This is a genomic window from Kitasatospora sp. NPDC054795 (genome assembly GCF_053611565.1).
In genome coordinates, this window is record NZ_JBSHAP010000063.1 from 1 (window position 1) to 52,977 (window position 52,977).

Annotated in this window: 37 protein-coding genes and 2 pseudogenes; 25 read left to right on the plus strand and 14 right to left on the minus strand. The window is 72.4% G+C overall.

Going from position 1 to position 52,977, the window contains the following annotated elements; translation table 11 throughout:
* The 6 genes from ACWGJO_RS22735 to ACWGJO_RS22760 form a co-directional block, all read right to left on the minus strand.
* A partial coding sequence (locus ACWGJO_RS22735; RefSeq protein WP_452186270.1) for a beta-ketoacyl synthase N-terminal-like domain-containing protein occupies positions 1-1,479 on the minus strand: 1,479 nt, incomplete at its 3' end.
* Positions 1,480-1,501: 22 nt separating this feature from the next.
* A complete protein-coding gene (locus tag ACWGJO_RS22740) occupies positions 1,502-3,310 on the minus strand; it encodes an amino acid adenylation domain-containing protein (RefSeq protein ID WP_452186272.1) in 1,809 nt (602 codons plus the stop codon).
* Between the two features lie 113 nt (positions 3,311-3,423).
* Positions 3,424-4,473 (minus strand): HAD-IIIC family phosphatase, encoded by a 1,050-nt coding sequence (locus ACWGJO_RS22745; protein WP_452186274.1) that lies wholly within the window; start codon positions 4,471-4,473, stop codon positions 3,424-3,426.
* A complete protein-coding gene (locus ACWGJO_RS22750) occupies positions 4,470-5,696 on the minus strand; it encodes an acyl-CoA dehydrogenase family protein (RefSeq protein ID WP_452186275.1) in 1,227 nt (408 codons plus the stop codon). The genes ACWGJO_RS22745 and ACWGJO_RS22750 overlap by 4 nt, the downstream gene beginning before the upstream one ends.
* Positions 5,680-5,949 (minus strand): acyl carrier protein, encoded by a 270-nt coding sequence (locus ACWGJO_RS22755; protein WP_452186277.1) that lies wholly within the window; start codon positions 5,947-5,949, stop codon positions 5,680-5,682. Before ACWGJO_RS22755 ends, ACWGJO_RS22750 begins: the two co-directional genes overlap by 17 nt.
* The gene (locus tag ACWGJO_RS22760; RefSeq protein WP_452186279.1) at positions 5,946-6,959 is read right to left on the minus strand and encodes a 3-oxoacyl-ACP synthase; all 1,014 of its coding nucleotides are present in this window, start codon (positions 6,957-6,959) and stop codon (positions 5,946-5,948) included. Before ACWGJO_RS22760 ends, ACWGJO_RS22755 begins: the two co-directional genes overlap by 4 nt.
* Positions 6,960-7,345: 386 nt before the next feature.
* Between ACWGJO_RS22760 and ACWGJO_RS22765 the strand changes: the two genes are divergently transcribed.
* Positions 7,346-10,339 (plus strand): BTAD domain-containing putative transcriptional regulator, encoded by a 2,994-nt coding sequence (locus tag ACWGJO_RS22765; protein ID WP_452186281.1) that lies wholly within the window; start codon positions 7,346-7,348, stop codon positions 10,337-10,339.
* 75 nt (positions 10,340-10,414) lie between these two features.
* Here ACWGJO_RS22765 and ACWGJO_RS22770 read toward each other — a convergent pair whose 3' ends face one another.
* Entirely contained in the window at positions 10,415-10,651 is a 237-nt protein-coding gene (locus ACWGJO_RS22770) for a hypothetical protein (protein WP_452186283.1), read from the minus strand.
* A gap of 205 nt (positions 10,652-10,856) precedes the next feature.
* Here ACWGJO_RS22770 and ACWGJO_RS22775 point away from each other — a divergent pair, with 205 nt between their 5' ends.
* The 15 genes and pseudogenes from ACWGJO_RS22775 to ACWGJO_RS22845 all read left to right on the plus strand — a co-directional run.
* A complete protein-coding gene (locus ACWGJO_RS22775; protein WP_452186285.1) occupies positions 10,857-12,689 on the plus strand; it encodes a BTAD domain-containing putative transcriptional regulator in 1,833 nt (610 codons plus the stop codon).
* Positions 12,690-12,812: 123 nt separating this feature from the next.
* Complete coding sequence (locus tag ACWGJO_RS22780) at positions 12,813-14,135, plus strand: alkaline phosphatase family protein (RefSeq protein WP_452186287.1); 1,323 nt, start codon at positions 12,813-12,815, stop codon at positions 14,133-14,135.
* Positions 14,136-14,266: 131 nt separating this feature from the next.
* A complete protein-coding gene (locus ACWGJO_RS22785; RefSeq protein ID WP_452186288.1) occupies positions 14,267-15,250 on the plus strand; it encodes a TauD/TfdA family dioxygenase in 984 nt (327 codons plus the stop codon).
* 32 nt (positions 15,251-15,282) lie between these two features.
* Positions 15,283-16,863, plus strand: a complete 1,581-nt coding sequence (locus ACWGJO_RS22790) for an amino acid adenylation domain-containing protein (RefSeq protein ID WP_452186290.1) — start codon at positions 15,283-15,285, stop codon at positions 16,861-16,863.
* Entirely contained in the window at positions 16,860-17,501 is a 642-nt protein-coding gene (locus ACWGJO_RS22795; protein WP_452186292.1) for a 4'-phosphopantetheinyl transferase family protein, read from the plus strand. The genes ACWGJO_RS22790 and ACWGJO_RS22795 overlap by 4 nt, the downstream gene beginning before the upstream one ends.
* 42 nt (positions 17,502-17,543) lie before the next feature.
* Complete coding sequence (locus tag ACWGJO_RS22800) at positions 17,544-17,909, plus strand: ArsR/SmtB family transcription factor (protein ID WP_452186294.1); 366 nt, start codon at positions 17,544-17,546, stop codon at positions 17,907-17,909.
* The gene (locus ACWGJO_RS22805) at positions 17,906-18,139 is read left to right on the plus strand and encodes a hypothetical protein (protein ID WP_452186296.1); all 234 of its coding nucleotides are present in this window, start codon (positions 17,906-17,908) and stop codon (positions 18,137-18,139) included. Before ACWGJO_RS22800 ends, ACWGJO_RS22805 begins: the two co-directional genes overlap by 4 nt.
* A complete protein-coding gene (locus tag ACWGJO_RS22810; protein WP_452186298.1) occupies positions 18,136-18,843 on the plus strand; it encodes a sensor domain-containing protein in 708 nt (235 codons plus the stop codon). The genes ACWGJO_RS22805 and ACWGJO_RS22810 overlap by 4 nt, the downstream gene beginning before the upstream one ends.
* Positions 18,840-19,634, plus strand: coding sequence for an ABC transporter ATP-binding protein (locus ACWGJO_RS22815; protein WP_452186300.1), 795 nt, complete (start codon positions 18,840-18,842; stop codon positions 19,632-19,634). The genes ACWGJO_RS22810 and ACWGJO_RS22815 overlap by 4 nt, the downstream gene beginning before the upstream one ends.
* Positions 19,634-22,153, plus strand: coding sequence for an FtsX-like permease family protein (locus tag ACWGJO_RS22820; RefSeq protein ID WP_452186302.1), 2,520 nt, complete (start codon positions 19,634-19,636; stop codon positions 22,151-22,153). Before ACWGJO_RS22815 ends, ACWGJO_RS22820 begins: the two co-directional genes overlap by 1 nt.
* 223 nt (positions 22,154-22,376) lie before the next feature.
* Positions 22,377-23,927, plus strand: a complete 1,551-nt coding sequence (locus tag ACWGJO_RS22825) for a tryptophan halogenase family protein (protein WP_452186304.1) — start codon at positions 22,377-22,379, stop codon at positions 23,925-23,927.
* Between the two features lie 38 nt (positions 23,928-23,965).
* Entirely contained in the window at positions 23,966-25,246 is a 1,281-nt protein-coding gene (locus tag ACWGJO_RS22830) for a cation:proton antiporter (RefSeq protein ID WP_452186306.1), read from the plus strand.
* On the plus strand, positions 25,243-25,770 hold the full coding sequence (locus ACWGJO_RS22835) for a flavin reductase family protein (protein WP_452186308.1): 528 nt from the start codon (positions 25,243-25,245) through the stop codon (positions 25,768-25,770). Before ACWGJO_RS22830 ends, ACWGJO_RS22835 begins: the two co-directional genes overlap by 4 nt.
* Before the next feature lie 239 nt (positions 25,771-26,009).
* Positions 26,010-26,297, plus strand: a pseudogene (locus ACWGJO_RS22840) (IS200/IS605 family accessory protein TnpB-related protein); the annotation flags it as partial.
* Positions 26,298-26,301: 4 nt separating this feature from the next.
* A pseudogene (locus ACWGJO_RS22845) lies at positions 26,302-26,735 on the plus strand (transposase); the annotation flags it as partial.
* 383 nt (positions 26,736-27,118) lie between these two features.
* Here the strand turns inward: ACWGJO_RS22845 and ACWGJO_RS22850 are convergent.
* The 7 genes from ACWGJO_RS22850 to sbnB form a co-directional block, all read right to left on the minus strand.
* The gene (locus tag ACWGJO_RS22850; protein WP_452186310.1) at positions 27,119-28,057 is read right to left on the minus strand and encodes an ArsR/SmtB family transcription factor; all 939 of its coding nucleotides are present in this window, start codon (positions 28,055-28,057) and stop codon (positions 27,119-27,121) included.
* Between the two features lie 122 nt (positions 28,058-28,179).
* A complete protein-coding gene (locus ACWGJO_RS22855; protein ID WP_452186312.1) occupies positions 28,180-29,154 on the minus strand; it encodes an ATP-binding cassette domain-containing protein in 975 nt (324 codons plus the stop codon).
* A 28-nt stretch (positions 29,155-29,182) separates the two neighbouring features.
* Positions 29,183-29,401: an MbtH family protein gene (locus ACWGJO_RS22860; RefSeq protein WP_452186314.1), complete on the minus strand. Its 219-nt coding sequence runs from the start codon at positions 29,399-29,401 to the stop codon at positions 29,183-29,185.
* Between the two features lie 56 nt (positions 29,402-29,457).
* On the minus strand, positions 29,458-30,237 hold the full coding sequence (locus tag ACWGJO_RS22865; RefSeq protein ID WP_452186316.1) for an ABC transporter permease: 780 nt from the start codon (positions 30,235-30,237) through the stop codon (positions 29,458-29,460).
* On the minus strand, positions 30,234-40,883 hold the full coding sequence (locus ACWGJO_RS22870) for an amino acid adenylation domain-containing protein (protein ID WP_452186318.1): 10,650 nt from the start codon (positions 40,881-40,883) through the stop codon (positions 30,234-30,236). The genes ACWGJO_RS22865 and ACWGJO_RS22870 overlap by 4 nt, the downstream gene beginning before the upstream one ends.
* Positions 40,880-41,863: a 2,3-diaminopropionate biosynthesis protein SbnA gene (sbnA, locus tag ACWGJO_RS22875; protein ID WP_452186320.1), complete on the minus strand. Its 984-nt coding sequence runs from the start codon at positions 41,861-41,863 to the stop codon at positions 40,880-40,882. Before sbnA ends, ACWGJO_RS22870 begins: the two co-directional genes overlap by 4 nt.
* 35 nt (positions 41,864-41,898) lie before the next feature.
* On the minus strand, positions 41,899-42,933 hold the full coding sequence (gene sbnB, locus ACWGJO_RS22880) for a 2,3-diaminopropionate biosynthesis protein SbnB (RefSeq protein WP_452186322.1): 1,035 nt from the start codon (positions 42,931-42,933) through the stop codon (positions 41,899-41,901).
* Positions 42,934-43,132: 199 nt separating this feature from the next.
* On the opposite strand from sbnB, the gene ACWGJO_RS22885 reads away from it, so the two are divergent.
* The 9 genes from ACWGJO_RS22885 to ACWGJO_RS22925 all read left to right on the plus strand — a co-directional run bounded on the left by ACWGJO_RS22885 (position 43,133) and on the right by ACWGJO_RS22925 (position 52,926).
* A complete protein-coding gene (locus ACWGJO_RS22885; RefSeq protein ID WP_452186324.1) occupies positions 43,133-44,083 on the plus strand; it encodes a 3-oxoacyl-[acyl-carrier-protein] synthase III C-terminal domain-containing protein in 951 nt (316 codons plus the stop codon).
* A 17-nt stretch (positions 44,084-44,100) separates the two neighbouring features.
* Positions 44,101-45,519 carry a preATP grasp domain-containing protein gene (locus tag ACWGJO_RS22890; RefSeq protein ID WP_452186326.1) on the plus strand — a complete coding sequence of 473 codons (1,419 nt, stop codon included), beginning with the start codon at positions 44,101-44,103 and terminating at the stop codon, positions 45,517-45,519.
* Positions 45,509-46,816, plus strand: a complete 1,308-nt coding sequence (locus ACWGJO_RS22895; RefSeq protein WP_452186328.1) for a type III PLP-dependent enzyme — start codon at positions 45,509-45,511, stop codon at positions 46,814-46,816. Before ACWGJO_RS22890 ends, ACWGJO_RS22895 begins: the two co-directional genes overlap by 11 nt.
* Before the next feature lie 12 nt (positions 46,817-46,828).
* Entirely contained in the window at positions 46,829-47,101 is a 273-nt protein-coding gene (locus ACWGJO_RS22900) for a phosphopantetheine-binding protein (protein ID WP_452186330.1), read from the plus strand.
* 2 nt (positions 47,102-47,103) lie between these two features.
* Positions 47,104-47,958 carry a hypothetical protein gene (locus tag ACWGJO_RS22905; protein ID WP_452186332.1) on the plus strand — a complete coding sequence of 285 codons (855 nt, stop codon included), beginning with the start codon at positions 47,104-47,106 and terminating at the stop codon, positions 47,956-47,958.
* A complete protein-coding gene (locus ACWGJO_RS22910; protein ID WP_452186334.1) occupies positions 47,955-48,686 on the plus strand; it encodes a hypothetical protein in 732 nt (243 codons plus the stop codon). The genes ACWGJO_RS22905 and ACWGJO_RS22910 overlap by 4 nt, the downstream gene beginning before the upstream one ends.
* A 152-nt stretch (positions 48,687-48,838) precedes the next feature.
* The gene (locus ACWGJO_RS22915) at positions 48,839-51,049 is read left to right on the plus strand and encodes an MMPL family transporter (protein WP_452186335.1); all 2,211 of its coding nucleotides are present in this window, start codon (positions 48,839-48,841) and stop codon (positions 51,047-51,049) included.
* Between the two features lie 127 nt (positions 51,050-51,176).
* Entirely contained in the window at positions 51,177-52,130 is a 954-nt protein-coding gene (locus tag ACWGJO_RS22920) for a TauD/TfdA family dioxygenase (protein ID WP_452186337.1), read from the plus strand.
* Positions 52,131-52,173: 43 nt separating this feature from the next.
* Entirely contained in the window at positions 52,174-52,926 is a 753-nt protein-coding gene (locus ACWGJO_RS22925) for an AfsR/SARP family transcriptional regulator (RefSeq protein WP_452186339.1), read from the plus strand.
* Positions 52,927-52,977 lie beyond the last annotated feature (51 nt).

A 52,977-nucleotide genomic window follows, 5' to 3' on the forward strand; every position in this document is an offset into this window, starting at 1 on the left:
GAGCTCAGAGGTGTCCCGGGCGACCACCGACGCACGGTAGGAGGCGTGCTCCCTACCCTCGTTCAGCGTCCGCGCGACGTCGGCCAGCGGGTAGGCGGTGTGGCGCAGTTCGAGCGACAGCCGCTCGCACTGGGAGAGCAGGTCCGCCCGGCTGCGGGCGGACACCGCGACCAGTTGCGGGGCGCTGACGGCGGGGCGCACCCCGGTGGTCGCCGGGGGTTGCTCCACCACGCAGTGCGCGTTGACGCCGCCGAGGCTGAACGAGCTCACGCCCGCCCGGCGCGTCTCGTCGTCCCACCGCTCGAGCGAGGTGACGACCTCGAGGCGGGCGCCTTCGAGGTCGACCTCCTCGGCGGGCTCCTCGAAGTGCAGCGAGGGATACAGCTCGCCGTGGTGCACGCTGAGTACCGCCTTGACCAGCCCGGCGATTCCCGCGGCGTGGTCCAGGTGCCCGATGTTGGTCTTGACCGAGCCCACCTTCACCGTGCGGTCACCGTCGGGACGGGCGAGGGCCAGGCCCTCGGCCTCGACCGCGTCGCCGAGCCGGGTGCCCGATCCGTGTGTCTCGATGTATCCGGCGGTCACCGGGTCCAGCGAGGCGTTGCGCCAGGCCTTGGTGATGACCTCGGCCTGCGAGCGGGCACTCGGAGTGCTGATGGTCGCGGCGTGCCGACCATTGTGCACCACGGCGCTGCCGCGGATCACGGCGTGGATGAAGGCGCCCTCCGCCAACGCCCGTTCCAGCGTGGTGAGGAGCACCACCCCGCCGCCCTCGCCGGCGCCCGCGCCGTCCGCGGCACGATCGAACGCGCGGGACCTGGCGGTGGGCGAGGCGATGCCGGGGAAGTCGGCGACCGCGGTCGCGGGCGGCACGATGTGACTCAGGCTCACCCCACCCGCGACGGCGTAGTCCGCATCGCCGTCGCGGAGTTCACGGCACGCCTGGTGGACGGCGACGAGTGCTCCGTTGCAGCCGGTGTCCACGCCGTAGCAAGGACCGGTGAAACCGAAGAGGTGGGAGATCCTGGCGGGCAGGGCACAGGGGATGTTGCCGGACATCCCGAGGGTGCCGTGCTCACGCACCAGGAGTGCGTAGCCGTTGCTCGGCGAGCTGAAGACCACCGCCGTCCGACTGTCCCGGAGCTCGGACGGGGCGTATCCGGCGTTCTCCAGCGCCTCCTCGGTGAGCTGGAGTGCCAGCCGGTGCTGCGGGTCGGTCACCTCCGCCTCGCGCCGGGACAGACCGAAGTGCTTGTGGTCGAAGAGGTCGATCCGCTCCAGGTAGCCCCGCTCCGGATAGTCCTGCCGGGGGTCGAGTCCGGTGCTCCGGATCCGCTCCGGAGGGATCGGACGCACCGAGTCCCGCCCCGCCCGCAAGTTCGCCCGGAAGGCGGCGAGGGAGTCCGCCTGCGGGAATCTCGTGGCGATGCCGATCACCGCGATGGCCGGTCCGCCGTGTGCCACGCCCGTACCGCTCATGTCGCCTCTCCGTTCCCGCGTGTCAGAGTTCGTAGGTGGCCGGTAGGACCTGTTCCTCGTCCTGCGCGCGTTTGCCCAGGCGGTCGGCGATCCGCTGCGCCTGGGCGGCGATGGTGATGTAGTCGAAGAGCTCGCCCACCCGCAGCGCCCCGGGCCATTGCCCGTCCAACTTGTCGTGCAGGTCGATGACCTTGATCGAACTCCCGCCGACGGCGAAGAAGTTGTCGTCCGGAGCGGAGTCGGAATGCCCTAGCACCTCTGCCCAGATCCGGCCGACGGCGAGCCGGTGCCCGCTCCAGTTCCCGCCCGCGGTGTCCCCGGAGTCGTGTTGGCCGACCGGGATCAGCGTGCGCAGCGCGGCCCGGTCCGCCTTGGTGCTGCGGTCGAGCGGGATGTGGTCGACCAGCACGAACAGGGTCGGTACGGCCTGCTCGACCAGCCGGCCGTGGCAGTGTCCGCGCAGCTCCGCGACGTCCGGCGGCCTGCTGCCGGGTGTCGGCAGGACGAATGCGACCGGCTGCGGCTCGCCCTGCCCGGCCCGCTCGCAGAGCACCACGGCCTGCGCCACGCCTGGATGGCGTTCCAGCACGCTCTCGATCTCGCCGAGCTCGATCCTGGCACCGCGGATCTTGGCCTGATCGTCCATCCTGCCGTGGTAGTGCAGCGCGCCCCGCTCGTCGACGCTGGCGATGTCCCCGGTGCGGTAGAGGCGCCCGCCCGGCCGTCCGTACGGGTCCGCTACGAATCGCTCAGCCGTACGGGCCGGCTGGTTCGCGTAGCCGAGTGCCACCAGCGAGCCGCCGACGTAGAGCTCACCCCGCTCCCCGGCAGGGACTTCACGCAGCCGCTCGTCCAGTACCAGGGTCCGCACTCCCGGCCAGGGCCGCCCGATGGGGATCCGGTCCCGGGCCGGGTCCGGATCAGTCTCCACCGTGCAGGCGATGGTCGTCTCGGTGGGCCCGTACTCGTTGACGATCGGTATCCGTGGCAGTCGCTCGCGGTGTGCGCCCACCAGCTGGGGGGTGCACACCTCACCCCCCACGACCACGAGACGCAGCGTGTCGGGCAGACCGCCGGGATCCTGGAGCACCGCCCGGTAGTAGGAGGGAATGTTGAACAGGTGCGTCACGCGGTGCTCCCTGGCCAGCTGGGCGAACTCCGCCACCTGCACGAGCTGTCGGGGATCGGGCAGCACCAGCGTGTGACCACTGGTGAGCGACCAGAACATTCCGCCGAGGATCCCGTCGAAGGACAGCCGCAACGCGACCAGGAGGACGGAGTGCTCGGTGCCGTACACCGGCCCCCGGCCGCTGATGGACGCCGCGAGCTGGCCCCGGCTGACCAGGACGCCCTTGGGTACACCGGTGGACCCCGAGGTGTAGGCGACGTAGGCGGGGCTCTGCTCCGGGACCGGTGGGTACAGGTCGCGGGGCAGCTCCTGTCGGCCCGCCTCGACGAGCCGCGCCAGCTCGATGTCCGCCGCGTCCACGACCGTCGGCGGGGCGGGCATCGCCGCGAGCGCGGAGGTCGGCACGGCGTCGCCGCCCTCGCTCAGCACCACAGCACAGTCGACGTCCCGGCACAGCGCCTCGAACCTGCCTATCGGCAGGTCCGGTTCCAGGACGGCCCAGGTGGCACCGGTGCGCAGCGCGGCGAGCATGGCGACCACGGACAGCGCGCTCTGCCGCGTCCGGACGCAGACGACCCGCCCCGGCCGCAGCCCGAGCTGCCACAGCAGCCGCGCAAGACCGGCCGAGGCGTGGTCGAGCTCACGGTACGTCAGCGATACCCCGCCGATGACGAGCGCGGTCGCCTGGGGCGTCCTGGTCACCTGGCTCCGGAAGGCGGCCCACACCGGCCGTACCTCCGTCGGGGCCGCCGCGGGGACGACGTCACCGCTGCCACCAGGGTGTCGGGTCATCGCAGCCTCGCTTCCCGTGCTGTTCATGCCGCACCGACGATCACGCGCGTGTGGCCGGGGGCCTTGGCCGGCGGGCGCTGCGGGTCCATGACGAGCACGAGGCGGTCCCCGTCGGTGCCCGTCACCTCGTAGCCCGCGAAGCGCATGGTGACCAGCAGATTCCGGTTGGCCTCGGTCGGGATGAAGTGCGCGACCGGACGCCGGCCGTCCGCCAGGGCCTGCTGGATCAGATGGTGCAGCAGCACGCTCCCCGCACCGCGCGATGCGACCCGGCAGGACATCAGCATCAACCGCAGGACCGAGTCCCGTTCGACGAGTTCGGTGACGGACAGGCCGATGACCCCGTAGTCACCGAAGCGGTCCCGGAGCGTGGCCAGCCGCACCTGGTGGTCCGGGGAAGCGCTCAGCCGGCGCAGTTCGTCGATGCCGTAGGTCAGCCCCGTGCTGTTGAGCTGATGAGTGCGGACGGTCAGCTCGCTGGCCCGGGCCAGGTCTTCCTGGGTAGCCGGGCGCAGCTCCATGACCAGGTCGAGCGAGTCGAGGAACGCCTGGCGTCCTTCGGTGAACTGCTCCTCGGCCTCGCGGCGTTGCCACTCGGCCTGGTAGAGCCGGCGTCGCCCGGTGGCCTCCGCGGTGATGTGCTCGGGCTGGAAGTCCCGCAGCCGTGGCAGCCGTCCGACCTCCGCCGCCGGGTAGCAGCGGACCATGGGGAGTTCGCTCGCGACCTCCGCCCGCTCCACCGGATCGTTGTCGATGAACGCGATGGTGTCCAGGCCGATGTCGAGGGCCTTCGCGATCCGGCGCACCGCATCGGACTTGGCACCCCAGCCCACCTCCACCGCGCAGAACCAGTCGCCCAACCGACGCCCCGCCAGATGACGCCGGGTGGCGCCGTGGTCACCACGACTGGCGGCGGCGTGCAGGATGCCGCGGCGGTCCAACTCGGCCAGGGTCTCCAGCGCCGCGGGGAAGGGGGCGGGATCATCTCCCTCCAGCACCACTCCGTCCCACAGGGTGTCGTCCAGGTCCCACACGAGGCACTTGACGGTGGGACCGGCCACCGCCGCCGTCATGACGCGCCTCCGGGGAGACGGGGACCGACGGGGCGGCCGGTGCCGCGTGCCGCCTCACCGAAACGCCGTAACAGCCGCTCTGCTATGTGAAGTTCGGACACTTGCTGGGCTCCTTCGATGATCTCCATGACCTTGGCGTCCCGGAAGTGGCGGCCCGCCCTGCTGTCGGGCGCGCAGCCGGCCGAGCCGAGCACCTGGACGGCGTCGCGGCTCGCCGCCGCCGCCGCGGAAGCCGCCGCGTACTTGGCCATGAGCGTCTCGGGCACCCCGTGCCCCGGGCCCAGGGCCCGTGCCCGCGCGGCCCGGCGGACGAGTTCGCGGGCCCCGGCGGCATCCACCGCCGCTCTGGCCAGCAGCGAACGGACCAACTGGTGGTCACCCAGGGGGATGTCGCCCTGCCGGCGGACCGCCGCGTGGGTGGCGGCGTCCTCGACGCACGCCTCCGCCATGCCCACGCAGCCCCAGGCGACCGTGAAGCGGCCGTGGTCGAGCGCGGTCCCGACGACGTGGGAGAGGCCCAGACCGGGAGGAGCGATCAGCTGACGCCGGGGCACCCGCACGCCGTCGAAGGACAGATGGGCGATCCGGGCGGCCCGCATACCGAGCTGGCCGCTCATCGGCTCCCGCTCGACACCGGCGCGGTCCGCGTCCACGAGCACGGCGGCGGGCCTGCCCTCACAGGTGCCCAGCACCAGGAACACGTCGGCGACCGCACCGAAGGTGACCCACCTCTTGCGACCGCTCACGACCAGATCCCGGTCCGACCGGCCCGACGTCTCGATACGGGTCTCCACCGAGCCCAGCGCGCTGCCGGCGGCCTGCTCGGTCGCCGCGAAGCCGGCGGTCAGCTCGCCCCCGGCCAGCCGGGGCAGCCAGTCGTCCCGCTGCTCCGCCGTTCCCCAGCGCAGCAGCGCCGCCGCGACCATGCCCTGTACGGTCAACAGCCCGCGCAGGGCGCTGCACTCACCACCGATCCGTGCGGTGATCTCACCGAGCGTGAGTGGATCGAGGCCCGCGCCCCCGTACCGCTCGGGTAGGTCGGCGGCGAGCAGTCCCGATGTGGCGAACTCCTCGCGCACCGAATCGGGGAGTCCACCGTCCTGGTCCCAACGGGAGGCACAGGCATGTGCGTTGGCCGCCAGTTCGTCCGCCACCCGGAGCAGATCCAGGGGCGGCGGATCCGCCGCCGCGGCGTCGAGGCCGCTCTCAGAATTCCTCGGCATGTGCCTCTCCCCGCTCAGCGGCATCGGTCTTGCGCCGGACGAACTCCGTGATGCGGTTCGCGGTCCTGAAGAAGTCCAGATCCAGGTCCTCGACCTCGACGGTGAGGGCGAAGCGGCTCTCGACGAAGGTCACCAGCTCCAGCGCGAACAGCGAGTCGGCAAGGCCCTGGGCGAAGTAGTCGTCCTCCGGCTCGACCCGTTCGCGAAGTGCCGCACTCAGGAAGTCGGTGATCTGCTCGGTGATGTCGGTCATGCCGCGTCCTCCTGTGGGCCTGTCTCGACCAGCAGCAGACTCCAGGCGGCCACCGGGCTGACGTTGATCAGGACCGCGAGATCGCCAGGGGCCAGCTCCTCGCGCTCGAGTGAGGTGCTGAGATTGAGGAAGACGTCATTGGGACCGAGGTGTCCGTACGTCCGGAGGTTCCGCCGGCACGCCGGCAGCAGTTCGATGTCCAACGCGTCCTCGATGAAGGCGAAGCTCCCGGCGGACAGGTTCTGGCTGACGAAGCCGCCGATGTCCGCCCGGCTGAGTCCGTTGCGCCGCAGCAGGTCGCCCAGCATCGAGGAGAGGCGGTTGCGCGTCTCCATGGCCAGGCGGAAGGAGTAGGTGTCGGGCTCCGTGCACTGTTCGCGCCACTGAGCGGTAGGGCGGTCCCGGTAGTCGATGTGGAAGAGGTCCCAGTAACGCCCGTTGGTCAGCTGTGCGATGTCGCGGACCCGGATCCGCCCGCCGCGGGAGAGCAGCAGCGCCTGCCCGCCGTCGCCGTTCACCGTGACGGGGTGGCGGTAGCGCAGGGCGGCGGCCGGCTTGCTGCCGTGCACGACCAGGACGTCGTCCAGGGCAGGGTCCGCGGCCAGTAGTCCACGAGCCGTCAGCAGGGCCGGGGTGATCGAGACGCAGCCGAGCCCGCCCACCGAGAAGGTGACGGCGTTCTCGGCGCCGAGCCGCTGCTGGAGCTGAGTCACCTCGGAGCTGAGGAAGGTCTCCTGGACCCGCGACTCCACCATCACCAGGGCGCCCAGGTCCCAGGCTTCGAGCCCCGCCTGTTCGAGGGCCCGGCGCGCGGCGCGCTCGGCGAGAGCGACGGAACTCAGCCGGTCGTCGGCCCGGATCGTATCGATGCCCAGACCGTCGCGGGTGGCGCGCTCGGTCTCGTCGAGCGTCCGTACGTCGGTGATCGACAGAGTGTGCTCGGGAAGGTACCAGGCAGCACTGCGGATGGCGACGGGTGCCGTGCCGTGCTGGAGGGCCTGCTGGGACACAGTCGTTCCCTCTCGTCTGAGGCAGTGATCACGGTGGCCCGGGTCCTCGGACGAACCTCGGTCTCCGGGCCGTGCTTGTGCGATCTGGTCGGAATGGCCTCAGCCTGCCCTCGGGGCCGGATGGCCGCCATGTCTTTAAGCAGGCGGCGAATAGGCCAGGTGGGCGGGCAGCATGCGGGGGCCGACCGGGCTCCGCGCCCGGTTCCGGGAGGGGAAGGACAGATGGGCCGTTCGCACGGGGCTCGCGGCCGGGCGGGCGGCCGAAGGGCGGGGCGCTCATCCGTCAGCCAGTCGCCCCGGCCCGGGGTTGCCACCGGAGATCGTTCGGTCAACTATAAGTGGGCTGCGCCACGAATCGGCAAACCGTAGCATGGGGGAAAATACGGATGCGCTCAGTCGAATTCAGCCTACTCGGCCCGCTGAATGTCCAAGTAGGTGACAAAAGACTCAAATTAGGAGGATCTCGCCAGCGTACCGTGATCACCATGCTGTTGCTGTCTCCGGGGCAGGTGATCTCGGTGGAGACGCTGATGGAGGCCGTTTGGCCGAACGGCGTGCCGAGCACGGCACGCAATCAGATCGCCATCTGCGTCGCCGGTTTGCGGAAGGTCTTCAAGGACGCGACCGACATCAACGACCTCATTCTGACCACGTACCCGGGATACACGCTCAATCCGGACGGCCACCGCATCGACGTGCAGGACTTCGAGGAGCGGGTCCGCGATGCCCGCGAGTCGGCCCGCGAGGGCCGCGTCGACGACGCCTGCTGGCAGTTCGGCGAGGCGCTGCAACTGTGGCACGGCCGGGCACTGGACGGAATGACGGGTTCCAGGATCGAGGCCACCGCGAGCCGCCTGGAGGAGCTGCGGCTGGACGTCGTCGAGGAACTCGCCGGACTGCGGCTGGAGTCGGGCAACCACAACGCCGTGATCGGCGAGCTGACCGAGATCGTCAACCAGTATCCGCTGCGCGAGCGGGCCCGGGCGTACCTGATGCTCGCGCACTACCGGGCGGGGCGCCGGGCCGAGGCCCTCGCGGTCTTCCGCGAGGGCCGCCGGGTGCTGGTGGCGGAGTTGGGCATCGAACCGGGCCCCGAACTGCAGGAGTTGCAGGGGCTGGTGCTGCGCGACGCTCCCGCCCTCACCAGCTTCCACCCCGAGCCCGTCCACACCGCCGTGGCACCGACCCCCGCGCAGCTGCCGTCACGGGTGGCGGCCTTCACCGGACGGGTGCCGGAGCTGCGAGCGCTGGACCGGATGCTGGACGAGCGGTCGGGCTCGATGCCGCTGGGCGTAGCCGCGATCAGCGGTGTCAGCGGCGTCGGGAAGACGACGCTGGCCGTGCACTGGGCCAACCAGGTCGCGCACCGGTTCCCGGACGGCCAGCTCTTCGCCGACCTGCGCGGCTACGACGAGCACGACGAGCCGGTCCAGCCCGCCATCGCGCTGGACCGGTTCCTGCGGGCCCTGGGCGTGCCGGGCTCGCAGATCCCGGCCGACCCGGCCGACCGTCCCGCGTTCTTCCGCAGCATCCTGGGCGGCAGACAGGTCCTGATCGTGCTGGACAACGTCCGGTCCTTCCAGCAGATCCGGCCGCTGCTGCCCGGCTCGGGGCGCTGCTGCGTGCTGGTCACCGGTCGGGACGTCACCGACGACATGATCGGCGACTACGACGTGCTGCCGATCCGCCTGAAGGCCGTCACCGCCGGGGAGGCGACGACGCTGCTGGCCGAGGTGGCCGGCCGGCAGCGGATCAACGCGGACCCCACCTCCACCGCCCGGCTCGCCGAGCTGTGCGACCGGCTTCCGCTGGCGCTGCGGATCGCGGGCGCCCGGCTAGCCGCGCGACCGCACTGGTCGGTGCGCTACCTGGTCGCCCGGCTGGAGAACCACCGCATCCGGCTGGACGAGCTGAGTCCCGGCACCGGCGGCGTCCGCGCGGGCTTCGGACTCAGCTACCGCGAACTGCCCTCCGCCGCACGCCGGATGTACCGGCGCCTGGGCCTGCTCACGGCACCCGACTTCACCGCCTGGGTCGGCGCCGCGGTCCTGGACACCACGGAGGAGGAGGCGGAGAACCTGATGGAGCTGCTGGTCGACGCGCATCTGCTGGAGGTGGTCTCTGGTGCCGGCACCGGCCCGGTCACCCGGTACCGCTTCCAGGACCTGCTGCGGCTGTTCGCCCATGAGCGGGCCATCGCGGAGGAACCCGGGTGGCAGCGCGACGCGGCACTGGAACGGCTGCTCGACGGCTGGCTGTACCTCTGCGACGCCGCCTACCAACAGCTGTACGGCGGCGAGTTCACCTCACCCAGGACCCCGGTCCGGCCGCGGCTGTCGGAGGCGGCCGAGGCCGAACTGCTCGACAAACCGCTGGAGTGGATGGACTCCGAGTGGATCGCCCTGGCCGACATGATCAAGCAGGCGGCCCAGTCCGGAAAGGCCGCCCACGCCTGGGCGCTGACCGCGCTGAGCAGCCCGCTCCGGGAGGCCCGCAACTACCTGGAGGCCTGGGCGGACTGCGCGCAACTCGCGCTGGAGGCGGCCCGGACCGCAGGCGACACGCTGGGCGAGGCCGAGATGGTCCACTCGCTGGGAGCGCTCGCCATCTACCGCAACGACTACGCCGGCGCGCAGACGCTGCTGACGATCGCCGCCCGGCTGTTCACCGAGTGCGGTGACACGGGCGGGCGCGCGAAGACGCAGCGGCTGCTGGCGGGGTGCGCCCAGTTCGCGGACGACCCGGAGCTGGCCCGGTCCTTCTGCGAGGCCTCCTTGGAGGGCTTCCGCGCGATCGGCGACCTGGCCGGCGAGGCCCGTACGCTCTCCCGGCTGGCGCAGATCGAGCTGGACCACGGCGACGTCGACCGCAGCCTGGACCTGAGCAGCTCCGCCGTCGACCTGAGCCGGAAGGCGGGCATCGTCCGGGGCGAGGCGCAGAGCATCTACCGACTGGCCAACGCCCTGCTGCGGAAGAACGACCTGGACGCCGCGGCCCTGGCGCTGTGCGAGGTGCTGGCGCTCTCCCGGAGCTACCAGGACCTCCACGGGGAGGCCCACGCGCTGCGCGGCCTCGGGGAGATCCACTGGCGGCAGGGACGGCTGGACGAGTCGCTGGACGTGCTCGGCCAGGCCCTGGAGGCGGCCCGGAAGATGGGCGACCGGCTGCTCCGGGCCCGGATCGAGGGCCATCTGGGCTTCGCGCACGCGCTGATCGGCCACGGCGAGGCCGCCGACCGGATGATGGGCGCCCAGGCCGCCTTCACCGAACTGGGTGCCACGGCGCCGGCCGAGCGGATGCGGCTGGCGCTGGAACTGGTCATGCGGCGCGGGCTGCTGCGCCCCGTCGACCGGCAGGACCTGCTCGCCCTGCTGGTGTGAACCACCGGAACTGACCGGAAGAGCGGCGGGTGGGACCGGAGGGCCGGGCCCACCCGCCGCTGTCGTACCGGTACGTCAGTTCCAGGGCTCCTCGCCACCCGGTGCCGCGGTCGCGGTGGACACGGGGACGGGCGCCGGGGTGGCCACCGCGTCGGCGAGCGCCCCTGAGGCCGAGTGAGCCGGGCCGCCGAGGGTGAGCAGCAGACCCGCGACAAGCGCCGCGGCGACGGTGATCAGGCTGATGGCGGGGGTGCGGGTGGGGCGCATCGCGCTCTCCTCGGAGTCGGTGGGAAGCAGGTCGGTCGGTGCCACACCGAGAATCTAGATTTCTGCCCTGTCAATGGGCTATCGAACCTATTTCGCCGCTCCCGAAATCGGCACGATAGAGCACTGAAATGTTCCCCTCGTAGCGTGTTCGCCGCACCATCATCGAGTTCAGCGGTATCAAGAACAACGGGGCGACTCAATGGAATTTCGTGTTCTCGGTCCGGTCGAGGCCAGACGTGGGACCACCTCGGTGGCTCTCTCGGGTTCGAAGATCCACACCGTGCTGGCCGCACTGCTGCTGGCCAGGGGACGGATCGTGTCGGACCACCGGCTCAGCGTGCTGCTCTGGGGATGGACCCCGCCGGTCACCGCGAACGCGCAGATCTGCACCTACATCTCGCGGTTGCGCCGCCAGCTGGGCCCCGCGGTCAGCATCGTTCGGCGGCAGCCGGGGTACGAGATCCGGCTGGGGGCCGGCACCCTCGACGTCGAGATCTTCGAGCGGCTCGAACAGCAGGGCCGCGAGGCCCTCCAGGACCGGCACTTCGCACAGGCGAGCACGCTGCTGGGGGACGCCCTGGACCTGTGGCGGGGGTCAGCGCTGGCCAATGTCACCCCGTTCATGCAGGAAACCGAGCTTCCGCAACTGGAGGAGGCACGCATGATCACCTGGGAGAACCGGATCGAGGCGGATCTCGCACTCGGCCGGCATCAACAGGTCACCTCCGAACTGACCCGGCTGTCCCAGCAGTTCCCGCTGCGCGAGGGGCTGCGGGCACAGCTGATCACCGCGTTGTACCGCTGCGGCCGGCAGGCCGATGCCGTGCAGGTGTTCCACGAGGGCCGGGCCGCGCTCTCCGAGCAGCTCGGCGTGGACCCGGGAGAGCAGCTGCGCGCCACCTACCAGTCCTTGATCAACGGCGAGTTGGCCCTGCCCGCAGCGCCACCGGAGCACCGGCCCCGCACGGTCCGGCCGACAGCCATCCGGTCCCGCACGGCGGGCTCGGCCGCCACCCCCGGGGCCACGATTCCGCCGCCGGCCGCCGACTTCACCGGACGGTCCTGCGAACTCGACCTGCTGGCGGGAACTCTGACGCTTCACCGGATGGAGCGCGGCGACCACCCGCGGTGCGCGGTGATCAGCGGACCGGCCGGAGCGGGCAAGACGGCCCTGGCCGTCCAGGCCGCTCACCTCGGGGCCGAGCACTTCCCCGACGGGCAGGTCTTCGTCGAGCTGAGCCACCGGGACCGCACCCCGAAGCAGCCGGGCGAGGTGCTCGTCGACCTCCTGCGGGCGCTCGGGGATCCGGTTTCCCGGACGACCGGCCGCGGCGGGGCACAAGAGCTGGACGAGCTGGTGCACCGCTACCGCACCCGGACCGTCGGCCGGCGTCTGCTGGTCGTCCTGGACGGGGCGGCCCGCGGCCAGCGTCTCGAACTGCTGCTGCCGCGCAGCCTCCGGGCCGCGGTCCTGGTCACCAGCCGGGCCCGCCCGGCCGGCCTCGGCAGCGCGGACACCGTACCGCTGGGCCCGCTCCCCCGGGCCGAGGCGGCCCGCCTGCTCGCCGCGGCCGCCGGGCCACGGTGGGCCACGGCGGAGCCGAGGGCGGTGAACGCCCTGGTCGAGTACTGCGCCGCCCTGCCGCTCGCCCTGCGCGGCGTCGGCGAGCACCTGGCGGCCCTCCCCCGTACCGGGCTCGCCGACATAGCCGCCCGGTTGGCCGAACCCACGACCCGTCTGGCCGAGTTGCGCAGCTTCGGGCTGGACCTGCGACGGGAGCTGCTGCCCTCCCTGCGGGACCTCTCCACCACGGGGCGCGAGGCGTTCGCCGCCCTCGCCCCGCAGCGGGACCGTGCGTTCTGCGCCCAGCAGGCCGCTCCGCTGCTCGACCTCTTCTCGTGGGAGGCCGAGCAAGTCCTGGAGGAACTGGTGGACGCGGCCCTGCTGGAAGCCGTCGGCGTCGACAGCGAGGGGAATCCGCTCTACCGCTTCGAGTCCCTGATCCAGCTCTTCGCCGCCTCGCTCGACGGGGGTGCGGCCCGGGTGGCCAGACCGGATCCGTTCGTGGCCATGGCGAGCTGACCGCCGCCGTCCGACCCGGCGACCGTACCCGGCCGGACCGGAAATATAGATCCCTGATAGCGACACCCCACACACTCTGCGCGAGGAGGACCACGCGCCCCCGGGGTGCGAGAGGAGTCAAGCATGTCCGAGCGGACCAGCCGCCCGGTCGCGGTACTGAGCACGGCCGGCCTCACCCCGGGTCTGCTGCACCTGATGCCGCATCTGCGGGAGGTCGGGGAGCGGGGGTTCACAGCCCCGCTCGACACCGTCCTGCCCGCCGTCTCGGCGACCGTCCAGGCGACCTTCGCCACCGGCCTGCTGCCGCGCGACCACGGCGCGGTCGGCAGCGGCTGGTACCTCAGGGACCAGGGCCGGGTGATGCCGCGGGGCGGGTTCGCCGGGCTGGTGGCCGGCGAGAAGGTCTGGCAGACCGCCCGGGCCGCCGATCCCCGGCACACCACCGCCTGCGTGCACTGCGACTGGAGCACTGGAGCCGAGGTGGACCTCCTGGTGGCCCTGGGCCACCAGCACCGCTCCGACGGCGGGCTGACCGTCTGCTGCGACACCGTGCCCGCCGGACTGGGCGATGAACTCGCCGCCGAGTTCGGCACTTTTCCGCTGGTCCGCTGCGGCGGCGGCACGGCGGGAATCGAGGAGACCCACTGGATCGCGGGCGCCGCCCGGCACCTCGTGACGCACCGCCGGCCGGACCTGCTCTGGGTCCAGATCCCGTACCTCGACCATGAGTTGCAGCGCAGCGGACCGACCGGACCGCAGGCCGAGAAGGCGGCGGCCGAGGTCGACGCCGCGCTCGCCCCACTCCTCGGTGAGCTGGCCCAGCGCGACACCACGGTGCTGGTGCTGAGCGGACACACGGTGCTGCCGGTACGCCGGCCGGTGCCGGTCAACCGGGCGCTGCGCCACGCCGGGCTGCTCTCGGTGGGCATCGCGGACGGCAAGGAGTACCTGCGGCCGTGGGCCTCCCGGGCGTTCGCTGTCACCGACCGGCAGGCCGCGCACGTGTACGTGGCCGACCCCGCCGACCTGGCCAGGACCCGCCGGATGCTCACCGAGCTTGCGGGGGTGGACGAGGTCCTGGACCGCACGCAGCAGGCCGACTTCGGCCTGGACCACCCCAACGGCGGCGAGCTGCTGGTGATCGCCGAGCCCGACGCGTGGTTCACCGGCGACTACTGGCTGGACAAGGCGGCGGCACTGGCCTTCGGGCGGGACATGGAGCCGGACCGCAGAGCCGGCACGGACCCGACCGAGCTCTTCCTGGACCCCGCGGCCGCGACCGCCCGGATCGACCCTCACCGGATACGCGGCAGCCACGGCCGCCTCCCCGAGGACAGCCGGGAGGGTCCGCTGCTGCTCTGCTCCGACCCGGCGCCGGAGCAGGTCCGCTACCACGCCACGGAAGTGAAGGACCTGATACTCCGGCTGCACGGCCTGGCACGGTAACCGCCAGCCTCGGCTTGCATCTGCGATTTTCGAACGGGGCTTAAGCCGCTGGCCCGCCCGTACGCCCGAACCTACGCTCGCAAGCCAGCCGACCCCTAGGAAAGGGGGGTTCCACCGTGTTCGGGCCCGATGTGAGCTTTGACCCGCGTTCCTTCCCGCCGACCATCCGTCGCAAGAGCACCGGCTCGGGCAGCCGGCTCGAAGCGACCGCCTGGGCGGCGGAGCACCGCTCCGGGATCGAGCAGCTCCTGCACGCCCACGGCGTGCTGCTGCTGCGCGGCTTCGACGTCACCGACGCCGAAGCCTTCGAGGCGGTGGCCTCCTCGCTGGTGGCCACCCTGTACAGCGAGTACGGCGACCTCCCGCACGAGGAGAACGCCGGCAGCATCTACAAGTCCACCCCCTACCCCGCCAACCAGTCCATCCTCTTCCACCACGAGAGTTCGCACATGCCGCACTGGCCGCGACGGCAGTTCTTCTGCTGCGTCGAACCGTCCCCCCAGGGCGGCGCGACCCCGATCGTGGACGGCCGCGCGGTCTACGCGGCGCTGCCGGAGGAGGCCCGCAGCCGCTTCGAGTCGGTCGGGATCCGCTACGTGCGCAACTTCATCGAAGGGCTCGACGTCGGCTGGCAGACGATGTTCCGCACCGGTGACCGGAGCGAGGTGGAGACCCGCTGCGCCGCCCAGGGCATCGACTGCACCTGGCTGCCCGACGGCTCGCTGCGCACCGAGCAGTGGGCGCCCGCCGTGGTGCGGCACCCGACCACCGGGGAGCCGGTCTTCTTCAACCAGCTCTTCCTGCACCACACCGCCTGCCTGGAGCCCTCGGTGCGAGAGGTCATGGCCTCGCTCTTCGGCGAGGACGAGATCTCCTTCCCGCGCAGCGCCACCTACGGCGACGGCGAGCCGATCCCGGACGCCCTCGTCACCGAACTGCTCGGCCTCTACGACTCGCTCGCCCAGCGGTTCCGCTGGGAACGCGGCGACGTGGCCGTGATCGACAACATGCTGGTCGCGCACGGACGTGATCCGTTCGCCGGCAAACGCAAGATCCTGGTCGCGATGGGCGACATGCTGGCCAGGAGTGAAGCGAGTCCGGAACCGGCCCGCTAGCGGCGGGCCCACCTCAGAGAAAAGGAACCGCGTTGACCACGTCGTTGGAAGGCTCGAACCGGATCTCCGGCGACGAGCGCCGGGTCCCGGCGGACTCGGTACTGCACCTGGTACGCGAGCAGGCGCGGCTGCGGCCGCACGCGCCTGCCGTCCGCTCCCCCGCGGGAGTCCTGACCTACGGTCGGCTCTGGCACCGGGTGCTGGTCGTCGCGGCCGCCCTGCACGAGGCCGGGGTCGGCCCGGGCGACCGCGTGGCGCTCTGGGCCGACCGCACCGCCGAAGTGGTCGGCGGCGCGCTGGCCGTGCTGGCGCTGCGGGCGGCCTACGTGCCCGTCGACCCCACCCATCCGGGCGAGCGCGTCGCCGCGGTGATCGCCGGTTCCGACCCCGCCGCGCTCCTGCACGACCACGCCGACCCGGCCGCGCTGCCAGCCCTGCCAGGCCGGCCGGTGATCGACCTGCGGGAGATCGCCGACCGGCCCGAGCCGCCGGAGCACGAGCTGCCGCGTCCCGAGGACATCGCCTACGTGATCTTCACCTCCGGCTCCACCGGCGCGCCGAAGGGGGTCCTGATCGAGCACGGCTCGCTGGTCAACTACGCTGCCTGGGCCGGCTCGTTGGTCGGCGCCGAGGGGTCGGGCAGCCCGCTCTTCGCCAGCCTCGGCTTCGACCTGTCGATGACCTCCTTCTGGGTGCCGCTCTGCCAGGGCCGCCCGCTGGTGACGGTGGCCGGGCTGTGGGACCAGGAGACGATCTTCGGCCCCGGCCAGGAGCCCTACGGCTTCATCAAGCTGACGCCCTCGCACGCCCGTTTCTTCGAGTTCCTCGCCGAGCCGCCCGACTACCGGCGCGCCACCCGGACGCTGATGTTCGGCGGCGAGGGGCTGGATCCGGAGCTGCTCCGCTCGCTGGGCGACCGGCTCGACGGGGTCCGGCTGGTGAACCACTACGGCCCGACCGAGACCACCGTCGGGTGCTGCGCCCACGTCTTCGACCGGACCCGGATCCCGGACCTGCCCACCGTGCCGATCGGCCGGCCGGTCTGGAACTCGCGCGCGTACGTGGTGGACGAGGGCCTGCGCCCGGTGCGCCCCGGCGACCCGGGCGAACTGGTCATCGCGGGGCGGGCGGTGGCGGCCGGCTACCTCGGGCGGGACCGGGACGAGCGGTTCGTCGACGAGTGCGAACTGGGCGGGGCGGCCGGCCGCGCCTACCGCACCGGCGACCTGGTCGAACTGCGGCCCGACGGCTCGCTGCTCTACCTCGGCCGCCGGGACCAGCAGTTGAAGATCGCCGGGCACCGGGTGGAACTGGGCGAGCTGCGCCACCACGTGCTGGCCGTTCCCGGTGTGGCGGACGTGGCCTTCGAGGTCGTCCGCGGTCCGGTGGACACGCTGGCCGCGTTCCTGCTGCCCAAGTCCCCACAGTCCGACGGGGACGCCTTCGCCGAGACCGTCCGGTCGGCCCTGGCCGCCTCGTTGCCGTCCCCGCTGGTGCCCGGCGAGCTGCACTGCGTGCCCGAGATCGTCTTCAACGCGAACGGCAAGTGCGATGTCGCCGCCACCCGCCGGCTGCTCGACCTCGACGGCCCGGAGGGTGGGGCGTTCGGATGAGCGCGCAGGCGTCCCCGCTCGCCGGGCGGGTGACCGTCGTGCTGGTCAGGACCGGCCCGGTGAGCGCCGCCGCAGCGCGCGCCCGGGTGCTGTCAGCCGCCGCCGAGGAGTTCGGCAGTGCGCGGCCGCTGCGGCTGGGTCACGAGCCCGGCGGCCGGCCACGGCTGCACGGGCTCGGCCCGCGGGTGCAGGTGAGCCTCAGCCACGGCCGGGGGTTCGCGGCCCTCGCGGTCGGTACAGGCGAACCGCTCGGGGTGGACCTGGAGGTGATCCGTCCGGTGCCGGCCGAGCGCCTGGCGGCCCGCTGGTTCACCGCCACCGAGTCCGCGTGGATCTGCCGCCAGCGGCCCGACGAGCGGGCCGGCGCGTACTTCTGGATCTGGACGCAGAAGGAGGCGGCCGGCAAGGCGCGCGGCACCGGGTTGTCGGCCGCGGCGCTGCGGGCTCCGGTGCCGCTGCCCGCGTGCTGGCCGCCGCCGCCCGGCGACGGCCTCCGGTTGCGGCGCTCCCCGGACGGCCTGCGCCGCGGCGGCCGAATACCCGTTCCCGGCGTCCTGCTGTCCCTGGCAGCCGTCGCCGGACCGACCCCCGCCCCGCCGGTTGACCTGCGGCTGCGGCTCGACACGCATCCCGGTTGACCGCGCCTCCTAACACCTGTCAGACTGAACTAACAGGTGTTGGTGACCGCGAAGGGAGTGTGCGCCCTGACCAGCGAGGAGCTGCTGGCTCTGCTCGCCGCACTGGGACACGCACAGCGATTGCGAGTCATCGAAGCACTGTCCCAGGGCGACGTGCACGTCAGCGAACTGGCACGTCGGCTCGGCCTGTCGAGACCGCTTCTGTACATGCACCTGGAGCGGCTCGAGAAGGCCGGCCTGATCATCGGGCGGTTGGAGCTGTCCTCCGACGGCAAGGCCATGAAGATATTCCGTCTGGCACCCTTCGACGTGCATCTGACCCCGGAGACCGTCCTCGCCGCCCTGCACGAGGACCGGGTCAACGAACAAGCGGTAGTCGACGACAAAACAAAGAGGATCTCGCCATGAGCGGTGGCATCATCGCCCTCCTGATCACCCTGACCGTCATCGGCGGCATCACCGCGAGCACCGTCGCGTACTTCACCCTGCAGCGGCACCGGTCCGACGCCGTGGCCATGGCCGGCTACCGGCGGCTCGCCGAACAGGCCGTCGTCGAGCAGGAAGTGCTGAACGACCGACTTGCCGAGCTGACCGCGCGCCTGGGCGCCGTCGAGGAACTCCTGCGGAGCGTCGAGTGAGCCTGACCGATCGGTTACCCCTTCCCGTCGACCGGCGGCCGCTGCGCATGCTGTTGTCCCGCAGCCCTTGGGTCGCCACCGCCTACCTCCTCGGCTACCTGCCGCTCGCCCCGGTGATGTTCGCCCTGACCCTCGCGGCCCTGGTGGTCTCCGCGGTCCTCAACGTCACCCTGATCGGCCTGCCCCTGCTCGTCGGGGCGGCGGCCTTCGTCCGAGGCTGCGCCCGGCTCGAACGGCTGCGCGCCCGCCCGCTGGTGGGCCCGATCCCGGCCCGATACCGGCCGGTTCCGACCCCCGGGGTCATGTCCGCCCTCCGGACCCGCTGGCGCGATCCGAGCACCTGGCGCGACTGCGTGTACCTGGTCGTGCTCTTCCCCCCGCTGCTGGTCCTCGACGCCGCGGTGCTGATCGTCTGGTTCAGCGTGCTCGGCAGCATCACCTCTCCGGCCTGGTACTGGGCCGTTCCGGACGGCGGTGTGCTGTTCGCCTGGTCCGACAGCCTCGTCACCTCCGTCGTCTCCGCCGTCGTCGCCGCGGGCCTGGCCCCGTACTGCAGCTATCTGGTGACTGGGGCGGCCCTGCTCCACGCGCACGTCGCACGTTCCCTGCTCGGTCCCGCAGCGGATCCGCTCGCCGAGGCCAAGCACATGCTCACCGAAAACGGCCTCGCAGTCAGCGACTCCAGCAACCGGCCGGTCCAATGATCCGTCACCAGGGGGACCCAGTGGAAAGCACCGATTCGCACAGCCCGGACGACGTCGTCCGTCTCAGCTCGGTCAGCCGGACCTACGGGAACGAACGCAACAAGGTCGTCGCCCTCAACCAGGTCTCCATCGGCTTCAGCCGCCGCACCTTCACCGCCGTCATGGGCCCCTCGGGCTCCGGCAAGAGCACCATGCTGCAGTGCGCGGCGGGCCTGGACCGACCCACCTCCGGTTCGGTCACGCTGGACGGGCACGACCTCGGTGCGCTCAACGAACGCGCGTTGACCGAGCTGCGTCGGGACCGGATCGGCTTCATCTTCCAGGCCTTCAACCTGCTTCCGGCCCTGACAGTCAGTGACAATGTCGCGCTGCCACTGCGGCTGGCCGGGCGCAGGCCGGACCGGGCCCGGATCGCCGAGGCGCTGCACCAGGTCGGCCTCGCCGACCTGGCCGACCGTCGGCCCGGCGAGCTTTCGGGCGGACAGCAACAACGCGTCGCAGTGGCACGGGCGTTGGTCACCTCGCCGGCCGTCATCTTCGGCGACGAGCCGACCGGCGCACTGGACACCAGGACCGCGCGGGAGATCCTTCACCTGCTGCAGACGGCCGTGCACGAGGGCGGGCAGACCGCGATCATGGTCACCCACGACCCGGTGGCCGCCTCCTACGCGGACCGGGTGCTCTTTCTCGTCGACGGCCGGATCTCGCACGAGCTCCGCGGCGCCGCCCCCGAGCAGATCGCCGAGCAGATGACCCACCTGGGCGCCCGCGCCGGGCAGGTGGCACGCTGATGTTCCGCATCGCGATGCAGTCGCTGGCCTTCCGCAAGGGCAGCTTCCTCGCCTCCTTCATCGCGCTCTTCTTCGGCGCGACCATCCTGCTCGCCTGCGGCGGTCTGATGGAGACCGGCATCCGGGGCGCCGTGCCGCCGCAGCGGCTGGCCGCCGCCCGGTTCGTGGTCACCGGCGACCAGCATACCGGCCGCGACATCCTGCCCGCCCAGGTCCGGCTGGCCGACGACCTGGTGACGACGGTCCAGCACCTCCCGGGCGTCCAGCAGGCCGTCCCCGACCTGAGCTTCCCGGTCGTCCCGCTGAACGGGGCGCACCCGGCCGCGGGCACCGATCTGGAGGGCCACGGCTGGTCCGCCGGGCAGCTGGCCGGCTACACGCCGCGCGAGGGCAAGGCGCCGAGCGCGTCCGACGAGGTGCTCCTGGACGACGCACTGGCCAAGCGCCTGGGCGTACGGACCGGGGACCGGGTCCAGCTGGCCGTGGCCGGCCGCCAACAGGCGTTCCGGGTCAGCGGCGTGGCCGCCGGCGCCACGGTCGACACCTCGGCGTTCTACTTCTCCGACCAGCAGGCCGGCGTGTTGCTGGGCCACGCGGGCCAGGTGGACTCGATCGCCGTCGTCCCGTCGACGACCGACTACGGCGCCCTGAAGCAGGCGCTCAAGACCGCCGTGGCCGGCAAGTCGGCCGTGGTACTGAGCGGCGACGACCGCGGCACCGCAGAGTTCCCCGACGCGCTGGCCGCGCCCACCCGGCTGATCTCGATGTCCGCGGTCTTCGGCGGGATCGCCGTCCTGGTCGCGGTGTTCGTGGTGGGCAGCACCCTGGCGCTGCTGGCCCAGCAGCGCCAGCGGGAGATGGCCCTGCTGCGCGCGATCGGCACCACGCCCCAGCAGGTGCGCCGGATGGTGGTGGGCGAGACCCTGGTGATCGCGCTGGCCGCGTCCCTGGTCGCGCTCCTCCCCGGCTGGTACGCCGGCGAGTGGATGCTGGCGCGGCTGGCGGACGGCGGCGTCATCGCACCGCAGGTGGTCTACCACGAGGGCTGGATCCCGATGCTGGTCGCGGGCGTGGTGTCGCTGCTCTCCGCGGTCGGCGCCGCGTTCATCGCGGCCCGCGGCGCGGCCAAGGCCCGGCCCGCCGAGGCGCTCGCCGAGGCCGCGCTGCAGCGCCGCTGGCTGAGCACGCCACGACTGCTGCTCGCCCTGCTCTGCTTCGCGGGCGGCACGGCGCTGGCGATCGTCACCGCGACCGTGATGCACGGGACCATCGCGGCCAGCACCGCCGGCCCGTCCGCGATGCTCTGGGCCGGGGGCCTGGCCCTGATCGCACCCGGGCTGACCCGGGTGCTGACCGCGGTACTGCACCCGTTGCTGCGCCTCGGCGGACTGTCCGGGTACCTGGCCGTGCGCAACGCCAAGGCCCGTCGGATCCGGGTGGCCGGCGCCGTTACCCCGGTCATGCTGGCCACCGGGCTGGCCACCGCCCTGATCTACCTGCAGACCTCGCAATCCCTGGTCGCGCACCAGATCTCCACCCAGCTGCTGGCGGCCGACGCGGTGGTGAGCTCCAGCACGGGCGGGATGCAGCCGCAGACCGTCGAACAGATCGCCGCGCTGCCCGGCGTGCGGGCCGCCTCGGCGTACCTCACCAGCGAGGCCTTCCAGGTCGTGCCGGCCACCGAGCACGACCACGGCAGCGTCAACAAGCTGCCGGTGACGGGCGTGGCGGGCAGCGCCGCCGAACAGGTGCTCACCGTGAGGCCGACCGCCGGCTCCTTCGCCCAGCTGACCGGCGACAGCGTTGTCCTGCCCACCTCGTGGACCTCGAAGAAGGGCCAGGGGGTCGGAAGCACCGTGGTGCTGCAGCTCGGTGACGGCGCGTCGGTGCCGCTGCGGGTGGTCGGCTCCTTCGAGGCCAAGCCCGGCTTCGACACCGCCTTCCTGCCCGCGGACCTGCTACTGGCGCACACCAGCACCGGGCTGGTGCCGCAGATCCTCGTCAGCACCGACCCGGGCACCGCGCCCGACGGGCTCCGGGGTCCACTGGCCGGCGTCGGCGGCGTGCCCGGGAGCCTGCGGATGACCGAGCTGAGCTCCGCGCAGGCCCAGGCGGGCGACAGCGGCACCAGCGCCTGGATCAACTACCTGCTGGCCGGCACCATCGTCGGCTATGCCGTGATCTCGCTGGTCAACACCTTGATCATCTCGGCCGCCGAGCGGCGCCGGGAATTCGCGCTGCAACGGCTGGTGGGCTCCACGACCGCGCAGATCCTGCGGATGATGACCGTCGAGGCCCTGCTGGTCGCGGTCTCCGGAGCCTTCCTGGGCACGCTCGTCGGCGTGGCCACCCTGGTGCCGTTCAGCCTGGCACTGGACGGCACGCCCTGGCCGCAGGGGTCGCTCTGGATCTACCTCGCGGTGATCGGCTCGGTCGGCGTGCTGACCTTCGCGGCGACCCTGCTGCCGACCCGGATGACCCTGCGCACCCGGCCGGCCGAGGTCATCGCGGCCACCTGACAGCCGGCCCGACCACCCGCCGATCCGGACCCGCGCCCGCCCCCGGGCGCGGGTCCGGACGGGTTTCACGGACTACCCGCCAATACCCCGGCTCCTCTTCCCATCAGGGCTTTTCACCCATCACTTAACGGCATCCTCCGGCTATTCGGCGATACCTAGACTCCTTTCCCATGGCGCCCTCACCGGGGCACATTCGGCAGCCACACAGAGTCGGGAGCAACGAATGCTGGACAATGTTGTGATCGTGGGCGGGGGAACGGCCGGCTGGATGACGGCTTCGTATCTCAAGGCCGCCTTCGGGGAGCGCGTCAACATCACCCTGGTGGAATCCGGTCAGGTCGGCACGATCGGTGTCGGAGAAGCCACCTTCAGCGACATCCGGCACTTCTTCGAATTCCTCGGCCTCAAGGAGGCCGACTGGATGCCGTCCTGCAACGCCACCTACAAGCTGGCGGTGCGGTTCGAGAACTGGCGCAAGCCCGGGCACCACTTCTACCACCCGTTCGAGCACATGCCGACGGTCAACGGGCACTCGCTCACCGAGTGGTGGCTCAAGGAGCAGCCCTCGGACCGGTTCGACCGGGACTGCTTCGTGATGGCCTCGCTCATCGACGCCGAGCGCAGCCCGCGCCACCTCGACGGCAGCCTCTTCGAGCAGGAGTTCGTCGAAGGGTCCAAGGAGGCGCACGGGCTGACCATGTCCGAGCACCAGGGCAAGGTCCAGTTCCCCTACGCCTACCACTTCGAGGCCGCGCTCCTGGCCAAGTTCCTCGCCGAGTACTCCACCTCGCGCGGCGTGCGGCACATCATCGACAACGTGCAGGAGGTCGTCCAGGACGACCGCGGCTGGATCACCTCGGTCCGCACGGCCGAGCACGGCGACCTCGGCGGCGACCTCTTCATCGACTGCACCGGCTTCCGCGGGCTGCTGCTCAACAAGGCGCTCGAGGAACCGTTCATCTCCTACTCGGACACCCTGCCCAACGACAGCGCGGTGGCCCTCCAGGTCCCGATGGACATGGACAAGCGCGGCATCCGCCCGTGCACCACGGCCACCGCCCAAGAGGCCGGCTGGATCTGGACCATTCCGCTGATGGGCCGGGTCGGCACCGGGTACGTCTACGCGAAGGACTACCTCTCCCCCGAGGATGCCGAGCGCACCCTGCGGGAATTCGTCGGCCCGGCCGCGGCCGATGTCGAGGCCAATCACATTCGCATGCGGATCGGCCGCAGCCGCAATTCCTGGGTGAAGAACTGCATCGGCATCGGTCTTTCCAGCGGATTCGTCGAGCCGCTGGAGTCCACCGGCATCTTCTTCATCCACCACGCGATCGAGCAGCTCACCAAGAACTTCCCGTCCGCGGACTGGAACCCGGTGCAGCGGGACATCTACAACGACGCCATCGCCCACGTGATGGACGGCGTGCGCGAGTTCCTGGTCCTGCACTACATCGGCGCGCAGCGGTCGGACACCCAGTACTGGCGGGACGCCAAGACCCGCCCGCTGCCCGAGGGCATGGCCGAGCGCCTGGAGCAGTGGAAGGTCCAGCTCCCCACCAGCGAGACGATCTTCCCGTACTATCACGGCCTCCCGCCGTACTCGTACCAGTGCATACTGCTCGGCACCGGCGGCATCCCGGTGCAAGCCTCGCCCGCGCTGAGCCTCACCGACAGCGGCGCGGCGCTGGAGGAGTTCCGGCAGATCCGGGAGAAGACCGACCACCTGGTCTCGGTCCTGCCGCGCGCCTACGACTTCTTCGCCCGGCTGCACTGAGGGGCTGCTCTCCAGTGATGAGCCTGGCTTCACAAGCCGTGGAAACCTTACTCACGCCGGCCCGCACGGCCGCGGCCCTGGCGGCGATCCTGCTGATCGCCGCCGTGGGCCGGGCCGCCGCCCGGGCGCTGCGCCAACCCGAGGTCATCGGTGAGGTCACGGTGGGCCTGCTGGCCGGGCCCGCCGTGGTCCTCTTCCTCGGGCGCGACGGAATCCAGACCCTGCTCCCCGCGCAGACCTTCGACCTCCTCAAGCTGGCCGCCCAGGCGGGCATCGCCCTCTTCATGGTCGGGCTCGCCCACGAGCTGCGCATCAAGCCCGACGGCCCCGGGCGCCGTTCCGTCGCCTGGACCACGCTGGGCGCGCTCGCCCTGCCGCTGCTGAGCGGCCTGCTGCTGGCCGGCGCCTTGGTCGCGTGGGACGGGCCCGGGACGGTCCGCGGCAGCGCCCCGCTGCCGGCCTTCGTACTGATGACCGCGGTAGCGATGTCGATCTCCTCCGTCCCGGTGCTGGCGCGGATGCTGGCCGAACGGAACCTGACCGGATCGCGCGCCGGGCGGCTCGCCCTGACCGCCGGCATCCTGGTGGACAGCCTCGGCTGGCTGCTGGTGACCGTCGCGCTCAGCCTCCGCAGCGGCAACCCGTCCGACTCGCTGCGCTCGGTGACCACACTGGCCGGCGCCGCGCTGGCGACGACGGCACTCGGCGCCCTGCTGCGGACCGGGCCCGCCACCCGGTTCGTCGAGCGCCGACCGACCGCCACGGCGGTGGCCGTGGGCGCCGCGGCGCTCGCCTCGGCGACGGCGATGGCCCAGCTCGGGATGACCGCGCTGCTCGGCGCCGTCCTGGTCGGCCTGGCCCTCCCCACCGGCGACCACCGGCGCTGGCAGCCGGTGATCGCTTCGGTGACCCGGGCGGGGAAGGTGCTCGTGCCGGCCTTCTTCGTCACCACCGGGATCACCGTGCTCAGCGACGGGATCGGTTCGCTGCCCTGGGCGCTGGTCCTGCTGACCCTGCTGCTCGCCTTCCTCGGCAAGGGGCTGGGCGGCTACGTCGGCACCCGCCTGGGCGGCGAGTCGCGACCGGTCGCGATCCGGGTCGGCATCCTGATGAACACCCGGGGGCTGACCGAGCTGATCGTCCTCCAGGTCGCGCTGAGCAGCGGGATCCTGCCCACCGACACGGTCCGGTGCCTGCTGGTGATGACCCTGGTCACCACGGCCGCCACCGGCCCGCTGCTGGGAGCCCTCGAACGCCGGGAGCAGCGCCGCCGCGCGGTGGAGCTCCTCCCCCTCGACCTGGAAGGGAACACACGGTGAGCGAACCCGCGATCGAGAGCCCGCCCGCCGCCACCGGCACCGGTTTCCGCGACATGATGAGCACCTTCCCCACCGGGGTCAGTGTGGTGAGCGCCTTCGAGTACGGGGGCCGGCCCCGCGGCATGACCTGCTCCTCGGTGTGCAGTGTGGCGCTGGAACCACCCACCCTGCTGGTCTGCCTGCGCAGCGGTAGCCCCACCCTGGACGCGGCGCTGGGCACCGGTGCGTTCGCCGTCAACCTGCTGCACGCCGAGGCCCGTTCGACCGCCGAACTGTTCGCCTCCGGCGATCCGCACCGGTTCGACCTGGTCGACTGGGAGGATCTGCCGGGCGCCGGCGGGCCCCACCTGGTCACGGACGCGCACTCCATCGCCGACTGCGAGGTCTCGCTGACCCAGCGGCTCGGCGACCACGTGGTCGTCTTCGGCCTGGTCCGCCGGATCACCCCGCACCGTCCGCTGCCCCCGCTGCTGTACGGCGCACGGCAGTTCCGCGGCTGGCCCGAGCTCGCGGACGCGGCCTGACCGGACCGCCCGCCCGTGACCCCGAACCCCCCTCTGCCGGAGCGGAGGAGGGTTCGGGGTCACGGGCGGGGTGGCGAACCGCTGGCGGTTGAGTGTCACTGAGTGCCCATAAGGTCTGTTTGGCGGCGCTGTCGGATGTGCAGAAAATGTGCCATTTGATTGATTTTGTGGCGCTCTGATGGCGTGTGCAGGGTGCTCGTGTCCTGTACCCGGATCGTTCGTCGGGGAGGTGGTTTGCCGTGTCCGAGAAGAAGACGTTGCGGCAGATCGCCCGGCCGTTCGTGGCCGATCCTGCCGGCGGTGTGCGCATACGGGACCGGCTGAAGGGCCTCACGGCGGAGGATGAGAAGGTTCTGCGGCTGATCGGTGAGCGCATGGGCTCGCTGGCCTCCCGCGATCTCAAGGCGCGCTGCGCCGACGGTCTGGAGCATTCCACCGATACGTGGGCGGCGCGGAAGCGGGAGCTGACGGCCGAATCGTCGTCCCGCTGGGCGGGGTCGGTCACCGGGGCGACACATGCGCAGTGGGGCGCATTTCCTCGCGCACCCGGACGCTGAGATCTACCTGTCGATGCCCGGCATCGGCGAGATCACCGGCGCCCGGGTGCTGGCCGAGTTCGGGGACGACCCCACCCGGTGCACCTGTGCCAAAGCCCGCAAGAACTACGCCGGCACCAGCCCGATCACCCGCGCCTCCGGCAGGACCCACACCGTCCAGGCCCGCTACGTCCGCAACAACCGGCTCGCAGACGCCCTGCACGCCAGGCGTTCTGCTCGCTGCAGAGCTCACCCGGCGCCCGCCGCTACTACGACAAGCAACGAGCCCGGGACCTGGACTACAACCCCGCCCTCCGCCAGCTCGGCAACCGCCTCGTCGGCATCCTCCACGGCTGTCTCAAGACCCGCACCCTCTACGACGAGGCCACCGCGTGGTCACACCACGCAACCCTCCCGGCCGCAGCTTGACATCCCTACGCCATGGGATGTCTCACCACGAAGACCCGCGCCACCAGCCGCCACCAGCCGCCACCAGGCGGCAGCGGTGGCCATCGGACGACGCGCCCTCGGACACCCGATCCGGCGACGGACGACACCGCCCCGCGCACACCAGAGCGATGTGCACGGGCATCGGACCGCCCAGGCCGGACCAGGTACCCGAGGACGTGAGGAAACCCGCCGCCCCGTCACGGACCGCAGCCGAGAGCCGCACGCCCGGACAGGGAACCAAAGAACGCGGGCGACCAGCGCACCCGAAACCGTTCGGGATGCGCGCAGTGACAGAGTCGATCTTCACGGTCACTCCTGATCACTGTTCAGGAACGGTTCGGCGTTCCGCCGGGCACCGGCGCTCAGTGCACGGCGGAGCGGCGCCGGACCGGGCCGGCCGCGGCCGACTGGCGCAGCCGGTGGCCGAGCAGGGCGCGACCCAGCGGGGTGACGGAGTGCAGCACGCTGTTGTTCACCCGCCGCGTGGTGATCAGCCCCGACTGCCGCAGCACCGTGGCGTGCTGGCTGGCGCCCGCTGAGGAGATGCCGAGCCGCGCGGCCAGCTCGCCGGTGGTACAGCTCGCGGTCAGCGCCCGCAGCGCGGCCGCGCGGGTCAGACCCACCAGCGCGCCCAGCGCCTCGGCGCCGTCGTCCGGGTCGTTCCACAGGGCGGCGGCGTCGCCCGTGCCCACGCTGAGCGCATAGACCAGCGCCGGCGCCCCGCTGTCCTGGGTCGCCTCGATCAGCCGGCAGACCCGGCCGGCCAGGAAGACCGACGGCACCAGCAGCAGGCCACGGCCGTCCAGGTGGACGTCCTGCTCGGGACCGTCCAGCAGTTCCAGCACCGGCGGCCGCCAGACGATCCGCGGGTGCAGCGTGGCCAGCAGCATCTGGACCCCGCCGGTCATCACGATCCGCCCGGAGGCGTCGCACTCGTCGTCCAGCCGGGCCTGGATGCGCTCCCAGTAGGGCGCGGTGGCGATCCGCCAGGTGCTCAGTGCCAGCGCCGTCCCCTCCGCGGTGGTCAGGCCCGAGGCCGCCGGCAGTCGAGGCTCGGGGCCTCCGTCGGTGCCCTGTTCCAGCAGGGCGAGCAGGTCGTCCGGGTCCCGGAGCCTGCGCCGCAGCGCGAACTGCGGCTGCTCGCGCAGCTGTCTGGTTGTCCGGGTGCGCCAGCCCGCGAACTCGGCCGAACCCCGCCGGTCGAGCGCGCCGAGCGCGAACACGCCCTCGGCCAACGGGCCGAGAGTGCTCCGTACCCGGACTCTGGCGAGGTCGGCGACGGTGAAGTGGATTCTCTGCATGACGGCCCCCGTTACGGATCTCTCGAAGACGACACAAAAGCGAAGGGCCTGTTTCGGGGCAGGCCCGGTGGGACTGCTGAAACAGGCCCTGGATCGGGCTGGAACCGCTCGGTCCTGGACGGCTAGACGGCCCTGTCCGGGGCCCGGTCGGCCCGGGGCCGGGCCGTCGCGCCGGTGAGCCGGAGGAACACGTCGTCCAGCGTCGGCTGGCGCAGGCCGAAGTCGCCGACCGCGACGCCGGCGTCCCGCAGCAGGGCCGCCGCCGCGGCGACCACGGCCATGCCCCCGTCCACCGGGAGCGCGACCAGCCCGCGGGCCCGGTCCAGCGACAGCTCACCGGTCGACAGCGGTGCCAGCGCGCCGAGCGCGGCGGGCAGATCGGCCGGGTCCGACACGGCGATCTCCAGCCGGACCTGCCCGACCTTGCTCTTCAGCTGGTCGGGTGTGCCGTCGGCGACCACCTTGCCGTCGGCGACCACCGCGATCCGGTCGGCCAACTGGTCGGCCTCCTCCAGGTACTGGGTGGTCAGCAGCACTGTGACGCCCTGCGCCACCAGGCCGCGCACCACCTTCCAGAGCAGGTTGCGGCTGACGGGGTCGAGGCCGGTCGTGGGCTCGTCCAGGAAGAGCACCTCGGGCCGCCGCACCAGGCAGCTCGCCAGGTCGAGCCGCCGCCGCATGCCGCCCGAGTAGGTGCCGACCGGGCGGTCGGCGGCCTCGGTCAGCTGGTACTCGGCGAGCAGTTCGGCCGCCCGGTGGCGTGCCTGGCGACGGCCCAGGTGCAGCAGGGTGCCGATCAGGACAAGATTCTGACGCGCCGTCAACAGCTCGTCCACGGCGGCGTACTGACCGGCCAGGGCGATCCTTCGGCGGACCTGCGGCGCTTCCCGGACCACGTCGTGGCCAGCCACCCGGGCCGTACCGGAGTCCGGGGCGAGCAGGGTGGAGAGGACCCGGACGGTGGTGGTCTTGCCGGCCCCGTTAGGACCGAGCAGGCCCAGCACGCTGCCGGTGCGCACGGTCAGGTCCAGGCCGTCCAGCGCCTGGGTGGTGCGGTGGAGCTTGCGCAGCCCCACCGCCTCGATCGCGAATTCCATCGGCCTTCCCCCTGCTCGTCTCGGCCGGTCAGCAGCCCTGGCCGGCGGCGGGCTCGCGCAGGCTGCGCGGGCGCAGGTCGGTCCAGTGGCTCTCGACCCACTCCAGCGCCGCTGCCCGGTCGGTGTTCTCCAGGGCGACCGTCCAGCCTTCGGGTACGGCCGCGAAGGCCGGCCAGAGGCTGTACTGCTCCTCGTTGTTGCGCAGGACCAGGAAGGACCCGTCCTGGTCGTCGAAGGGGTTGCTCATGTCGCACGCTCCACGGGTGGGTTCGGTCGGTTCGGACGGGTGCTCGGAGCCTGGGCTCAGGCCGCCGTGCGGTAGCGCCGCAGCCCGAAGGAGGCGCTGAGCAGCAGGGTCAGCCCAAGCGTCAGGGCGAGCACCGGAACGGGATGGCTGGACGGGAAGTCGGTCGTGCCCCCGCCGCTGTGCCAGAGCCTGCGGCAGGTCTGGGCCACCACGCTGACCGGGTTCCACTCGGCGACCGGCCGCAGCCAGCCCGGCAGGTTCTGCGGGGCCACGAAGGCGGTGGACAGGAACGGCAGCACGGTGGCCACCAGCGGGGTGATCGAGCTGATGGTCTCCAGACTGCGGGAGACCAGGCCCAGCACCACCCCGACCCAGAGCATGGCGTAGCCGAACGCCGCCGCCAGGGCGAAGGCCCCGAGCGTCTCGCCGATGCCGCCGTGCGGGCGCCAGCCGAGCAGCGCCCCGAAGACCGTCAGCACCGCGAGGCCGCCGAGGCCGACCAGGAAGTCGGCCGCAGTGTGCCCCAGCAGCACCGCGGAGCGGCCGATCGGCATCGACCGGAAGCGGTCCGCCATCCCGCCGCGCACGTCGGAGGCGACCGCGATCGCGGTGGGGCCGACCCCGGCCAGCCCGGCCTGGACCACGGCGCCGGCGAAGACGTACTCCTGGTAGTTCCCACCGCCGGGCACCGTGGCGGACTTCTGGAACAGGATCCCGAGCACCAGCATCGACAGCAGCGGGTTGAGCGTGATGCCCAGGAACCTGCCCGGTGCCCGCCGCAGGTGCCGCAGCCGGCGTCCGGCCACGGCCGACGCCTCGACCGCCAACCGCTTCACGAGGCACCACCGGCCCGCAGCGCCGCGGTCAGGTGCGCCCGCTGCAGTTCGGCCGCCACCGCGCCGCCGATCAGGGCCAGCGGATCCGGATGCATCATGTAGTCGTGGCTGCACGGGACCTGGTGCACGTCCACGCCGCCATCGACGTGCGGACGCCAGCGTGCGGCCTGCTGCTCGACCTGCTCCGGCGAGAGGTTCGCCGAGGCCACGAAGAGCTGCATCCGGCCCTTGAAGGGACGCGGTTCGAAGCCGTTCAGCAGCGCCCCGTTGTTGCGCATCGAACGCAGCATCGCAAAGACCCGTTCGGTGCCCAGGCGCGCCATCGGGCTGTCGCCCTGCTGGAGCACGGCCACCACGTCGTCCGGGGTCAGCTCGCGGCCGGCGAAGGCGGCCTTGTCCTGCCCGACGAGTTCGACCACCCAGCCCAGCAGGGACTGGTCGTCGCCCTCCTCCTGCGCGGCGGTGCGCGGGTAGGAGTCGAGGTTGGCCAGCAGGCCCACCTCCGCGCCCGCCTCTTGGAGCTGGACGGCGATCTCGTAGGCCAGCGAACCGCCGAAGGACCAGCCGAGCAGGTGGTAGGGGCCCTCCGGGCGGACCCTGCGGATGATCTTCACGTACTCGGCGGCCATCGAGCGCAGATCGTCCGCCAGCGGCGCGAGTTCGGTGATGCTGGGAGCCTGGACCCCGTAGATCGGGTACTCGGCGCCGATGTGCCGGGCCAGCCCCAGGTACGGCAGCGCGAAGCCGACGCCGCTGTGCAGGCAGAACAGCGGCGGCCGGTCGCCGCCGGGCCGGAGGGCGAGCACGGTCGCGAACGGGTCGGTGTCCTCCTTGGCGTCCAGCTCGTGGAAGACCTGGCCGATCACCGATCCCCGGGGCGGGGCCTGCCGGACCGGTTCCGCGCGCCGGTCCACCGCCGCCGCCAGCAGCTCGGTCGTCTGGTGCGCGAAGACATCGGCGATGCTGAGTTGCAGCCCGGCCTTCCTGGCCTGGCTGACCACCTGCATCGACCGGATGCTGTCCATCCCGTGTTCGAAGAAGACCTGGTCGACGCCGAGCGCGTCCAGGCCGAGCACCTTGGTGACGATCCCGCTGAGCACCTCCTCGGTGCGGGTCCGCGGGGCCAACGGGCCGATCGACACCGCGGGGGCGGTCCGCGCCGGTCGGTCCGGCCCGGTCGCGGCCTCGATCGCATCCGGGCCCAACGGTGCGGACGGCCCGGATGGTGCGGGCACCAGTCGGCCCCGGTGGTCCCAGCGCATCGCGACGCCGGTCCGCAACAGTCGCGCCCCGGGCCCGCCGTACGGGCCGGCCACCAGCAGATCCGCGCCGCGCGCGACGCTGCGCAGGTGCTCCAGCTCGGCCGGCTCACCGAGCAGGCAGAGCTCGCCGGTCACGCCCGCCGGCACCGGTTCGAGCTCGGCGTCCAGCAGCAGGACCCGCAGCGCGGCGATGGCCGCCGGCTGCAGCCCGGCCAGGTCGGGCAGGTCGAGCGGCACACCCACGCCGCTCCACTCGTCGAGGATCCGCCGGCGCTCCGGCTCGTCCATGACGGGGATCCGGGAGAGCCGGACCTGCGGGTCTGCCGCCACCGTGCGCAGCACCCCCAGCAGTCGCTCGGTCAGCGCCCGGACGGTGGTCTCGGTGTAGAGGTCGGTCGCGTACTCCAGCAGTCCGCGCAGGGCGGTCGGCCGGCCGTCGACGTGGACCTCGTCGAACTGCAGGCGCAGGTCGAACTTGGTCGTGCCGGTCTCCACCGGCTCGGCACCGACCCGGAGTCCGGGCAGTGCGGCGGGCGCCTCCGCGTTGTTCTGCAGGACCAGCATCACCTGGAAGAGCGGGTGCCGGCCGAGCGAGCGGGTCGGGTTGACCGCCTCGACGATCTGCTCGAAGGGCAGGTCCTGGTGGGCGTAGCCAGCCAGGTCGGTCTCCCTGACCCGGTCCACCAGGGTGCGGAAGGCCGGGTCGCCCGAAGTGTCGGTGCGCAGCACCAGGGTGTTGATGAAGGTGCCGACCAGGTCGGTCAGCGCGTCGTCGGTCCGGCCGGCGATCGGGCTGCCGAGCGGGATGTCCGTGCCGGCACCGAGCCGGGTCAGTAGGGCTGCGAACGCCGCCTGAAGGACCATGAAGACGGTCGCGCCGGACTCCCGGGCGATCTCCCCGAGGCTTGCGTAGAGCGCGGGGTCCACGTCGAAGTCGACGCCCCCGCCGTCATGGCTGCTCACCGCGGGCCGGGGGAAGTCGGCGGGCAGCTCCAGCTCCTCCGGCAGACCGGCCAGTTCGGCGCGCCAGTAGTCGAGTTGGCGCGACAGCACGCTGTCGGGGTCGTCCTCGCCGCCGAGCACCTCGCGCTGCCAGAGCGAGAAGTCCGAGTACTGCACGGGAAGCGGGCTCCAGCCGGGCTGCCTGCCTGCGGCCCGGGCCTCGTAGGCCACCCCCAGGTCGCGGACCAGCGGGGCGATGGACCAGCCGTCGAAGGCGATGTGGTGGAACACCAGCAGCAGCACGTACTCATCGCCGCCGAGGCTGAAGATCCGGGTCCGCAGGGCGGGTTCGACCAGCAGGTCGAAGCCCGCCCGGGCCTCGGCGGTGAGCGCGGCGGCCAGCTCCGCCTCCGGGATCTGACTCACCGCCAGCACCGGGTCGCCGGCCGGGGCGTCCAGGACTTGCTGGTAGGGCACGTCATCCTGGTGCGGGAAGACCGAGCGCAGCACCTCGTGGCGGGTCACCAGATCGCGCAGGGCGGACTGCAGGGCGTCCAGGTCGAGCCCACCGCGGATCCGCAGCGCGAGCGGCACGTTGTAGGTGCTCCGGCCGCCCTCCTCCATCCGGTGGACGAACCAGAGTCGGCGCTGGGCGTACGAGAGCGGCACGATCCCGCCGACCGCTGCACCCGCCCGGGCCCGCACCTCCGGCCTGGCCTCGTCCGCGCCGGCTACCCGGGCGGCCAGCACGGCCACCGTACGGGCCTCGAACAGGGCCCGGATCGGCAGTTCGACCCCCAGCAGGCGGCGCGCGCGGCCGATCACCCGGGTGGCCAGGAGCGAGTGCCCGCCCAGCGCGAAGAAATCGTCGTCGATGCCCACCCGGGGCAGTTCCAGCACGTCCGCGAAGATGCCGCAGAGGATCTCCTCCGTCAGGGTGCGCGGGGCGCGGCCGCCCGCCCGCCCGGCGAAGTCCGGCGCCGGGAGCGCGTTGCGGTCCACCTTGCCCTGCGGGGTCAGCGGCCAGCGCTCCAGCAGGACCACGGCTGCGGGCACCATGTGCTCGGGCATGGTCTCAGCGACGCGCCGTCGCAGTTCACCCTCCAGCCCGCGGCCCGCATGGTCGCCGACCACGTAGGCGACCAGCCGGCCGCCGCCGGAACTCTCTTGACGAAGAGTCACCAGAGCACCGGACACCGACGGGTGCCCGGCCAGCACCGACTCGATCTCACCGAGCTCGATCCGGAAGCCGCGCAGCTGGACCTGGTCGTCGGACCGGCCGAGGAAGTCGAGCTGGCCGTCCGGCAGCCAGCGCGCCAGGTCGCCGGTGCGGTACATCCGTTCCCCGGCCGGGCCGTGCGGGTCGGCGACGAAGCGTTGGGCTGTGAGCGCAGGCTGGTTCAGGTAGCCCCGGGCCAGCCCGCCGCCGAGGTACAGCTCCCCGGCCACGCCGACCCCGACCGGGCGCAGCGCGCCGTCCAGCACGTACACCCGGTGCGCGGCGGTCGGGCTGCCGATCGGCGGCCGGCCGGCGTCGGCCCGCAGCGGCCCGGCAACGGTGGCGGCGACCACGGCCTCGGTCGGTCCGTACCCGTTGAACAGCCGCACACGGTCGGCCAGTCGGGCGACCACCTCGGGCGGGCAGGCCTCGCCCGCCACCGCGATGGTCAGGCCGGCCGGCAGTTCAGCCTCCGCCGGCAGCGCTGCCGCCACCACGGGGGGCAGTCCGGCCATGGTGACCCCGGCCGCGGTGAGCAGCTCCGCCAGCGGCTGTCCGGAGGTGCGGCTCTCCTCGTCGGCGACGACCAGCACGCCGCCGTTGAGCAGCGCCAGCCCCAGCTCCCAGACCGAGGCGTCGAAGCTGAGCGAGGCGAACTGGAGGACCCGGTCGCCCTCGCCCAGGCCGAAGCGGCGCACCAGCGAGGCGACCATCGCGGCGAAGCCGCGGTGGTCCACCATGACGCCCTTGGGGCGTCCGGTCGAGCCGGAGGTGTAGATGGTGTAGGCCAGGTGCGAGGGCAGCAGCGGCGCGGTGCGCTCGCGGTCCGTCACGTCGGCGCCGGACAGCAGAGCCAGTTCGGCGGCGGTCCGCGGCGCGTCCGACAGCAGCACCGGCACCCCCTGTACGGGGAGCACGGCGGCCGATGCGGCGTCGGTCAGCAGGACGGCCGGAGCGGCGTCGGTGAGCATGTAGGCGATCCGGTCCGCCGGGTAGTCCGCGTCGATCGGCAGGAAGCCCGCCCCGGCCTTGAGCACCGCGAGGGTGGCGACGACCGCCTCCGGGCCGCGCGGCAGGGCGAGGGCCACGGTCTGCTCGGGGCCGATGCCGCGGTCGATCAGCAGGCGGGCCAGCCGGTTGGCCCGGGCGTTGAGTTCGCCGTAGCCCAGCTCGGTGCCGCGGAAGAGCACCGCGGGCGCCTGCGGGCGGCGGGCGGCCTGGACCTCGAACCGCTCGGTGACCACGGTCCGCGGGTCCGCGGTGACGGTGCCGCCCCAGCTGCGCAGGATCGTCTTCCGCTCGTCCTCCGTCAGCGCCGAGAGTTCGGCCGTCCGGACGCCGGGCCGGGAGACCAGGTCCGACAGCAGCCGCACGAACCGCTCGGTGATGTCCCGCGCGGCCTCCCGTTCGAAGGCGGACGGGCTGTACTGGACGTGCAGGCGCAGCGTGCTGCCCGGGTAGACCGAGAGCGCGAACGGGTAGGAGGCGACCACCCTGGCCTCGCCGGCCAGGAAGCTCAACCCGGGGACCAGGCCGTCCAGACTGGAGACATCGGCCATCGGGTAGTTGTTGAAGCTCACCACGGTGTCGAACAGCTCGCCGACGCCGACGAGTTGCTGCAGTTCGGCGAGGCCGGTCCGCTGGTGGTCGGCGAGTGTGAACTGCTGCTCCTGGAGCTCGCTCAGCAGCGCGGCCGCCGAGCCGCCCCGGTCGAGGCGGACCCGGACCGGCAGCGTGTTGAGGAAGGACCCGACGATCGACTCCACCCCCGCCAGCTCCGCCGGGCGGCCTGAGCCGACGCAGCCGAACAGCACGTCGCGCCGGCCGGTGAGCTCACCCAGCAGCACGGCCCAGGCCCCCTGCACCACGGTGTTGAGGGTCAGTCCGTGGCGGCCCGCCCAGGCGGTCAGCCTCGCGGTGAGCTCCTCGTCCACCTCGGCGAACAGCTCCTGCGGCAGGGCCGGTTCGGCCGCGCCGGCGCCCGGGACCAGCAGCGTCCCTTCGTCGACGCCGTCCAGCACGCCCTTCCAGGCGGCACGGTCGGCCTCCTCGTCGGTCGTCTCCAACCAGGCCGCGTAGTCGCGGTAAGGGGTCACCGGTGCCAGGACCGACAGGTCGGCGCCGTTGGCGTAGAGGGTGAACAGCTCCTGCGCGAAGATCGCCATCGACCAGCCGTCCACCAGCGCGTGGTGCACGCTCCACAGCAGCCGGTGGCGCTCGGCGCCCAGGCGCAGCACGGTGAAGCGGACCAGCGGGGGGCTGGCCAGGTCGAACCGCCGGGAGAGCTCCTCGTCGGTGAGTTCGGCGAGCCGCCGCTGCTGCGCCGGGCCGGCGAGGTCGGTGAGGTCCTGCTCGGACCAGCCCAGCCGCACGCTCTGCGGCACCACCTGCACCGGCTCTCCGTCGGCGCGGGTGAGGAACGCGGCCCGCAGGTTGTCGTGGCGGCGCAGAAGTGCCTCGGCCGAGGCGCGCAGCAGGGCCGGGTCCAGCTCGCCCGCCACGTCCACGGCGATCTGCAGGGTATACGGGTCCACGCCCTCCCGGTCGAACTCCGCCTGGAAGAAGAGGCCCTGCTGCAGCGCGGTCAGCGGCAGCACATCGGCCAGCGGGCCGGCGGATCGCTCGAAAGACTCCACCTCGGCCTGGGTCAAGGTGACCAGAGGGAAGTCCGAGGGGGTGCGGCCGCCGGCGCCGGCGGCCGCGGCGTGGGCAACCAGAGCCTCCAGCACCCGTTGCCAGGTGGCGGCGAGGTCCTCGACCTCGTCCGTGACGAGCAGTTCCCCGGCCCAGTCCCACTGGACCACCAGCACCGGGCCGTCGGCGCGTTCCTCGGCCACCGCGGACAGCTCGACCACGTGGCGCAGCGGCGTCTGCGGCGCGGCGCCCAGGCCGACCACGGCCTCGCCGGCGGCCGACAGGCCCGCCGTGCCGGTGAAACGGCCCAGGTAGTTGAACCCGAGCTGCGGGGTGGCGAGCCGGGACAGCACCGCCTGGGTCTGCGGGTTGAGGTGCCGCAGCAGTCCGAACCCCAAGCCTCGGCCCGGCAGTTCGCGCAGCTGCTGCTTGATCCGCTTGAGCGCGGCACCGGCCGAGCGGCCGCCGGCCCACAGGTCGGCCCAGTCGGTCTCGCCCGCGTCCAGCCGGGCCGGGTAGACGCTGGTGAGCCAGCCGACGGTGCGGGACAGGTCGAGTTCGGTGCCCAGCTGCTCGCGGCCGTGACCCTCGATCTCCACCAGCAGGTCGGACTGCGGCACTCCCCTGCGGCGGCGCCAGTCGGCCGCGGCCAGCGCCAGGGCGGTCAGCAGCAGGTCGTTGGTCTCGGCGTGGAAGGCGGCCGGCACGGTGGTCAGCAGGTGCTGGGTCAGCTCGGTCGTCAGCTCGGCCCGCAGGTGGCCCGCAGTGGCCCACACGTCCCGGGACGGGTCCAGCGGGCGCATCCCCAGCGGAGCGTCGACTCCTTCCAACTGGCGCCGCCAGAAGGGGAGTTCACGGACACGGTAGGCGCTCCTCGCCTCCTCGGACAGGGCCCGCCCCCAGTGCCGCAGCGAGGTCGGCACCCGGTCGAGCGCCGGGGCGCGGCCGGCCGCCGCGTCCTCCCAGGCCTCGCGCAGGTCAGGCAGCAGGATCCGCCAGGAGACGCCGTCCACCGCGAGGTGGTGGCCGACCAGGATCAGCCGGTCCGGCTGCCCGGCGGCGCCGGCCAGCAGCACCGCGCGCAGCAGCATGCCGTCCTCGGGGGCCAGCAGGGCGCGGGCCTCGGCGGTGTGCTCGGCAAGTTGGTCGGCGAGCGGGGCCGCGGTCGCGCTGGCGGTGGTGAGCAGCCGCTCGGCCGGGACGGCGCCGGGCTGCAGCACCTCCAGGGTCCAGAGCCCCTCGACCGGCACGGACAGCTTCTGGCGCAGCGCCTCGTGCCGGTCGAGGAGCGCATTCAGGGCCGTGATCAGCTCGGGCTCGCCGATCCCGGCGGGCAGGTCGAGAACCACGTGCTGGCTGTACTCCCGCGCGGGACGGTCGAGGCTCTCCAGGCTCTCGCGCAACTGGTGGGCGACGGGCAGCAGTTCGAGCTCGCCCGGGCCCTCGTCGATGCCGCGGGCGTCCGCGGGGTCGCTGCCCACCGGCTCGGCTACGGCCGCCATCGCCCGGGGGGTGCGGTAGTCGAAGACATCGCGCGCGGTGACGGCGAGGCCTGCCCGGCGGGCCCGGCTGACGACCTGGATGGAGCTGATGCTGTCGCCCCCCAGCTCGAAGAAGCTGTCGTCCACGCCGACCTCGGCCAGGCCGAGCACCTCGGCCAGCACCCCGCAGAGGATCTCCTCGTTGCGGGTGCGGGTCGGCCGGTTGCCGGCGGGGGCGGCGAGGTCCGGTACGGGCAGCGCCATGCGATCCACCTTTCCGTGTGCGGTCAAGGGCAGTTCGGGCAGAACTCTCACGTGTGCCGGCACCATGTAGTCGGGCAGGACGTCGGCCAGCCGGCGGCGGACGTCGGACGGCTCGGGCGCGACCGGGCCGTCGGCCACCAGGTAGCCGACCAGCTGCCGGCGGCCCTGGGTGTCGGGGACGGCCAGCACGGCGGCCTGTGCCAGGCCCGGCAGGCGGCGCAGTGCGGCCTCGATCTCGCCGAGCTCGATCCGGTGGCCGCGGATCTTCACCTGGTGGTCCCGGCGCTCCAGGAACTCCAACTGCCCGTCGGGGCGCCGCACCGCGCGGTCGCCGGTGCGGTACATCCGGGTGCCGGGCGGCCCGAACGGGTCGGCGAGGAAGGCGGCGGCGGTGCGGCCCGAGTCGCCGAGGTAGCCGCGGCCGACGCCGGCCCCGGCGGCGTACAGGTCACCGGCCACACCGTCCTGCACCGGGTGCAGCTCGTCGTCCAGCAGGTACAGCAGGGTGTTGCGCAACGGTCGGCCGATCGGCGCGCCTGCTCCGGTCAGCTCGGTGTCGGGAGTGATCACCGCGTGCGTCACGTCGTCCGAGCACTCGGTCGGCCCGTAGGCATTGACCAGCGGGATCGTGGGGAAGGCGGCGGTCCAGCGGGCGGCCAGGTCGGCCGGCAGCGCCTCGCCGGTCACCATCAGCAGGCGCAGGCCGGGCAGCTCGGGGAGCTGTCCGGTGGACTGCCAGGCGTCCAGGGCCGCCCGCAGCAGCGAGGGGACGACTTCCAGCACGCTGATCGACTCGGCGGTGGTCAGCGGGAAGAGCAGGTCGGGGTCGGCCGCGGTGTCCCGGTCGACGATCCGCACCCGGCCGCCGACCAGGAACGGGGCGAGCATCTGCCAGACCGAGATGTCGAAGGTGACCGGGGCGTTCTGCACCACGGTGTCGGCCTCGGTGAGGCCGAGGTCCTCGACCTTTCCGAGCAGGTGGTTGACCATGCCGGCGCGGTGCACCATGGCGCCCTTGGGCGCGCCGGTGGACCCCGATGTGTAGATCACGTACGCCAGGTGGTCGCCGGAACCGACCGGCTCGGACAGTTCCCGTGCCGGGTCCGGCTCGCCGTCCAGCAGCAGCGGCTCGGCCGCGCCACCCGCCAGTGCGGCCAGTTCGACGGCCAGCGCGTGGTGCTCGGCGTCCGCCAGCACCCAGGCCGCGCCACTGTCCGCGATCAGCGCGGCGAGCCGGGCCCGCGGCGCCCGCACGTCGAGCGGGATGTACGCCCCGCCGGCGCCGATCACGCCGAGCACCGCCGTGACGAACTCCCGCCCGGGCGAGGCCAGTACGGCCACCAGGCCGGGTCGCGGCAGCTGCCGGGAGACGGCGTCGGCCGCCGCGACCAGCCGGCCGTACGTCAGGGCGCCCGACGGGTCCGCCACGGCGATCGCGTCCGGGCGCCGGCCGGCCACCTGCCGCACCCGTTCCACCAGGCCCTCGGTGGAGGTCTCCACCCGCGCGCCCGCGCCGGCGCGCAGCAGGGCGGCCCGGTCCTCGTCCGCCAGCAGGTCCAGCTGGCCGAGCGGGGTGGCGGGCCCGAGGTCCACGAAGCGTTCGACCAGCCGCCGCAGCCGGGCCGCGTGCGCGTCCATCTCCGCCTGGTCGTACCGGCGGTCGTTGCCGCTGAGGTGGACGGTCAGGCCCTGCCCGGCAGCCTCCACCACGGTGATCTCGAAGTCGTCGATCAGGCCGGTGGAGAGGTTGTTGACCGTCATCTCGCACGGCCCCAGCGGGAGCCGGGTCTGCTGCGGAAGGATGTTGACCAGCGGCCCGAACGGGCGCTTGTCGTCGCTGCGCAGCCCCATCGCGCGGCGGATCCGGCTGACCCGCAGCCGCTGGTGCTTGAGGCCGCGGGTGAACTCGCGCGAGGCCTGCCGCAGCAGCTCGCCGCGCACAGTGCCGGGGTCGAACCGCAGGGCCAGCGGCAGGGTGTTGGCCACCATGCCGGGGACGGCCCGCATCCGCGCGCCCACCCTGGCCGTGACCGGCACCGTGAGGAGCACGTCACGCGCCCCGGTCAGCCGCCAGGTATAGGCGCCGACGGCGGCCATCACCACGGTCGGCCAGGTCACCGCGGACTGCCGGGCCACCTCGCGCAGCCTTTCCGCCGAGGGCCCCGCCAGCTCGAAGCGGCTGCGCACGAAGCCGGGCCCCGACTCGGCGTCCCGCTCGGCCAGGGTCACCGGCTCCGGGGTGTCGGGAAACCTGCGCTGCCAGTACTCGACGTCGCGCGCGACCTGCGCGGACTCCTGGTAGGCCCGCTCGCCGTCCAGCAGCACACCCAGCGGCGGCAGCGCCCCGGCGCTCGGGTCCTGCCCGGCCAGCAGCGCCTGGTAGATCTCCGACAGCCGCCGCCAGAAGAGCACCTGGCTGTAGCCGTCACAGAGCAGGTGGTGGATGCACATGTAGAACAGGGCCCGCCCGGTGTCCAGGCGCAGCAGCGCCAGCCGGAACAGCGGGCCCCGCTCGGGGTCGAACGCGGTGTTCAGGTCCGCCCGCATCCAGGCCAGCGCGGCCTGCTCGCCGGCCGGCTCCAGCACCCGGAACGGCAGCTCGGCCAGCGGCTCCACGATCTGCCGGGGCTCGCCGGCCGTCTCCCGCACCCTGATCCGGGTGCACTCGGCCTCCTCGACCAACTGCCGTGCGGCGCGCCGGAACAGGGCGACGTCGAGCGGGCCCCGAATGTCCAGGTAGCCGGCGGTGTTGTAGGCGCTGCCGCCTCCGCTGAGCTTCTCGTCGAACCAGATGTCGGCCTGGCCGGCCGAGAGGGCCAGGCCCGCTGCCGTGGGTCCGGTCATGATGCGCTCCTCACGGTCGGCGCGCTCGTGGCCAGGTCGATCCCGTAGGTCTCGGCGGCCCACTCGTCGCTGTAGATGGTGTCCAGATAGCGGTCGCCCAGGTCCGGGGAGATGGCGACCGCGGTGGCGGACCGGTCGGGGTCGTTGGCCCTCAGCCAGGCCGCCGCGCCGGCCACCACGGTCCCGGTCGAACCGCCGAACAGGAATCCCCGGGCGGAGAGCCGGCGGCAGGTGCGCAGGGTGTCCGGTTCGGCGATGTGCACGACCTCGTCGACGAAGTCCTCGTCGAGGATCTGCGGCCGGACTCCGGCGCCCAGACCCGGGATCGAACGCGGCGATGCCGGCGTCCCGAAGGTCACCGACCCCACGCTGTCGATCGCCACTACCTTGACCGAGGGCTTGGCCTGACGCAGGTAGCGGGCGCACCCCATCAGCGTCCCGGTGGTCCCGGCGCCCACGAAGACCACGTCCAGGGCCGGGAAGCTCTTGAGCACCTCCGGTCCGGTGGTCTGGAAGTGGGCCAGCCAGTTGCCCTCGTTCGCGTACTGGTTGAGCCAGATGTAACCGTCGGGACCGTCGCAGAGCCGGCGCACCTCGGCCAGCCGGGCGCCCAGCAGCCCGTCCACCGGGTCCGGCTCGGTGACCACGAGCACCTCGGTACCCAGGGCCCGCATCAGTCGGCGGGCCGCCACGGTGCAGCGGGAGTCGGTGACGCAGGTGAAGCGGTAGCCGCGGGCGGCCGCGATCAGGCTGATGGCGATGCCCATGTTGCCCGAGGAGCTCTCGACCAGGCGGGCTCCGGCGCACAGCCGCCCGGCCCGCTCGGCCGCGGCGAGCATCTCGGCGGCGGCCTTGAGTTTGATCGAACCGGCGAAGTTGAATCCCTCGCACTTGAGGTAGAGCGGGTGGCCGGATAGCCACTGGAGGTCGACGTAGAGGTCGTCGACGTTGAATTCCTGGGGCGTGTTGATGACTGGCACAGGACGACTCCCACCCACGGCGCGGCGGCCGCTGGTCAACTTTTCCCGTAGCGGGTTGTCTCGTCGAAGAATCCGTCCACCACCGTGATGTCGCCGGCGGCGGACACCTGGTCGTAGACGAACTTGCCGACCACCAGATCCAGCACACCGAGGCCGAACGGAGAGAAGACCAGTGGCCGATCCCCGGCCGGCCGCAGCTCCCCGGTCAGCACGTCATGGAGCGTGCCGCGCACGAACTCCCGATGACCGACGAGTTGCTCGGCGAGGTGCACCGAGGTGTTCGCCTTCAGGCAGTGCTCGACGTCGTCCACCACGTTGGTGGCGGCGAGGATCACCTCGGGCGCCAGGTCGCGCAGCGAGACGTGCAGGACCAGGGGGTTGTGCGCGAACCACTGCGGATCGGACACGTGCGGGGTGGCGGCGACGGTGGCGAAGACCACCAGGTCGCAGCCGCGGATCAGGTCCTCGGCCTGCTCGTACACCGTGACCTGCCCGGTGTGCCCGGCCGACTCCAGGTAGCCGCTGAAGCCCGCGGCGTGCCGGGGGTCGAGGTCGTGCACGGCCACCCGGTCGAACTCCCAGCCGGAGCCGACCAGGTAGGTGTGCAGGTAGCGGGCGATCAGTCCGGTGCCGACGAAGCCGACCCGGGCCGGCCGGCCGCGGTCCCGGGAGAGCAGGTCCGCCGCCAGGGCCGCCGAGGCCGCGGTCCGCGCGGCGCTGATCACCGACCCCTCCAGCAGGGCGAAGGGGTATCCGGTGGCACGGTCGTTGAGCAGCAGCGCCGCCGATGCCCGGGGCAGCCCGGAGTCGATGTTCCGGGGGAAGCTGGAGACCCACTTCAGGCCGTCCACGCCCACCGTGCCGCCCACCGAGGCCGGCAGTGCGATGATCCGCGAGTCCGGCCGGTCCGGAAAGCGCAGGAAGTACGAGGGCGGGTTGACGGTCCGGCCCGTCCCGTGCAGCCGATATGCCTCCTCGACCAGTTCGATGACCTGCTTCTCCCGTCCGCGCAGCACTCGGCTGACCTGCGAACCCGGGATCACCGCGAAGGTCGGCGGCAGTTCGGACATGAGCTCCACGCTCCCTGGCAAACGACGCATGACGATCTGACTGCTGCCCATGCTTGGGAATTCCACTGACCGGGTGCTGACCGGTAACTGACGCGATCTCGGAGGTGACCGGGTCAGCGCAATGTCAGTACCTCGTCAGCCGGGCCGGTTAGCTTGCCGAGCAATCAAACGACCGTGCAGTCGGAGGCGGAGGAAGCCGATGAAGAAGCCCGGTTCGACCGGATCGCCGGCGCTGCTGGCGGTATCGAGCCATCTCCCGGAGACCGTCCCGGTCTCCGCGCTCCAGGACGGGCTCTCGCTGAGCGATCAGCAGATCCGCCGGTTCACCCGGCTCTACGGCCTGGACCGCATCTGCCAGTCCGCGCAGTCGGAGGTCGAGCTGATGCTCGCCGCCGTGGGCAAGCTGGAGGAGCTGCCCGGCCGGGAGGAGCAGGTCCGCTACATCGTGCGGGCCAAGGGCCTGCGGACCACCGCGCCCTATCCGCTCAGCCCGGTCCAGGAGTTGCGCGCCGAGCTCGGCCTGACCCGGGCGGAGACCTTCGCGGTCGCCGACCACGGCTGCGCCACCGGCCTGCTCGCCCTGGACGTCGCCGCCACCCTGCTGGCCGAGGACGGCGACCCCGACGCCCTGGCGCTGGTGCTCTTCGGGGACAAAACGCTCACCCCTTTCTCGCAGTGGGTGGCCGACGTGTCCATCATGGGCGAGGGCATGGCCGCCGCCCTGGTCGGCGCGACCGGCGACCGGGACAAGATGCTCGGCTACGCCAGCCGGATCCACGGCCGCCCCGACGGGCAGATCGACATGACGCCCGAGATCGCCAAGCAGGCCCGCCAGATCTACCAGGACGCTCTGGAGGAGGTCGTGCTGGCCGCCTGCGCACAGGCCGGGATCGGTGTGGAGGACCTCGACCTGGTGCTGCCCCACAACGTCAACCGGGTCTCCTGGACGATGACCGGGGACCGGCTCGGGCTTCCCGACGAGAAGCTCTTCCTGGACAACATCCCGGCCACCGGGCACTGCTTCTGCGCCGACCCCTTCATCAACCACCAGAGCGCGAGCCGGCTCGGCCGGCTCAAGCCGGGCGACAAGTACCTGATGACCTCCGCCGGCCTGGGCCAGGCCTTCGCGGCCATGGTCTTCGAGCACTGAGCCGGCTGGAGGACGCCATGACCGATTCCCTGACCGCACCCCCGGTCGCGCCGGCCTCGCCGCCGGTGCCCGACTTCACGCAGCGGCTGCGCACGGCGCTGGGCGTGCCGAACGCCCCGCTGGTCCTTCTCGGCAACTTCGAGGTCGAGGAGCAGTGGGCGGCCGGTGAACACACGCTGCCGCGCTTCTCCGCCGACTCCGGCACCGCGGTGGTCAACCGGATGGACGAGTTCGCCCTGCTGCTGGGGCGGCCGGGCGACCACGTGGTGCTCAAGACCTTGCCCGACCCGGCCTATCTCGACTACCTCACCGACCTGGGCGTGGGCCTGCCGCAGCTGCACGTCGCGGCCGACCAGCGGTTCGAACGGACCGTCACGGCCGACGTGCTCGGCGACCCGGCCCTGCTCGACCGGCTGTCCGCGCTCGGCGCGTCCGGCGCCCGGCTGCTGCCGCACGGCACCTCCCCGCTGGAGGAACTGCTCGCGCGGCGCACCGGCCTGCCGCTGGCCACGCCCGACGCGGCCCTGTGCAAGGCCGTCAACAGCAAGGTCTACAGCCGCGGGCTCGCCGACCAGCTCGGCCTGCCCCAGCCCGCCGGCTGGACCTGTGAGACGCTGCCCGAGCTGGCCGCCGCCCTGGAGGACGCCAAGGGCCTGTTGGCCCGAGGCCGCCGCGCGGTGGTCAAGGAAGCGTACGGGGTCTCCGGCAAGGGCCTGGTGGTGCTGGACGGTGAACGCCGCACCGACCGGGTGCTGAAGATGCTCTCGGCCAAGGTGGAGCGCTCCGGCCGACCGGACATCGCCTTCGTGGTCGAGGAGTGGGTGGAGAACCACGGCGACCTGAACTACCAGTTCACGGTGGGTCGGGACGGCTCGGTGCACTTCGACTTCGTCAAGCGGGCGCTCACCGAGGGCGGCGTGCACAAGGGCCACCGCTTCCCCGCCGAGCTGACATCGGACCAGCTCGCCCTCATCACCCGCGCGGCGGCCCTGCTGGGCGCGCGGCTGGCCGCCGACGGCTACTACGGGGTCGTCGGGGTGGACGCAATCCTGACCGCTGACGGCGGGGTCCACCCGGTGATCGAGATCAACGCCCGCAACAACATGTCCACCTACCAGACCAGGCTGCAGGAGGCCTTCGTCGGCCCCGGCCGGGCCGCGCTGGCCCGGTACTACCCGGTGCGGCTGGACGGGCGGCTCGGCTTCGAGCGGCTCCGCGAGCTGCTCGGCGACCTCCTGCTCACCGACCCGGCCGGCAGCGGCCTGCTGGTCAACAACTTCGCGACCGTCAACGCGGGTCTCGACGTCAGGCCGGGCGAGCCCTTCGACGGCCGCCTCTACGGCATCGTGGTGGCCGGCTCGGCCGCCGAACTGGACGACCTGGACGAGCGCCTCGCCGCCCGGATCCGGGTCCTAGGAGCAGCCCATGTCCGCTGAACAGTCCGCAGGGCCCGCCGAGTTCGAGATCCAGGGCCTCGGTGTCACCGAACTGGCCGAGCAGTTCGGCACGCCGCTCTACCTGTACGACGGCGAGGTGCTGCGCGAGCGGATCACCGCGGTCCGCGACCGGCTGCACCCGGGCCTGGAGATCTTCTACTCGCTCAAGGCCAACCCCAACGTCTCGGTCTGCGCGCTGCTGCACGCCTTCGGCGCCCGTGCCGAGCTCTCCTCGCTGACCGAGCTGGCCACCGCCCGCCGGGCCGGCGTCGCCCCGCGCGACATGCTCTTCCTCGGCCCCGGCAAGAGCCCCGAGGAGCTGGCGGCCTGCCTGGACGAGGGGGTTCACGCGATCATCTGCGAGTCCTTCGGGGAGCTCGCCGTGATCGACGAACTGGCCGCCGCCCGCGACCGCACCGTCGACGTGGTGCTGCGGGTCAACCCGGAGTTCGCGGTCAAGGGATCCGGGCTCACCATGGGCGGCAAGCCGCGCCAGTTCGGCATCGACGAGGCCCAGCTGCTCGCGGCCGGCGACCTGGCCGAGCGCCATCCGGGCGTCCGACTGATGGGCGTACAGGTCTACATGGGCACCCGGATCCTGGGCGCCGAGGCGGTCGCCGAGAACACCGAGCGGATCCTGGAGCTGGCCGAGCGCGTCTCGCAGCGGCTGGGCTTCCCGCTGGAGCTGGTGGACATCGGCGGCGGACTCGGGGTGGCTTACTTCGACGGCGAGCAGGACCTCGACCTGGACGCGCTCGCCGCCCGGGTGAACCCGCTGATCGACGCGTTCGTCGAGCGCCACCCCGGCACCCGGATGGTGATGGAGCTGGGCCGCTACCTGACCGCCATGGCCGGAACCTACGTGGTGCGCGTGCGCTACGTGAAGGAGTCGATGGGCGAGAAGTTCGCGGTCGCCGACGGCGGGACCAACCACCACATGGCGGCGGTCGGCATCGGCTCCTTCGTCAAGCGCAACTTCCCGATGGCGCTGCTCAACCGGATCGGTGAGCCGGCCACCGAGCGCTGGAACGTCACCGGTCCGCTCTGCACCCCCAACGACACGCTCGGCAAGAAGGTCGCGCTGCCGCCGGTGCGCCCCGGAGACCTGGTCGGGGTGCTGCGCTCCGGAGCGTACGGACCCAGCGCCTCGCCGGTGCTCTTCCTCAGCCACGGACACCCCGCCGAGGTGCTGGTCTGGCAGGGCCGGGCCACCCTGGTCCGCGACCGCGACCGGCCCCAGGACCTACTGGACCGCCAGCACCTCGTCGAACTCGACGTCCACACCACCGTCTCCTGAAAGGAACCCACCATGAGCGACACCACCACCGCCCTCGACCGCGCCGAGCTCGTGGCCGTCATCGGCCGGGCGCTCACCGCGGTGCTCGGCGACGGGCTCCCCGAACTCACCGAGGAGTCCCGCCTCTTCGACCAGGTGGGCCTGGACTCCAGCGGGGTCTTCGAGCTGCTGATGGAGCTGGAGGAGGCCCTGGACATCGAACTGGACACGGACCACCTGGAGATGTCCCACTTCGAGTCGCTGCGATCGCTGGCCGACTTCCTGATCACAGAGATGAGTGCCTGAGCATGTACCAGACGGCCGCGCCCGTCCTCGCGCGGACCCGGGACCGGCAGACCGCCGCACCGCTGCGGCTGGCCGGGATCACCCACCGGGTCTTCGGCACCGGCACGACCCGGATCGACGACGCCTTCTCCGAGCGCCACTTCACCGACCTCACCGGCGCCTACGGCATCGACTACCGGCCCGAGCTGACCGGCTCCGGCGCGGGGAACACCTTCGCCGCGATGTCGCGCGCGCTCGTGGAGTCCCTGGGCGCGACCAAGACGCGGGTCGACCTCGCCGTGGTCGCGCACACCACCCCGGACCTGGACTGCCGGGCCGCCGCCGCGACCTACCTGTCCGACGCCTGGCCGCACGGGCCGCTCGCGTTCTCACTCTCCGAACAGGGGCCGTGCACGCCCTTCACCGCCCTGCGGCTCGCCCAGGCGTACGCCCGCCGGCACGACTACCAGCAGGTCCTGGTGCTCGTCCTGGACCAGGCGACGCTCCCCTACGCCACCGGCCGCGACCTGGCCGGCGACGCGGGGGTGGCGATGCTGCTGACCCGCGACGGCGCCCTCGGCGCCCCCCGGACCGAGATCCACCCCGGGGTCCGCGTCGAGCGGCTGCGCGACCGGCTGGCCGCGCTGCTACCGGCCGCCGAGCAGGTCAACGTCCTGGCCGGCCCCGGCATCGTCACCCGGCGGGACCTGCCCGACCACCCGGACGCGGTCGGCACCGCGCCCGGCTATCCCACCGCGCGGCTCTGGGGTCGGCTGGCCGGGCAGCCGGCGGCCCGGACCGTGGTCCTGGTCGACCACGACGAGACCACCGGCGACCTCGCGCTCTGCACGCTGGACCGAGCCGCGGAGGCGACATGACCACCAGCACAGGCCCGGCCCTGACTCGGCAGGACTGCTCCCGCATCCATCGCGCCGCCCGGACGGAGGGGCTGGCCCCGGCGCTCACCCTGCTCGGCGAGGCCCTGCGGCGCGACGGGATCGGCTACGGCCCGAACGGCCACGCAGTGGTTGCGGCGGACCGGATCGCAGCCGTCCCGCGGGAACCGGAGGGCGCCGGCGACCGGCCGAAGCCGCTGGGCGACGTGGAGCTGCCCGGCGGCGCGGTCACCCTGCTGTACCACCCCGGGCACGACAGCCGCCGGTTCGAGGGCTCCGACCGGAGGCCGGACCCGCAGCGGGCCGGCAGGGCCTTCGGCTACGGCCTGGCCTGGCTGCGGCTGGGCATCTCGGAGGGCCTGCGCGACGCGGCCCTGCGCTACCTGGCCGACCGGCGGGTCGGCGACACCCCGCTGATCCAGCAGCAGTTGGTGAAGGCGGCCGTCGCCGAGTCGCTGACCGAGCAGTTGGAGGTGCGGGCCACCCTCGACGAACTGGACGCGGCCGCCCTGCCGAGCGCCCTCCTGGACGACCTGCACCGACAACTGACCCACTGCGACCGGGCCCAGGTCCAACTGCTGGGCGCCGGCGGCTACCTCAGCGACGGCCCCGGACAGGTCGCCTACGTCTCCGAGCTGCTGGCCGAAGCCTATGCGGCACCGCCCTCGTGCGAACCGGCCGCAGCCCCCGCCAGGAGCCGCTCCTGGTGATCACATCCCCCATAGCTGCGCCCCGTGACCGATTCCCCCGGGTCACGGGGCGCTTGCATTTGGTAGCCGATTAACAGTTGACGGCCCAAGCATTCACCTGTCAGCATCGACTTACAGGTGAAACCGCAAACACCGGCATGTCTGGGGGCGTCATGACCGCACAACGCTTGACCGTTCGACTGGCCGTCTGGAGCGCACGGCACCCGTGGCGCGCCATCGTCAGCTGGCTGCTGCTGGTGGTGGTCTGCCTGGCCGTCGGCTCCGCCGCGGGCACCCGCATGGCCGACACCACCGACTACCGCGTCGGCGAGGCCGGCCGGGCCGAGGCCATGGCCGAGGCGGGCGGCATCCCGCAGCCGATCGTCGAAAACGTCGTCATCACCGCCCGGGGCGCCTCCCTGGACGTCTCCGCGGCCGAGGCGGCCGCCCAGGACGTGGGCCACCGGATGGCCGCGCTACCGGCCGTCAGCCGGGTCGGCGACCCGCTGCGCGCCCCGGACGGACAGGCCTACCTGGTCCCGCTGACCATGCGCGGCGACGACGTGGCGGTGGGCGCGGCGATCAAGGACGTGGTTGCCCGGACCGCCGAGGTGCAGGCGGCCCACCCGACCGTCCAGGTGGTGCAGACCGGCCACGCCTCGATGTCGGTCGACGTGGGCAAGCAGATGAGCAAGGACCTCGCCCTGGGCGAGCAGCTCACCCTGCCGCTGACCCTGGTGATCCTGATGGTGGTCTTCGGGGCGGTCGTGGCGGCCGGGGTCCCGGTCCTGCTGGCGCTCTCCGGGGTCGCCGCCGCGATGGGCCTGTCCTCGCTCTTCTCGCACGTCTTCCCGAGCGTGGGCACCAACAACAACCTCATCCTGCTGATGGGCATGGCGGTCGGCGTCGACTACTCGCTGCTCGTGACCAAGCGCTTCCGGGAGGAGCGGGCCCGCAGCGGCGGGCGGCTCGACGACAGCGCGGCGATCGAGCTGGCGGCCGCCACCGCGGGCCGGGCCGCGCTGGTCGCCGGAGCGGCCGTGATGCTCGCGATGGCTTCCCTGTTCGCCATCGGCGACGTGGTGTTCTCCTCGCTGGCGATCAGCTCGATCATCGTGGTCCTCATCGTCATGACCGGATCGGTCATCGTCCTCCCGGCCCTGCTGGTCAAACTCGGCCGGGTGCTCGACCGCCCCCGCCTGCCGCTGCTGGGTCGTCTGGCGAAGCAGTCCTCCGACCCCGGGAGGCTCTGGCCGCGACTGCTGGGTCCCGCAGTCCGCCACCCCGGCCGCACCCTGGTCACCGGACTCGTGGTCATCGGCGCGCTCGCCCTGCCGGCCCTCGGAATGCGGCTGATCTCGACCGAGGTCGGTACCCTGCCGAAGGTCCCCGCGGTGCAGGCCAGGGACCGGATGGTCGCCCACTTCCCGTCCGCGGGAGCCGCCTACACCGCTGTCGTCCAGGGCCCCGCCACCCAGGCGGACGCCGCCATTGGCGCACTGTCCTCCGCCGCCGCCGCGGACCCGCTGCTCACCGCCGGCCGACTGCCGGCCACCACGCTGCGCTCCGCCGACGGCACCACCCAGTCGCTCACCGTGACCACCCCCTACGCGATCGACAGCCCCCAGGCCGCACAGGCCCTGGACCGGCTGCGCCAGGACCTGGTGCCGGCCACCGCGCACCGGTCCGGCGACCTGCGTACCGCCGTCACCGGGGACGTGGCACGCAACAAGGACGTGCTGGACCGTCAGCTCGGCGAACTGCCCTGGGTGATCGGCCTCCTGCTGCTCTTCAGCTTCGCGGTACTGCTGGCCGCCTTCCGCTCGGTCCTGATCGCCCTGCTCTGCACGCTGCTGAACGTGCTCTCCTCGGTCGCCGCGCTGGGCATGCTGGTCGGCGTCTTCCAGTCCGGCCCGGTCACCGACCTGATCGGCCACCACGCGGACGGCAGCATCGTCTCCCGCGTGCCGATCTTCCTCTTCGTGATCCTCTTCGGGCTCTCCACCGACTACAACGTCTTCATGGTCAGCAGGATCAAGGAGTCCATGCAGAAGGGAAGTTCGACGACGGAGGCACTGGTCGAGGGGCTCGGCCGATCGGCCGGCGTGGTCACCGGCGGGGCCTTCATCATGGTCTCGGTCTTCGTCAGCTTCATGTTCACCAGCCTGCTGGAGATGAAGCAGCTGGGATTCGGCCTCTGCGTGGCGGTCCTGGTGGACGTGGTGATCGTGCGCCTGATGGTGATGCCGTCCCTGCTGAAGCTGATCGGCCCCCGGCTGAACTGGTCCGGCCCCACGAGCCGCCGGCACGCTCCCCTCGCCGCGGTCGGCACCTCGGCTGCGGCGAACGCCCGGCCCGACCGGAGCCTGCCGGCGAACCACTAGCGCCGGTCCGGGCGGCCGCCGACCCGGCCGCCGACCCGGCCACCGACAATCGAATATATGTCCTCGATAGATCGGGGGGGTGATCCTGTTGCAGCAGGATCACCCCCCTTCCATTGGAGGCAGGCGGATGCACATCGACACAGTGAGCAACGGCGGAACGACGCTGGCGGTCCTTCGGCTCGACCGCACTCCCGAGCTCGACCTCGACGACACCACGGCCGGGCTGCGCACCGTGCTCGAAGCCCGACTGGCCGAGCACGGTGCCCTGTTGATCCGCGGCCTGGGACTGCCCGACATCGACGCCTTCCACCGGACGGTGACCCGATTCGGCCACCCGCTGCTGGCCAGCTACCGGGGCGGGGACACCCCCCGCAGCGCCGTCGCGGAGGGCGTCTTCACCTCCACCGAGTACCCGGCGCGCTTCGAGATCAGCCTGCACAACGAGATGTCCTACGCCCACAAATGGCCCAGCCGGCTCTTCTTCCACTGCGTGGTGGCGGCCGAGAGCGGCGGCGCCACGCCGGTCTGCGACGGACGGGCGCTGCTCGCCGACCTGCCGGCGGCGGTCCGCGAGCGCTACGTCAGCCGCGGTGTGGCCTACCGTCAGCACCTGCACGGCGGCCTCGGCCTGGGCAAGTCCTGGCAGTCGACCTACGAGACCGACGACCGGACGGTGGTGGAGAAGTTCCTGGCCGAGGCCGGGGCCGAATACGAGTGGACCGACGAGGGTGGCGTGCGGGTCCGACAGCACCGGCCGAGCGTGCGCAACCACCAGGACACCGGCGAACCGGTCTGGTTCAACCAGGCGGACCAGTGGCACCTGTCCAACCTGCCGGACGCCGAGGCGGAGGTGATGCGCTCGGTGGTCGACCGGGTCGACGACCTGCCGCACTGGGCGACCTACGGCGACGGCAGCGAGATCCCGGCCGAGGACCTGGACGAGGTTCGGCTGGCCATGGCGCGCAACAAGGTCGCCGTGCCGTGGCAGCCCGGCGACGTCATGGTGGTCGACAACATGCGGGTGCTGCACGGGCGCGAGGCGTTCACCGGGACGCGCCAGGTGGTCGTCTCGATGACCTGAGCGCCTCGACCGACCGAGTCGGACTGAAAGGACGGGGGAGGACATGGAGTTACAGCTACTGGGTTCGCTGACGGTGGTACGGGACGGCCGGCGGCACAACCTCGCGTCGAAGCGGGTGCGGACGGTGCTGGCGCTGCTCGCGCTGGCGCCCGGGCAGCCGGTCGGCTTCGACCACCTGATCGACCAACTCTGGGCCGACCGCAGGATGGAGAATTCCAGGAACGCGCTGCAGGCGAACATCGGGCGGCTGCGGAAGTTCCTGGAGTCGGTAACCGGCGACCAGCTGGTGCACACGCTCCACGGCGGCTACCTGCTCGACCTGCCGCCGGAGGCGGTGGACGCGAACCGCTTCCTGTCGCTGGCCGAACGCGGTGGCGCCGCCGCCGCGGCCGCCCGGCCGGAGGAGGCCGTACGACTGCTCGAGGAGGCGCTCCGCCTGTGGCGGGGCCCGGCGCTGCTCGACCTCTACGAGGGCCCGAGGCTTCAGCTGGAAGCCTCACACCTGGACGAACAGCGGTTGAGCGCCCGGGAGGATCTGATCGCCGCGAAACTCGCGCTCGGCGAGGAACGCGGCATCATCTCCGAACTGAAGCAGCTCACCACCCAGTACCCCGGTCGGGAGCGGTTCACCGAGCAGCTCATGCTCGCGCTCTACCGCAACGGCCGGCAGACCGAGGCGCTGGACGTGTTCCACCGCACCCGCAGATGGCTGGTGAGCGAGCTGGGCCTGGAGCCCGGGCGCAGCCTCGCGGAGGTGTACCGGAACATCCTGTCGCAGACCCTGGTGGCCGACTGAGCAAGCCGAGGTGCCGTCAGGGCCGGTCCGACGCGCGGCCCGGCCCTGACG

Bases quoted from the DNA above. Each gene is read 5' to 3' on its own strand.
- ACWGJO_RS22745 (WP_452186274.1), bottom strand. From the start codon at position 4,473: ATGACGGCGGCGGTGGCCGGTCCCACCGTCAAGTGCCTCGTGTGGGAC.
- ACWGJO_RS22750 (WP_452186275.1), bottom strand. From the start codon at position 5,696: ATGCCGAGGAATTCTGAGAGCGGCCTCGACGCCGCGGCGGCGGATCCG.
- ACWGJO_RS22755 (WP_452186277.1), bottom strand. From the start codon at position 5,949: ATGACCGACATCACCGAGCAGATCACCGACTTCCTGAGTGCGGCACTT.
- ACWGJO_RS22765 (WP_452186281.1), top strand. From the start codon at position 7,346: ATGCGCTCAGTCGAATTCAGCCTACTCGGCCCGCTGAATGTCCAAGTA.
- ACWGJO_RS22780 (WP_452186287.1), top strand. From the start codon at position 12,813: ATGTCCGAGCGGACCAGCCGCCCGGTCGCGGTACTGAGCACGGCCGGC.
- ACWGJO_RS22795 (WP_452186292.1), top strand. From the start codon at position 16,860: ATGAGCGCGCAGGCGTCCCCGCTCGCCGGGCGGGTGACCGTCGTGCTG.
- ACWGJO_RS22805 (WP_452186296.1), top strand. From the start codon at position 17,906: ATGAGCGGTGGCATCATCGCCCTCCTGATCACCCTGACCGTCATCGGC.
- ACWGJO_RS22815 (WP_452186300.1), top strand. From the start codon at position 18,840: ATGATCCGTCACCAGGGGGACCCAGTGGAAAGCACCGATTCGCACAGC.
- ACWGJO_RS22820 (WP_452186302.1), top strand. From the start codon at position 19,634: ATGTTCCGCATCGCGATGCAGTCGCTGGCCTTCCGCAAGGGCAGCTTC.
- ACWGJO_RS22825 (WP_452186304.1), top strand. From the start codon at position 22,377: ATGCTGGACAATGTTGTGATCGTGGGCGGGGGAACGGCCGGCTGGATG.
- ACWGJO_RS22850 (WP_452186310.1), bottom strand. From the start codon at position 28,057: ATGCAGAGAATCCACTTCACCGTCGCCGACCTCGCCAGAGTCCGGGTA.
- ACWGJO_RS22855 (WP_452186312.1), bottom strand. From the start codon at position 29,154: ATGGAATTCGCGATCGAGGCGGTGGGGCTGCGCAAGCTCCACCGCACC.
- ACWGJO_RS22860 (WP_452186314.1), bottom strand. From the start codon at position 29,401: ATGAGCAACCCCTTCGACGACCAGGACGGGTCCTTCCTGGTCCTGCGC.
- ACWGJO_RS22870 (WP_452186318.1), bottom strand. From the start codon at position 40,883: ATGACCGGACCCACGGCAGCGGGCCTGGCCCTCTCGGCCGGCCAGGCC.
- sbnB (WP_452186322.1), bottom strand. From the start codon at position 42,933: ATGTCCGAACTGCCGCCGACCTTCGCGGTGATCCCGGGTTCGCAGGTC.
- ACWGJO_RS22885 (WP_452186324.1), top strand. From the start codon at position 43,133: ATGAAGAAGCCCGGTTCGACCGGATCGCCGGCGCTGCTGGCGGTATCG.
- ACWGJO_RS22890 (WP_452186326.1), top strand. From the start codon at position 44,101: ATGACCGATTCCCTGACCGCACCCCCGGTCGCGCCGGCCTCGCCGCCG.
- ACWGJO_RS22895 (WP_452186328.1), top strand. From the start codon at position 45,509: ATGTCCGCTGAACAGTCCGCAGGGCCCGCCGAGTTCGAGATCCAGGGC.
- ACWGJO_RS22900 (WP_452186330.1), top strand. From the start codon at position 46,829: ATGAGCGACACCACCACCGCCCTCGACCGCGCCGAGCTCGTGGCCGTC.
- ACWGJO_RS22905 (WP_452186332.1), top strand. From the start codon at position 47,104: ATGTACCAGACGGCCGCGCCCGTCCTCGCGCGGACCCGGGACCGGCAG.
- ACWGJO_RS22910 (WP_452186334.1), top strand. From the start codon at position 47,955: ATGACCACCAGCACAGGCCCGGCCCTGACTCGGCAGGACTGCTCCCGC.
- ACWGJO_RS22915 (WP_452186335.1), top strand. From the start codon at position 48,839: ATGACCGCACAACGCTTGACCGTTCGACTGGCCGTCTGGAGCGCACGG.
- ACWGJO_RS22920 (WP_452186337.1), top strand. From the start codon at position 51,177: ATGCACATCGACACAGTGAGCAACGGCGGAACGACGCTGGCGGTCCTT.
- ACWGJO_RS22925 (WP_452186339.1), top strand. From the start codon at position 52,174: ATGGAGTTACAGCTACTGGGTTCGCTGACGGTGGTACGGGACGGCCGG.